We start from the raw sequence: 56,646 nt of genomic DNA, 5'->3' as shown, positions 1-56,646 counted from the left end.
CAACGGCAACCTGACCGGCATCAACACCGCGATCTTCTCGAAATCCGGTGGATCCCAAGGCATCGGCTTCGCGATCCCGGTGAAGCTGGCTATGGAAGTGATGAAATCGATCATCGAGCACGGCCAGGTGATTCGCGGCTGGCTGGGCATCGAAGTACAACCGCTGACCAAGGAATTGTCCGAATCCTTTGGGCTGACCGGGCGCCCGGGTATTGTCATCGCCGGCATCCTGCGCGGCGGGCCGGCGGAAAAAGCCGGCATGCAGGTCGGCGATGTAATCCTCAGCATCGACGGCGAACCTGCGGGCGATGGTCGTCGCTCGATGAACCAGGTGGCGCGAATCAAACCGACTGACAAGGTCGCCATCCAAGTCATGCGCGATGGCAAGGAAATCAAACTGTTGGCCGAAGTAGGCCTGCGGCCGCCGCCGGCAATCGCACCGGTGAAGGAACAGGAATAAACGCGGCGCCCTGAAGGGATATATTCTCATTGGTCATGTTATATTGTTTCAATATTGATATTGGAACGCTAGACCATGACGTCTCGAAAGCTTGCCCCCCTGGCCGGTATCGCCCTCGGATTACTGGTGGATCCGATATTCGCCGACGATACCGGCTCCCTTGAACTCGATACCATCAGCGTCACCGCCGATGCTTACGAATCGGCCACCGGCCCGGTCAAGGGCTACCGCGCAACCCGCTCGGCCAGCGCGACCAAGACCGATACCGCCCTGCGTAATATCCCACAAGCAATCAGTGTGATTCCCGCCAGCGTCCTCAAGGACCTGGGCAGCACCAACGTCGAGCGCGCCCTGGAGTTTGCCGGCGGCGTGTCCAAGCAGAACAATTTCGGGGGCTTGACGCTGTACGAATACAGTGTGCGCGGCTTTACCACCTCGGAGTTCTACCAGGACGGCTTCAGCGCCAACCGCGGCTACCCCAGCACTCCGGACACGGCCAATATCGAACGCATCGAAGTACTCAAGGGCCCCGCCGCCAGCCTTTATGGGCGTGGTGATCCCGGCGGCACCGTGAATATCGTCAGCAAAAAGCCGCAGCCCGAAGCCTTCACCACGCTGCAAACCAGCGCCGGCAGTTGGGATCGCTATCGTACCGCCCTTGACCTCAACACCCCGCTGGACAGCGAAGGCCGCGTGCTGACGCGGGTCAACCTGGCGGTGGAAGACAACCACAGCTTCCGCGATCACGTGCAAAGCAAACGGGTATTCGTCGCGCCCTCTTTCAGTTGGCAATTGGACCCGGATACCAGCCTATTGGTGGAAAGCGAATTCGTGCGCCACAGCTCGACCTTCGACCGCGGCCTGGTTGCCCCCAACAACGGCTGGGGCGGCATGTCGCGCTCGACCTTCCTTGGCGAACCCAACGACGGCGACATCCGCAACCACAACAACCGCCTGCAAGCCACCCTTGAGCATCATCTGAACGATGCGTGGAAACTGCGCCTGGCCAGCCACTACAAGCAAGGCAGCTTGTGGGGCGAAGCGTCGGAAAACCGCGCGCTGAATGCAGACGGCCACACCATCAACCGCCGTTATCGCCAACGCTCCATGGGTTGGCACGACAGCATCACCCAGCTTGAACTGCGGGGGTTGTTCGATATTGGGAGTTGGCAGCATGAACTGCTGATCGGCACCGAGTACGAGGACTACCGCAAGAAAGAACGCGTGACCGCAATTGAAGGCAGCTACCCTATCGACATCTACAAACCGATCTACGGCGAGCCAAAGCCCACCGGCAAGCGCACCGGCACCGATTTCCTCGCCCAGGTAAAAAGCCAGGCGCTGAACCTGCAAGACCAGATCATTTTTACCGACCGGCTGCGCGGTATGGTCGGCGTGCGCCTGGAGCATGTCGAGCAAAGCTCCGATGACTTCACCCGCAATCACGCCAAGAGCCAGAAGACCCACGACGCACTGACCCAACGCGCCGGCCTGCTGTATCAATTGACACCCCAAGTGGGGTTGTTCGCCAACGCGTCTACTTCGTTCAAGCCTCAAAGTGACCTTGACGCCGCCGGTAACTTCTTCAAGCCCGAGGAAGGTGTTGGCTACGAAGTGGGGATCAAGACTGAGCTGTTCGACGATCGCTTGAGTGCAACCCTCGCGGCCTTCCATATCGAGAAGGAGAATGTCCTGTCCACCGACCCCGCCACCGACACCAAACGCGCCATCGGCAAAGCCCGCAGCCAGGGTTTCGACCTGCAACTGACCGGACAAGTGACTGACGCAGTGCGGGTAATTGGCGCCTACGCCTACATCGACGCCGAGGTGACCAAGGGCGACAAGGAAATCCCCACCGGTAGCCGCATTCTCGGCGTGGCCAGACACACGGGCAGCCTGTTGGGCGTGTATGAATTCCAGGACGGCGCGCTGCGCGGTTCCGATCTGGGTGCGGCGTTCACTTATGTCGGAGACCGCTCAGGCGAGGCCGGCAAAAGCTTTGAATTGCCGGCCTACCACACGGTCGACCTGCTGGCCCATTACAAAGCCAGCGAAAATGTCACCGTGGGTCTGAACCTCAACAATCTGTTCGATGAAAAATACTACGAGCGCTCCTACAGCAACTACTGGGTCAACCCCGGTGAGCCGCGCAATTTCACCGTAAGCCTGACCCTCAACCTGTAAAAGGACGTCACCATGCAAGCGTTAAAATCCCTGGCCGTGCTCGGCCTGCTGTTCGCCACCCAGGCCTCGGCCCATGGCCTGTGGACCGAGCAACGCCGCGGTCATATCGAAGTCGTCTACGGCCATGGCGCCGAGGACAATGCGTTCAAGGCACAGAAAGTCAGCGGCGCCTGGGCGTATGACGCTGGCGGCAAGATGGTCCCGGTGACGGTCCAGCGCCTGGACGACCACGCGCGTCTGCAACCACTGAAATCCCCCGCCGTGCTGGCGGTGGTGCTGGACAACGGCCCGTGGTCGCAGACGCCCGACAAAAAATGGGTGAACCAGGGCCGCAGCCAGGTACCTGGCGCTATCGAATCGACCCATGCGCTGAAATACAGCCTGGCGATTTATCAGGCGGGGGCAAAGCTGCCCAGGCTGGATCAATTGAAAATGCTGATTTTGCCAGAAGTCGACCCACTGACCGTGGGCCCAGGCAAGTCACTGCCGGTGCGGGTACTGATCGATGGCAAACCGGCAGCCGGGATCAAGTTGATCGGCGACTACCGCAGCGCGCCGAACACCTTGAGTACTGAGACCGACAAGGATGGCCGGGCGCAGGTCGTGGTGCGCAATGAGGGGTTGAATGTCATTGCGGCACAGGTTGAAGTGCCGGTGAAAGGCGATGCCGATGTGCAAAGCCGCGCACTGTTCAGCTCGCTGACGTTCCTTGGCGAACCGCATCACGAGTAGACATCGCCCATCCTGCAGGTGTGAACTTGCTCGCGCCTGCAGGACGACTACAAAGCCACCGGCGCTCTTTCGCAGAGGGTATTAAGTGCCGCCGCCCACTGAGGATCATCATTGAGGCAGGGCACCAGCACCAACTCCTCGCCGCCGGCCTCGCGGAACTGCTCAAGCCCGCGATCGCCGATTTCTTCCAGCGTCTCGATGCAATCGGCAACGAACGCCGGGCACATCACCAGTAGCTTCTTCACCCCTTGCTCGGCCAACGCTTGCAGCCGTGCTTCGGTGTAAGGTTCGATCCACTTCGCCCGACCCAGGCGCGACTGGAAGGCCACCGACCATTTACCGTCCGGCAAACCCATGCGCTCGGCAAAATTGCGTGCAACGCTGAAGCACTGCGCGCGGTAGCAGGTGGCGAGTACCGCAGGGGAGGCATTGCTGCAGCAATCGGCATCCTTGAAACAATGCGAACCGGTCGGGTCGAGCTTTTTCAGATGGCGCTCAGGCAGACCATGAAAACTCAGCAACAAGTGGTCAAAGTCTTGCTCCAGATAAGGCTTGGCGCTTGCCGCCAGGGCATCCAGGTACTCCGGCTCGTCGTAGAACGGTTGCAGGATCGAGAACTGCACGTCGAGCTTTTTGTCACGCACCACGCGCCTGGCTTCTTCGATGACGGTGGTGACAGTGCTCTCGGCGAACTGCGGATACAGCGGCGCCAGCGTGACTTTGCCAATGCCTTGGGCTGCCAGGCGCGTCAGCACGCTCTCAATCGATGGATCGCCGTAGCGCATTGCCAGCTCCACCGGGCCGTGGGTCCACTGGGCCGTCATTTGCTGTTGCAGGCGACGGCTGAGTACCACCAGCGGCGAGCCTTCGTCCCACCAGATAGAAGCGTAGGCATGGGCCGACTGTTCGGGGCGCTTGATCAGAATCAGTGACACCAGCAAGCGTCTTACCGGCCACGGCAAGTCGATCACATACGGGTCCATCAAAAACTGGTTGAGGTAGCTGCGCACATCGGCTACCGAAGTGGAAGCCGGTGAGCCCAGGTTGACCAGTAACAACGCGTGATCCGTCATGCAACATCCTATCTCTAGAGGCGGCTGGACAAATCATCCAGGGCCGCGCGCAACTCAGTGAACTGAAAAGTGAAACCGGCAGCCAATAACCGCTCGGGTACGGTCTTCTGACCACCCAGCAACAACCCGGACAATTCGCCCAGGCCCACCCGCAAGGCAAAGGCCGGCATCGGCACGACTGCCGGGCGGTGCAGTACCTGGCCCAAGGTCTTGGCGAACTCGCTGTTACGTACCGGATGAGGCGCGCAAGCATTATAAGGACCACTGGCGTCAGACTTGTGCAGAAGAAAATCAATCAGGGCGATTTGATCCTTGATATGCACCCACGGCATCCACTGCCGGCCGTTGCCAATAGGCCCACCCAGCGCCAGTTTGAACGGCAACAACAGGCGCGACAAAAAGCCGCCCTCGGCCGCCAGCACCAGACCGGTGCGTACCAGCACCACGCGCATGCCCAGCGCTTCGGCGCGCTGGGCCGTCTCTTCCCAGGCAATGCACAACTGGCTAGGAAAATCGTCCTGCACCGGGCCGCTGTCTTCGCTCAACTCACGCTCGCCACCATCGCCGTACCAGCCCACGGCAGAACCGGAGATCAGCACTGCCGGCTTTTGCTCAAGCCCTTCAAGCCAGGCGAGCAACGTTTCGGTAGTACCGATCCGGCTACTCCACAGCAATGCCTTGCGTTTATGGGTCCAGGGACGGTCGGCAATCGGCGCGCCCGCCAGGTTGACCACCGCATCCACCGGCGCTGCCACCTGTTCTAACCGGGCAACACCCTGCACTTGTGCGCCACACAGATTGGCTACCTGTTCGGGACGGCGACTCCAGACTGTCAGGCGATGCCCCTGGGTAAGCCAGTACCGACAGAGCTGGCGACCGATCAACCCTGTGCCGCCGGTCAGCAAAATATGCATGAGATTATCCTCGTGTAACGTTCGCCGGCCATCACTGGTCTATTTTATTAACAGGGTTCTTTTTCAAGCTGGCGCAACGTTGGTTTAACCCTCAGGTTTAACCATAGGTCATGCCAAACATTCAGGCACGCCAAAACTTATACCAAAAAACAATATTGTACAGCTATTGGTGCCGGCGTAGTCTGTACCCAAAGGTAAAACGAGGCCTACCATGACTGTTCCCATCGCGATCATCGGCACCGGCATCGCCGGATTATCGGCCGCCCGAGCCCTGAAAGATGCCGGGCACGTTATCCAGCTATTCGATAAGAGCCGTGGCAGCGGCGGACGCATGTCCAGCAAAAGTAGCGCTGCCGGAGCCCTTGACCTGGGCGCCCAATACTTCACCGCTCGCGACCGGCGTTTTGTCGCAGAAGTGCAGCGCTGGCAGGCCAATGGCTGGGCTGAACAGTGGACACCGCAGCTATACAACTCCAGGTCAGGGCAGCTCAGCCCATCCCCCGATGAGCAGATCCGCTGGGTCGGCACGCCGCGCATGAGCGCCATCACCCGCGCCCTGCTCGATGACCTGCCGGTGGAGTTCGGTTGCCGTATCACCGAGGTATTCCAGGGCAAGCAACACTGGAACCTGCTGGACGCCGACGGCGGCAGCCACGGCCCCTTCAGCCACGTGATCATCGCCACGCCGGCACACCAGGCCACGGCACTGCTGGCTGCCGCACCCAAGCTGGCGAGCACCGCCGCGGGGGTAAAAATGGACCCTACCTGGGCCATCGCACTGGCCTTCGATGCGCCCCTGGACACGCCTATGGAAGGCTGCTTCGTGCAGGACAGCCCACTCGATTGGCTGGCCCGCAACCGCAGCAAACCAGGACGCGACGCCCCCCTCGACACCTGGGTACTGCACGCCACCAGCGCCTGGAGCAAAGAGCACTTGGACCTGTCCAAGGAAGCAGTCATCGAGTTGTTGTACGGCGCGTTCGCCGAACTGTTGCACTGCCCGATGCCTGCGCCATCCTTCAGCCTCGCCCACCGCTGGCTATATGCCCGCCCAGCTACCAGCCATGAATGGGGGGCTCTGGCCGACGCAGACCTGGGCTTGTACGTGTGTGGCGACTGGTGCCTCTCTGGACGGGTCGAAGGCGCATGGCTCAGTGGCCAGGAAGTGGCGCGCCGATTGATTGAACAACTGCAATGAACTGCATCAACTGCGCTAAATGGCTGCGGTCAAAATAGGCAGCAGCCCCGCCCCCTAAACCTCTACAAAAAATTTGACTTGTACAGCATCGAATCTATGATGACCGTTAGTTGTACAGACAAACCACTCTGTACAGGAATCTCCCAGAGGCTTGGTCATGCCCGCTACCGCGTCCGCCCCCCCCAAACCCAAGATCGCCATCAGCGCCTGCCTGCTGGGCCAGAACGTGCGCTTCAATGGCGGGCACAAGCAATCCCTACTCTGCAGCCAGACCCTTGGCGAATACTTCGACTTCGTTGCGCTATGCCCGGAAGTCGCCATCGGCATGGGCGTTCCTCGTGAAGCGATTCGCCTCGTAGGTGATGCGCAGCAACCGCAAGCCATTGGCACCGTACACCGCGAACTGAACGTGACCCAACCGCTGGCCGAGTATGGTCAGCAAATGGCCGCCGAGCACACCGACCTCTGCGGTTATATTTTTATGCAAAAGTCGCCGTCCTGTGGGCTGGAGCGCGTCAAGGTCTACCGTGCCAATGGCACCCCGGTCGAAGGCGGCGGACGCGGCATCTATGCCCAGGCGTTCTGTACGCGCCACCCCAACCTTCCGGTGGAGGAAGACGGGCGCCTGCATGATCCGGTGCTGCGCGAAAACTTCCTGACCCGCGTCTTCGTCTACGCCGACTGGCAACAGTTGCTGGCCGCAGGCCTGACCCGGCATCGCCTGCTCAGCTTCCATGCGCGCTACAAATATCAGTTGATGGCCCACAGCCCGGCCCACTACAAAAGCCTGGGCAACCTGCTGGGCAACATGGCCAAGGTCAATGACCTTGATGATTTGGCCGCGCGCTATTTCAGCGAGTTGATGACCGGGCTGAAAAAGTGCGCCACCCGCGGTACCCACTCCAACGTGCTGCAACACATCAGTGGCTATCTCAAGCAAGCCATCAGCGCCGAAGACAAACAGGAAGTACAAACCCTCATTGGCCAATACCGCCACGGCATCGTACCGCTGGTGGTGCCGCTGACTTTGCTCAAGCATCACTTTCGCCAACATCCGGACCGCTACATCGCGCAGCAGGCATATCTGCAACCGCATCCGGAAAACCTCAGCCTGCGTAATGCGATCTAACTCATGAATGCATCAGTGCAAGCCCCCGCCGAACCTGTGCAGGACATGGCTCAAGCCCTGGCACAAGGCTGGCTGCCGATTCGCGAAGTGGCCCGCCAGACCGGCGTCAACGCCGTGACCCTGCGGGCCTGGGAGCGACGCTACGCATTGATCGTGCCGCAGCGCACGCCCAAGGGACATCGGCTGTTTTGTGCCGAGCACGTACAACGTATCCACACCATCCTCACGTGGCTCAACCGAGGTGTGCCGGTCAGCCAGGTCAAGCAGTTACTCGACAACACGCAAGCGGTCGACGACAGCATCGAGAGCGAATGGCACAGCCTGCGACAAACCCTGTTGCAGGCCATCGGCCAACTGGCCGAGCGACGGGTCGACGACGCCTTCAACCAGGCCATGGCCCTTTATCCGCCGCGTACCCTGTGCGAACACCTGTTGCTGCCCTTGCTCAAGGACCTTGAACAGCGCTGGCAAGGACAGTTCGGCGCGCAGATGGAGCGGGTATTTTTTCACTCCTGGCTGCGCAGCAAGTTTGGCGCGCGGATGTATCACAACAATCGCCAACTCAATGGCGCACCGTTGCTGCTGATCAATCAATCCGACCTGCCGCTTGAGCCCCATTTGTGGCTGAGTGCCTGGCTGGCCAGCAGCGCAAATTGCCCGGTGGAAGTCTTCGACTGGCCCCTACCGGCGGGTGAGTTGGCGCTGGCGGTCGAACTTCTGCAACCGCGCGCCGTGCTCCTGTATTCAAGCAAGTCGATCAACCTGGCGATGCTGGCGAAGCTGTTGGCCGGGGTCAACTACCCAATCGGGATAGCCGGGCCGGTTGTATGCATCCGCCCGGCCGAACTGTCGGTATTGACCCATGACATCCCTGCATTGTTTCTGGCCGAAGACCCGTTATCGGCCCATCTGACATTGATCCAGCGTGGACTTATCTAAATGCATTTGATCTGGCTGCGCACCGATTTGCGCCTGCATGACAACACCGCCCTCGCCGCCGCTTGCCAGCGCGGCCCGACGGTAGCCGTGTACCTGATCAGCCCGGACCAGTGGCAGGCCCATGACGATGCCCCGTGCAAGGTGGACTTCTGGCTGCGTAACCTGCAGAGCCTGAGCCAGGCCCTGGGCAAGTTGAATATTCCCCTGCTGATCCGGCATGCCGCCACGTGGGACCTGGTGCCCGAAGTGCTGGGCAAACTGTGCCGGGAGTTGTCCATAGAGACGGTCCACGTCAACGACGAGTATGGAATCCACGAAACCCGACGCGACGCAGACGTTGCCCGGGCCCTGGAAGCGGACGGGGTAACTTTCCACCGCTACCTGGACCAGTTGCTGTTTCAACCCGGCAGCGTATTGACCAAGACGGGCACCTACTTCCAGGTGTACAGCCAGTTCCGCAAAGTCTGTTACGAGCGCCTGCACAGTGCTCTGCCCCGCTTGGTGGCAACACCCAATGCCCAGGCGCCGTTGCCGATCGGCAGCGATCCGGTCCCGCAGCAGGTCGCAGGGTTTGCCACGCCCGGTGAGACTTTGCGAGCCCTGTGGCCAGCCGGCGAAAAAGAAGCACGGCGGCGCCTGGAACAGTTTTGCGACGAACAAATCAGCCACTACAAAGATGAGCGCGACTTCCCGGCCCAACCTGGTACCAGTCAGCTCTCGGCGTACCTGGCGGCGGGAGTGCTTTCACCTCGCCAGTGCCTGCATGCCGCGCTGCAACACAATCAAGGCGAATTTGAAAGCGGTAATGTCGGAGTGGTCACCTGGATCAACGAGTTACTGTGGCGTGAGTTCTACAAACACATTCTGGTGGGCTATCCACGGGTTTCGCGCCATCGTGCCTTTCGCCCGGAAACCGAGGCCGTGGCCTGGCGCAATGCTCCCGAGGACCTCGCCGCCTGGCAGCAAGCACGTACCGGCCTGCCCATCATCGATGCCGCCATGCGCCAACTGGTCGAAACCGGATGGATGCACAATCGCCTGCGGATGGTGGTGGCGATGTTTCTAACCAAGAACCTGCTGGTCGACTGGCGTGAAGGAGAGCGCTTTTTCATGCGCCACTTGATCGACGGAGACTTGGCCGCCAACAACGGCGGCTGGCAGTGGAGTTCATCCACTGGCACCGACTCGGCGCCTTACTTTCGGATTTTCAGCCCGCTGAGCCAGTCCGAAAAGTTCGACGGCCAGGGACGCTTCATCAAGCAATGGCTGCCACAGCTGGCCGGACTGAATAAGAAAGAAGTCCATAACCCCAATGCCGTCGGCGGCCTGTTTGGCGTGACCGACTACCCACCGCGTATCGTCGATCTGAAAAAATCCCGCGAGCGCGCCCTCGCCGCATTCCGCAGCCTGCCCTCGCGCCAGGCAGTTGGAGGTGTGTATGAATGATCGCCTGCCACGGAACAATGCCCATTGGCTAGAAAGGAAATTGGTATGAATGCTCCTGTGCCACGTCGTTACTGGTTGACGGGCGCCAGCAATGGCATCGGCCTGGCCCTGGCCGAAGTACTGCTGGCCAGCGGCGCACAGGTGGCACTCAGTGCCCGCGCCAAGAAGCCCCTGGAACAACTGGCGATGAAATTTCCAGGGCAAGTACTAGTGGTCGCCGGGAACCTGACCAACAGTCAAACTGTGCGTGAAATCGGGCAACACATTGCACAGGCCTGGGGTCACGTGGATACGGTGATTCTGAATGCGGGTACCTGCGAGTACGTCGATGCCAAGCAATTGGATACCTCAATCATCGAACACGTAGCACGCACCAATTTGCTGGCGAGCAGCTACTGCATCGAAGTCGCACTACCCTTGTTACGCGCCGGGCAGACGCCCCATTTTGTAGGTGTCGCCAGTGCCGCGACCTACCTGCCGATGCCCTGCACCGAAGCGTATGGCGCATCCAGGACAGGCTTGCGTTACTTGTTTGAATCTCTACATGCCGAGGTGTCGCCTGAAGGCATGGATGTAACGGTAGTCAGCCCTGGCTTTGTTGATACCCCGCCGACCGCCCACATCGATTTCCCTATGCCCTTGAACTGGCCGGCAGACAAGGCTGCCGAGCATATTTTTGCCAAGCTGGCCGCCCGCCCGCTGGAGATCACCTTCCCTGCACTTTTCCTGGCCACTCTATGGCCTCTGTCGACGCAGCCCAATCGCACCCGGCTGACGATCGGCAAACGCATGCTGCGCAGCCCACCGCCTCACAAGGATACCCTGTGAGTCCCCGCATCATCGGCGGGGGCATTTCCCGGTTTTTGCATTACTGCAGCTCATGGAGTCTCGCGCGAACGCTCGTCAGGACTTTCATACGCTGATAACGCGCTTGCCTTACACTGCCCCCCTATGACCAACATCCCTCACACCCAAATTGTCGAACCTGCCGTCACCTGTTCCACGTGCGCGGCCTGCTGCTGCCAGCTGGAGGTCATGCTGATTACCGACACCGGCGTGCCTGATCGCTTTATCGAAACTGACGATTGGGGCGGTGAAGTCATGTTGCGCCTGGACGACGGCTGGTGCGCGGCGCTGGATCGCGACACGATGATGTGCACGATCTATGAGAAGCGGCCATTGATTTGTAGGGAGTTCGAAATGGGCGCGCCGGAGTGCATCGAAGAACGCCAGGGGATCGCGACGGTATACCGCTGAAGAATACTTGCCTGTACCGCAGCAACTGCCGAGCCAAGACCAGACAGTTGCTGCGTTGCATAAATGGTTACATCGCCATGGTGTAGTGCAGCGAATAGCTCTCGACACCGTCGTTATTACTGGCGATTCCAGCGTTGGAATAGTGCGTGGCGCGAATACCTACCTCATGCCCGCCGGCAAACCGCAAACCAAAGCCCAGGCGGTCTTCGAACTGGAAAGCCTGGCCGATATTGTTGTCCTCGACCCGGGTGCGGGAAAACAACGCTACGCCGATTCCGGCCTCGATGTAGGGTTTTACCGACTCGCCAGCAAACTCATACACAAACACCGGGGAGAACGACAGGCTGCTTACGCTTGCGCGTTTGTCGCCGTCCCAAAAAGTATAAGCGCCGCTCCAGTAGCCAGTCAGGCGACCGACATCGCTCTGCCACCAGCTCTTGTCCCAATTTGACTGTACGCCCAAGCGATAGGTCATGGTCGAATCGCTGGTATGGCCTACCCCGAATTCCAGGCCCGCAGCCTGGGCAGAAACCGAGTGCCCCACCACTACGGCTGCAATCGCAGCCAAACAGAACAAACGCCTCATAACAAACATCCTTCCCAAACGAAGTTATAGGTTTTTACCGCTCAAGAGCTATAGAAGCCGTCGTTTACGCAGAAGTTCATTCGAAAAACCTGCCATTTCACAAATTTTTCACAAACCAAATCTTCGCACAACGCCGCCGAACTTCCACAGCTTGGGTAGGATATTTGTTAGATGTTGCGGATCGCCGCTGGTCCAGAACTGGGTAGCCTGAGGATTGCCGTCGGCCAGCAGTTCGTGCTCACCCAACAGGCGCTGTAACTGACGAGCCACCGCAGCCCCGGTGTCGATCAGGCTGATCGAGGACGGCAGCATCTGCGCCAACAACGGCTTGAGGAAGGGATAGTGGGTACATCCGAGGATAATCGTGTCGCACCCGGCCTCAAGCAGTGGCTCGACATACCCTCGTAACAACTGGCGCAGCGCCAGGCTGTTCAGATCGCCCGTCTCGATCAGGTCCACCAGCCCGGGGCACGGCTGGGTAACCACCCGCACGTCGGTAGCGAAGCGGTCAAGAAGCGCGGCGAATTTGGCACTTTGCAAGGTGCCCGTGGTGGCCAACACCCCGACCACGCCACTGCGGGTCGCCGCCGCCGCTGGCTTGACCGCCGGCTCCATCCCCACCAATGGCCAGTCGGGAAAGTCTTGACGCAAATCAGCCACCGCGGCGACTGTGGCTGTGTTGCAGGCGATCACAAAGGCCTTGGCCCCCCGCTCGCGGAAAAATCCAGCCACCAGGCGCGACCGTTCGCGAATGAATTCTGGCGTTTTCTCACCGTAGGGGATGTGCCCGCAATCAGCCACGTACAGCAGTGACTCGTGGGGCAGCAGACGCTGGATCTCGTCCAGCACCGACAGACCGCCGACACCGGAATCGAACACACCTATCGGCGCGCTCTTAACCATGATGGCTGCCGCAAACGCTGCAACCCGGGTCGCGCTTGACTCGCAACTCGCGGAACCGTGTACTCAAGGCATCGATCAACAACAGCCGCCCCACCAGCGGCTCACCAAAACCCGCCAGCAGCTTCAGGGCTTCCAGGGCCTGCAGACTGCCCACCAGCCCCACCAACGGACCGACGACTCCGGCTTCGCTGCAAGTCAGTTCGGTTTCGCTGCCGTGCCCATATAAACAGTGATAACACGGGCTTTCTGCGCGCCTTGGATCGAACACCGACAGCTGCCCATCCAGGCGAATCGCCGCACCGCTGACCAACGGCCTGCCAGCAGCCACACACGCGGCATTCACCGCCTCGCGGGTGGAAAAGTTGTCGGAGCAATCGAGCACCACGTCCACACCGGCAACCGCAGCCGCCAACGAATCAGCGTCCAGCGCCGTGCGATGGGCAATCAACTGGACCTCTGGGTTGATTGCGTTCAGCCGACGAATGGCTGAGTCGACCTTGCTCAGGCCGACGCTGTCGGTGTCGTGGATGATCTGGCGTTGCAGGTTGGTCAGGTCGACCGTGTCGAAATCCGCCAGGTGCAACTCCCCCACACCAGCCGCCGCGAGGTACAAGGCAACCGGCGCACCCAAGCCGCCAAGGCCGACGATCAGCGCACGACTGCGTTTGAGGCGTAACTGACCTTCTATGTCGACATGCTGCAACAGAATTTGCCGGCTATAGCGCAACAGCTCCTGATCGTTCAGCACGGCCGGCGCCCCAGACTGATGCGTTCATGGCCACCGAGATCGACACGGCTGTGGACCGTTTCGAAGCCTTGCGCCAGCAGCAGATCTCGAACAGCTGGAGCCTGGTCATAGCCGTGCTCCAGTAACAGCCAGCCGTCGGCTTCCAGATAGGTAGGCGCCTGGGAGATGATCGCACGCAGGTCGTCCAGACCGTCAGGGCCTGCGACCAAAGCGCTGGCCGGCTCGAAACGCACATCGCCGGCCACCAGGTGCGGGTCGGTGGTGGCAATATAGGGCGGGTTGCTGATGATCAGGTCATAGCTGCGGCCTGCCAGGGCGCTGAACCAATGACTGCTCAGTACCATCGCGTTGTCCAGATGTAGGCGCTGGCGATTGCGCTCGGCCAGGGCCACGGCCTCCAGCACACGGTCCACGGCAGTCACTTTCCAGGCCGGACGCTCGCTGGCCAGGGCCAGGGCAATCGCGCCGCTGCCGGTGCCCAGGTCCAGGACACTGGAGGGTGTGGCGGGCAGCAGCTCCAGCGCAGCCTCCACCAGCATCTCGGTTTCCGGGCGGGGAATCAGCGTGTGGGGCGCGACTTCCAGGTCCAGCTTCCAGAAACCCTGCTGACCAAGGATATAGGCCACCGGCTCACCGGTACGGCGGCGCTGCAGGTAGTCGGCAAAGACCAATGCGTCTTCGGTGCTGACGATCTTTTCCGGCCAGGTGTGCAGATAGCTGCGAGGCTTGCCGAGGGCGGCGGCCAACAACAGTTCTACATCAAGGCGCGCGGTTGGCGAATCAGGCAGATCGGCGGCGCGCAACAAACTGGCAATAATGGTCATTTATTCACCTATCGCAGCCAGTTGGTCAGCCTGGTATTCGGCCAGCAAAGGCTCGATCACCGCATCTACGCCACCGGCGAGGATTTCGTCCAGGGAATACAGGGTCAGGTTGACCCGATGGTCGGTGACCCGGCCCTGGGCAAAATTGTAGGTACGAATGCGTTCGGAGCGATCGCCAGAACCCACCAGCAATTTACGTTCGCTGGCAATCGCATTGGCTGCGGCGCTGGTCTGTTGGTCGTTGAGCTTGGCCGACAGCCATGACATGGCTCGCGCCCGGTTCTTGTGCTGGGAACGCTCTTCCTGACACTCCACCACAATCCCGGAGGGTAAGTGCGTGATGCGGATCGCCGAGTCGGTCTTGTTGACGTGCTGCCCACCGGCACCCGATGAGCGGTAGGTGTCGACGCGCAAATCTGCCGGGTTGATCTCGATGGTTTCCTGCTCGTCCGGCTCGGGCAACACGGCCACGGTACAGGCCGACGTGTGAATCCGGCCCTGGGATTCGGTCGCCGGGACGCGCTGCACGCGATGAGCACCGGACTCGAATTTCAGCTTGCCGTAGACGTTGTCTCCTTCCACCCGGGCGATGACTTCTTTATAGCCGCCATGCTCCCCGATGTTCTCGGAGAGGATTTCCACCCGCCAGCCACGTCGCTCGGCATAGCGCGAATACATGCGAAACAGATCACCGGAGAAAATCGCGGCCTCGTCACCGCCGGTCCCGGCACGGATTTCCAGGAACACGTTGCGTCCATCGTTCGGGTCTCTGGGCAGCAACATGCGTTGCAGGTCGGCTTCCAGCTCGGCGAGTTTTTCCCGGGCCTCGCGAACTTCTTCCACGGCCATTTCGCGCATGTCCGGGTCGCTGTCCTTGAGCAGCGCCTGGGCACCTTCGAGGTCGGCCTGCACTTTGAGCAACTGCTTATAGGTGGCCACAACGGGTTCAACTTCCGCGTACTCCTTGGAATAGGTGCGGAACTTGTTTTGATCGGAGATGACTTCGCCGTCGCCGAGCAAGGCTGTCAATTCTTCGAAGCGGTCCTGGAGAACGTCCAGTTTATTGAGCAGTGACGCTTTCATTGCGTTTTTTTATCCGAAGAGCTATCCGACGCGCCCTCACCGAGGGCAAAGAGTTCCTGGGCCATGGCCAGCGCATCGAGGCGGCCTTCGGCAGTCAGTTTTTTAAGCTGTACGCTTGGCGCGTGCAGTAACTTGTTGGTAAGGCCGCGGGCAAATTGCATCAAGACATCTTCAGCGCTGCTGCCATTGGCGAGCAAACGCTGGGCCTTGATCAATTCCTCGTCCCGCAGACGCTCGCCTTGCTGACGGTAAGCCTTGAGCACATCCACGGCCGCCAGTTCACGCAGGCGCACCATGAATTCATCGGCGCCGACAGCAACCATTTCCTCAGCCGCCTGGGCGGCACCCTGGCGGCTCTTGAGATTCTCAGCGACTACTTCGTGCAAGTCGTCGACGCTGTAGAGGTAAACGTCGTCCAACTCACCGACTTCCGGCTCGATATCCCGGGGGACGGCGATATCCACCATGAAAATCGGCTTGTGTTTGCGCAGCTTCAAGGCGCTTTCCACCGCACCTTTGCCCAGGATCGGCAATTGGCTGGCGGTGGAGCTGATGACGATATCGCTGCGTACCAGCTCGGCCGGGATGTCCGCGAGCAACACCGCATGGGCGCCAAACTGTTCGGCGAGGATACTGGCGCGCTCCAGGGTACGGTTGGCCACCACGATACGCTTGACCCCCAGGTCATGCAGGTGCCGGGCGACCAGGGTGATGGTCTCGCCCGCGCCAATCAGCAACGCCTGGCTGCGCTGCAGGTCGCTGAAAATCTGCTTGGCCAGGCTCACCGCAGCAAACGCCACGGACACCGGGTTTTCACCGATGGCCGTGTCAGTACGCACCTGCTTGGCCGAATTGAACGTAGCCTGGAACAAACGCCCCAGCAGCGGCCCCACGGTCCCGGCTTCACGGGCCACGGCATAGGCCGACTTCATCTGGCCAAGGATCTGCGGCTCACCCAACACCAGCGAATCGAGCCCGGCGGCAACGCGCATCATGTGACGAACTGCCGCATCGTCCTCATGCACATAAGCGCTGGCGCGCAGGTCATCGAGGCTCAAATGATGGTAATCAGCCAGCCAGCGCAGCACCACATCCACCGAAAGATGTTCCTGCTCTATATAGAGCTCGCTGCGATTGCAGGTGGAAAGGATCGCAGCTTCGCGGCTGTCGGTGAGCCGGCAGAGCTGCTGCAAGGCCTCAACCAATTGCTCCGGAGTAAACGCCACGCGCTCGCGGACGTCTACAGAAGCAGTCTTGTGGTTGATACCCAGAGCAAGGAAGGCCATTCAATATCGCTGATGATGTCGGGAAGCCGACAATTGTCCTACTTCGATAGATTCAGAACAACCACCGTCGTCTATTGTCCCAATACCTTGTGTCTATAAACGCCCCATGTAGAAGCGAGGGGCAGGCATTTAAGGCAATACGGCTGCCCTGGTTATGTTTGGCCCAGGGCTTGTGTCATGATGATCCGACCGCAGGTTAGTCGTCCTCTTCCTATATGAATAGATCTTCCGCGTTGCTCCTCGCCCTTGTCTTCCTCAGCGGCTGCCAGACCGTGGCTCCCGTGCCGCCGGAAAGCGCCCCGCCGGCCGAAGACAGCATTCCCGCCCCTGAAAAGCCCAAGGTGTATTCCTCGTTCAGTGAAGAAACGGTGTTCAGCCTGCTGAGCGCGGAGCTGGCTGGCCAGCGCAATCGTTTTGACATTGCCCTGGATAACTACGTGACCCAGGCCATCAATACCCAGGACCCTGGCATTTCCGAGCGGGCGTTCCGTATTGCCGAATATCTGGGCGCTGACCAGGCCGCACTGGATACGGCGATGATCTGGGCGAAAAACGCCCCAGACGATCTTGAAGCGCAACGTGCAGCGGCGATTCAACTGGCGCGTGCCGGGCGCTACGACGACTCCATGGTCTATATGGAGAAAGTGCTGCAGGGCAAAGGTGATACACACTTCGACTTCCTCGCCCTGTCGGCTGCAGACACTGATCAGGACACCCGCGACGGCCTGATGAAGAGTTTCGACCGCCTGCTGCATAAACACCCGAGCAATAGCCAACTGGTGTTTGGCAAGGCGCTGTTGCTGCAACAGGACGATGAAGCCCAGGCAGCCCTGAAACTGCTGGAGCAGAACCCGCCGCAAGAGGGTGAAGTCGCCCCCCTGCTGCTGCGCGCGCGCCTGCTGCAAAGCCTCAATCGCGGCAAGGAAGCCTTGCCACTGCTGCAAAAAAGCATTCAGAAATACCCGGACGACAAGCGACTGCGCCTGACCTACGCCCGCATGCTGGTAGAGCAGGACCGCATGGAGGATGCCAAGGTAGAATTCGCCAGCCTCGTCCAGCAGTACCCGGACGATGACGAATTACGTTATTCCCTGGCGCTGGTATGCCTGGAAGCCAAGGCCTGGGACGAGGCCAGGGGCTACCTGGAGGACCTGATTGCACGGGAAAGCCATATCGACTCGGCACATCTGAACCTGGGGCGCATCGCCGAAGAGCTCAACGACCCTCAAGGCGCGCTGATCGAGTATGCCAAGGTCGGCGCTGGCAACGACTATCTGCCGGCACAGTTGCGCCAGGCCGATATCCTGATGAACAACGGCCGCACCGACGAAGCAGAAAAACGCCTGGCGGCCGCGCGAGACGCCGAACCCGACTACGCCATACAGCTTTATTTGATCCAGGCCGAAACACTGTCGGCTAACAATCAGGGAGACCGTGCCTGGAAAATCCTCGCCCAGGCCCTGCTGCAATATCCCGATGACCTGAACCTGCTCTACACCCGTGCCATGCAAGCCGAGAAACGCAACGACCTGGCGCAAATGGAGAAAGACCTGCGCCTGATCATCAAGCGCGACCCGGACAATGCAATGGCACTGAACGCCCTGGGCTACACCCTGTCTGACCGTACGACCCGCTACGCCGAAGCCAAGGCCCTGATCGAGCAGGCACACCAGCTCAGCCCGGAAGACCCGGCAGTGCTCGACAGCCTGGGCTGGGTGAATTACCGCCTGGGCAACCTGGATGAAGCCGAACGCCTGCTGCGCCAGGCACTGGAGCGATTCCCCGACCAGGAAGTCGCGGCTCACCTGGGTGAAGTGCTCTGGGCTCAGGGCAAGCAACGTGAAGCCAGACAAATCTGGGGCAAGTTCCTCAAGGAACAACCCGAAAGCCCTATCCTGCGCAGCACCATCAAGCGCCTGACCGGATCCGAGACTCTTTAATTCTATGTTTTTGCGCCACGCCATCGTTTTCAGTTTTATCGCCCTGCTCGCCGGTTGTGCGGGCTTCGGGCCCCGTGAGTCCGTCGAAGGCCAGGGCAACCCGGCACAGTGGCGCCAACACAAGGACCAGCTCAGCAACATTGACGGCTGGCAGATTGACGGCAAGATCGGAGTTCGCGCGCCGAAGGACTCTGGCAGCGGCACCCTGTTCTGGCTGCAACGCCAGGACTATTACGACATACGCCTTTCCGGCCCCCTTGGCCGCGGCGCCGCACGCCTGACCGGACGACCAGGCACAGTGAGCCTCGAAGTGGCCAACCAGGGCCGCTATGAAGCCCCGTCACCGGAAGCCTTGCTCGAAGAACAGGTCGGCTGGAAGCTGCCCGTCTCGCATCTGGTCTGGTGGGTTCGCGGTTTGCCAGCGCCCGATAGCAAGAGTCGCCTAAGCCTCAATGGCGACAGCCGCCTGGCTACCCTGGAACAGGATGGCTGGCAGGTCGAATACCTGAGCTACGTGGAACAGAGCGGCTACTGGCTGCCCGAGCGCATAAAACTGCACGGCGCCGACCTTGATGTCACGCTGGTGATCAAGAATTGGCAACCGCGTAAACTGGGGCAGTGACATGATTCAACGTCTGACTCTGCCCTCGCCAGCCAAGCTTAATTTGATGCTGCACATCCTTGGTCGTCGTGAAGACGGTTATCACGAACTGCAGACACTGTTTCAATTTCTCGACTATGGCGACGAATTGACCTTTGCCGTGCGCGACGACGGCGTGATTCACCTGCACACCGAATTTGAAGGCGTGCCGCACGACAGTAACCTCATCGTCAAGGCGGCAAAAAAACTTCAGGAACAATCCGGTTGTTCGCTCGGCATTGATATCTGGATCGACAAGATCCTGCCCATGGGTGGCGGCATCGGCGGTGGCAGCTCCAACGCCGCGACCACCTTGCTCGGGTTGAATCACCTCTGGCAACTGGGCTGGGACGAGGATCGCCTCGCTTCGCTGGGCCTGACACTGGGGGCGGACGTCCCGGTTTTCGTGCGTGGACATGCCGCTTTTGCCGAGGGCATCGGCGAGAAACTCACCCCTGTAGAGCCCGAAGAGCCGTGGTATGTCGTGCTGGTGCCGCAAGTATCTGTAAGTACAGCAGAAATTTTTTCAGATCCGTTGTTGACACGTAACTCTTCTCCCATTAAAGTGCGCCCCGTTCCCAAGGGAAACAGTCGAAATGACTGCTTACCGGTTGTAGCAAGGCGTTATCCAGATGTACGTAACGCTTTGAATTTGTTAGGTAAATTTACCGAAGCAAAATTAACTGGTACTGGAAGTTGTGTGTTTGGGGGCTTCCCAAGCAAAGCTGAAGCTGATAAAGTCTCGGCCCTTCTTACAGAGACCCTTACAGGGTTTGTAGCAAAGGGAAGCAACGTTTCGATGTTGCATCGCAAGCTGCAAAGTCTGCTCTAAAAGGAATCGAGTACTGGGTACTCGTTGCAACAGATACAGGGGCGTCGCCAAGCGGTAAGGCAGCAGGTTTTGATCCTGCCATGCGTTGGTTCGAATCCAGCCGCCCCTGCCATTTTCCTATACTCATCCAGGTTACCCTCAGCCTCTAGGTACTGCGCGTGTCCAAGATGATGGTCTTTACGGGGAACGCCAACCCCGATCTGGCTCGACGTGTCGTACGTCAGCTGCATATCCCTCTCGGTGACATCTCTGTCGGTAAATTTTCCGACGGCGAAATTACAGCCGAGATCAATGAAAATGTCCGCGGTAAAGACGTTTTCATTATTCAGCCGACTTGCGCTCCGACCAACGATAACCTGATGGAACTCGTCGTGATGGCTGATGCCTTCCGCCGCTCCTCAGCGACTCGAATCACAGCTGTAATCCCTTACTTTGGTTATGCCCGTCAGGATCGCCGCCCGCGTTCCGCACGTGTAGCTATCAGCGCGAAAGTCGTGGCTGACATGCTCACCGTGGTAGGCATCGATCGTGTTCTCACGGTTGACCTGCACGCTGACCAAATCCAGGGGTTCTTCGATATTCCGGTAGATAACATCTACGGCTCCCCCGTTCTGGTGGATGACATCGAAGACCAGCGCTTTGAAAACCTGATGATCGTATCCCCGGACATTGGTGGCGTCGTGCGTGCACGAGCTGTTGCCAAGTCCCTGGGCGTAGACCTCGGGATCATCGACAAACGCCGTGAGAAAGCCAATCACTCTGAAGTGATGCATATCATCGGTGATGTCGAAGGGCGCACCTGTATTCTGGTCGATGACATGGTCGACACCGCCGGCACCCTGTGCCACGCGGCAAAAGCCTTGAAAGAGCACGGTGCAGCCAAAGTCTTTGCCTACTGCACACACCCTGTGCTGTCGGGCCGGGCGATCGAGAACATCGAGAATTCCGTGCTGGACGAACTGGTGGTGACTAACACCATCCCGTTGTCCGCCGCTGCTCAAGCCTGTGCGCGTATCCGTCAACTGGATATCGCACCGGTTGTTGCTGAAGCGGTCCGCCGCATCAGCAATGAAGAATCGATCAGCGCGATGTTCCGTTAAGGATCAAACCTTGGCGACATCAACCTGACGAAAAGCGCCCCGCCCCAACATTGTGTTGGGGCGGGGCTTTTTTGCCCATATCGCCTTTAGCGCTGGTCGCAAACGCTGGGGCGAATGTGGTTATTTTGGAGATACAACATGAACGATTTTACTCTGAATGCTGAAGTGCGTTCCGACCTGGGGAAAGGTGCGAGCCGCCGCCTGCGTCGTCTCGCAAGCCTGGTTCCAGCTGTAGTTTACGGTGGCGACAAAGCCCCTGAATCCATCAGCATGCTGGCTAAAGAAGTTGCCAAACTGCTCGAAAACGAGTCGGCTTACAGCCACGTTATCGAACTGAACGTTGGCGGCAAAAAGCAGAACGTCATCATCAAGGCTCTGCAGCGCCACCCGTCCAAGGGTCACGTACTGCACGCTGACTTCGTACGCGTTGTAGCCGGTCAGAAACTGACCGCTATCGTTCCGGTCCACTTCATCAACGAAGCGGCCCCGATCAAGAAAGGCGGCGAGATCTCGCACGTGACTTCGGAGCTGGAAGTTTCCTGCCTGCCGAAAGACCTGCCTGAGTTCATCGAAGTCGACCTGGCTAACGCTGAAATCGGTGACATCGTTCACTTGTCCGACCTCAAGGCCCCTAAAGGCGTTGAGTTCGTTGCTCTGGCTCACGGTGATGACAAGGCTGTTGCCAACGTCCACGCTCCACGTGTTGCTCCAGAAGCAGAAGAAGGCGCTGCAGAGTAATTCACTCTGTAATGCCGGAGCTTGAGGAAACATCGCGGACCGGAACGTAGCGAGAAAGCGGGCGATAACGCGGCGTTTACTCTTGAGTAAATGATGTATTGTCGTCCACTTTCGCCGCACTTAGGTCAGGCGATGTTATCCACAACTCCAAAGGAAGGGCCCCTGTCGTGACCGCCATTAAACTGATCGTTGGCCTGGGAAATCCAGGCGCCGAATACGAACAGACCCGGCATAACGCGGGGGCCCTTTTTGTTGAGCGCATCGCCCACGCCCAAGGTGTAAACCTTGTGGCCGATCGCAAATATTTTGGCCTGACCGGACGTTTCTCACATCAGGGTCAGGATGTTCGCCTGCTGATTCCCACCACCTACATGAACCGCAGCGGCCAGGCTGTCGCGGCACTTGCGGGCTTCTTCCGGATCAAACCCGAGGAAATCCTGGTGGCCCATGACGAACTGGATCTGCCACCCGGCGTTGCCAAACTCAAGCAAGGCGGCGGCCATGGCGGCCATAATGGCCTGCGTGACATCATCGCGCAGTTGGGCAATCAGAATACCTTTTACCGCCTGCGGCTCGGCATTGGCCACCCAGGCGTTGCCAGTATGGTTTCAAACTTCGTCCTGGGTCGTGCGCCACGCGCCGAACAGGAAAAACTCGATGCGAGCATCGATTTTGCCCTCGGCGTGCTGCCGGATATCTTCGCCGGTGAATGGAACCGCGCGATGAAAAACCTGCACAGCCAGAAGGCCTGACTTTTACCCGAGGGGAAACACCATGGGATTCAATTGCGGCATCGTCGGCCTGCCCAACGTCGGCAAGTCCACCCTGTTCAACGCCCTGACCAAGTCCGGTATTGCGGCGGAGAACTTTCCCTTCTGCACCATCGAACCCAACAGCGGCATCGTGGCCATGCCGGACCCACGCCTGCAGGCACTGGCTGCCATCGTCAATCCAAAGCGCATCTTGCCGACCACCATGGAATTCGTCGACATCGCGGGCCTGGTGGCCGGCGCGTCGAAAGGTGAAGGCCTGGGTAACAAGTTTCTGGCCAACATCCGCGAAACCGACGCCATCGCCCACGTGGTCCGCTGCTTTGAAGACGAGAACGTGATTCACGTCTCCAACAGCGTCGACCCCAAGCGTGACATCGAAATCATCGATCTGGAGCTGATCTTCGCCGACCTCGACAGCTGCGAAAAGCAACTGCAGAAAGTCGCGCGCAACGCCAAGGGCGGCGATAAAGACGCCGTGGTCCAAAAGGGCCTGCTGGAGCAATTGATCGCTCACTTCACCGAAGGCAAGCCTGCGCGCAGCCTGATGAAGAACATGAGCACTGACGAGAAGCTGGTCATCAAAGGCTTCCACCTGCTGACCACCAAGCCTGTGATGTACATCGCCAACGTCGCTGAAGACGGTTTCGAGAACAACCCGCTGCTGGACGTGGTCAAGGCCATTGCCGATGAAGAAGGTGCGATCGTCGTTCCGGTGTGCAACAAGATCGAAGCAGAAATCGCCGAGCTCGATGACGGCGAAGAAAAGGACATGTTCCTCGAGGCCCTGGGCCTGGAAGAACCAGGTTTGAACCGTGTGATTCGTGCAGGCTACGAAATGCTGCACCTGCAGACCTACTTCACCGCCGGTGTCGAAGAAGTCCGCGCCTGGACCGTCAAGGTCGGTGCCACCGCACCACAGGCCGCAGGCGTGATCCACACAGACTTCGAAAAAGGCTTTATCCGTGCCGAAGTCATCGCCTACAACGACTTCATCCAGTACAAGGGTGAAGCCGGTACCAAGGAAGCCGGCAAGTGGCGCCTGGAAGGCAAGGAATATATCGTCAAGGATGGCGATGTGATGCACTTCCGCTTCAACGTGTAAGTCTTTTCCGACAATACTTAGCCTTAAAAAACCGATGCCTGGCATCGGTTTTTTTATACCCACTGAAAAGTAATCAAGAATAGAAACCTGCGATAAAACTGCAACAGCCTGAAACGCCTGAATGCTCTTAAGACAATTCCCACGCTGCCGATGTCAGCACCTGACATATAAACCCTCGAAAAGTTTTTACCCTGACCTTCTCATACACCATCCAGTCTTTACCTATAACCCTGAATATGAAAAATCATAAGTTTAGTTTCAGGTCGATCTATCTTTAATATCGCCAGCGCCTTGAAGGACAGCAATCAAGGTTTCGTCTGCCCTTTGGCTACATACCAAAACTAAAGAACACAGGCCCAATCCTGTTGGAGCAAGGACGATGCAGGCCTCCCTGGTCAACAATGAAAGCCCAACACCCATTACCGAACACCCAGATCTGGAAACGACTATCCAGAACATGGCTGCACGCAACATTGATGTCTTGCTATTGGGCGAAACCGGAACAGGCAAGGACACCTTGGCAGAGCGGATTCATCGTTTATCTGGCCGCCGAGGCAATTTTGTCGCCATAAACTGTGCTGCCATTCCGGAAAGTCTTGCCGAGAGCCAGCTCTTTGGTGTCATCAATGGTGCATTTACCGGCGCGGTGCAATCGCGCGCAGGTTTTATAGAGGCCGCGCATCTGGGTACTTTGTATCTGGATGAAATAGACAGCATGCCGCTGACGCTCCAGGCCAAACTATTACGCGCGTTGGAATCACGCGGCGTAGAGCGTTTGGGTTCAACCAAGTTTATTGCCGTTGACATGCGAGTCATCGCTTCAGCGCAGAACTCGCTGCAGGAAATGGTCGAACTGGGGCGGTTCAGGCAAGACCTGTATTTTCGGCTGAATGTTGTGAGCCTCAATCTTGCGCCTCTACGTGACCGACGCGAGCAAATCATCCCGCTATTTTTAAAATTGGTTGGCCAGGAGGCGGATCAATTCAAGTGTGCGGCCCCCGTCCCCGGGCACTCCCTGCTTCAAGAATTACTTTGTTACCCCTGGCCTGGCAACGTCCGTGAACTGCGTTCGGCAGCCAAGCGCTTCATATTGGGGCTGCCCGTTATTTCACCGAATAGGGAAAAGCCCAAAGGGATAGAAATGACACTAAAAGAACGGATGGGTCATATAGAGAAAACACTGATTGAAGACTCACTAAGACGTCACTCGATGAGTGTAGAAGCCGCCGCGCTTGAGCTTTGTGTTCCACGGCGAACGCTTTATCACCGAATGAAACAATTAGAAATATCATTATTATGATACAGAGGAACCCTTGACCTAAGCCTCTCCACTCATATGAGCATAGATCAATTGACTATGCCCTCAGTTACATATTACCGGAGAGACACATGTCGTTCATCATCGAGCCGTTCGTAAACATATTCAGAAAACCTGACATGACTCAGCTTAACAAAAACGCGCAAGAAACCACCGAACTTGCGAAAGACATGAAAAAGTCGCTGGAAGAGACAAACAAAACGACCGAGAGAGCAATTGCGTCCATGACACAAACCTTAGCGTCTTTAACTCCGTCGTTATCCAGCGTACTTGACTCCTCACTTGCGGGGGTGAACTCAGGTAGCGCGTCATCAAACGCTGGTCAGAATCCAGAGCAGTGGAAACCATCAGCACTATCTCGCCCTCCTTTCCCTCCTATTGGCTAAACCCAATTGAGTACCAGCTTATTACTATTACTCCGATTGAGAAAGCGAGGTGCGCGCCAACTAAAACTCAGAACTCCACTTACAGCTCTGCCCTTATCTATCATTAAGTAAAACATAAGGAGTCTTGAAATGGGTCCAATGGCAATGGCCGGACAAGCAGCAAGTATGGCCGCAGGCGATGCTGCAGCGGGCATGGCAGCGGCCGAAGATGCGAGGAGGAAGATCGCGGACACGGTGAATGCCATCAACAAAAGCAAACGTGAAGAGGCAAACCAGCTGATTTCGGGTTTTATTGCGACCATGAGCGGCGTCCGCTATTAATCAAAAGACTCTTCCCTTTTGCAGGGCTCAAGGGAAGAGTTTCGCGCTCCGCGGGCCAATACATTGCCGCCCCCTCACAGCCTTCTTTAATCAATATACGTTGCCCAGGCATTATCGGAATATTCTTATGGAAATACATACTAGCAACTTGCTCCCACGCGCCATGGCAAACGAGCCGTTATCTAAAACCCCAGAGACGTCTGATATCAATTGGTTCAGCGCGACGATCGAATCCCCCTCCCCCACTGAAGCAAAGCCCATGGTTTCTTCTCTGGCGCAGTCATCAAACTTTCTGCATTCATTGTCCAACCAGTCGGGCAACGATTTGAAGCGCCTCAGTAAAAGTTCCGACCCCATGGATATCATTGCAACAACGCGCTCGCTCTCATCGCTCAGTACGGAAGTGACTCTGGCAGCCAAAATTGTCAATAAAAGCGTACAGGCCGTAGAAAAGCTCACCAACCTGTCGTAGGTAACTGCATGCGCGGTTTTCAGTACAAATACTGCTGGCTATTGTTAATAGTGCTTCTGGGTGGATGCGGTGAAAGCGTGGAGCTGCATCGTCAGCTTTCCGAACAGGAAGCCAACGAAGTCATTGCCGAGCTGGAAAACAAACAGATCCGGGCGCAAAAAGTCCCGGCCAAGGACGGCGTGGTCGTTCGGGTGGAGGCCAAGGATATCGGGCGGGCGGTGCGTACGCTGGAAGCTGTCGGCTTGCCACGCCATGCCAGGTCGACCCTGGGGGATATTTTCCGCAAGGAGGGCGTCATTTCCACCCCTCTTGAAGAGCGGGCACGTTACATCTACGCGCTTTCCCAAGAACTCGAATACACACTGACAAACATAGACGGCGTCATCGTCGCGCGCGTGCATGTGGTACTGCCAGAGCGAATTGCACCGGGAGAGCCCGTCCAGCCGGCCTCCGCTTCCGTCTTCATCAAGCACGACCCTCGCCTGGAGCCCGACAGCATACAACCGCGCGTGCGCCGCATGGTCGCCAGCGGCATTCCCGGGATGGCAACCGCTGTGGACAATCCCCAGAAACTGACCGTTGTATTCGTCCCGGCCGCGGCTTATCAGGAAGAAAAAGCATTAACGCATATAGGCCCCTTCCTGATCGCCAGTGAAGATGCCAGCTTTTGGAGGAACGTGCTGGTGCTTCTGATCATCTTGCCTTTGCTTGCAGTGGTTGGCGCGCTGTTTTGGTTCAAACGGCGCTCGGTTGCCGCCCCAACTGCCGGGGAGATCCGGTATCCAGAAGCATCGTGGCCATCGCCCAGTGCTTATGAGCGGCCTGAAAATCCTCGGCCATGAACGATGAACTGCATTGGGTACGGTGGTGGGCATACGCCTGGAAAGAGGCTCATACCGATTGGCTGCCGCCAGGTTTAGCGGCAGTTAAACACGCATCGCTGCTGGACCTTGCCCAGGCCCGACATATGAGCCTGGCGCAAGCCTTTGCGATAGATCCCTGCAAGCCGCCCAAGCCACATCCTGCGCAACTGCGGTTCGTACTGGCCGAGGCCCATGAGCGCCAACTGATCCTGCAACTGGTCGAGGCGGCGTGCCGCTCGCAGGTTCAACTTCAGTTGAATGAAGAGCAAGGTCTGTGGTGCAACCGCATCGCCAAAGCCATGAACACCGAGTCCTGGCTGGCGCCGCTGGATGACGCCCTGCAACTGCTACGAGCCTGGGTCATGCCTGAATGCTGGCAGCGATTGCGCCTGGCGTTTGTCCGTCAACGCATCCTCGAACTTGAACAAGCCCCCCCTCTCCTCTTGTCCCCAGCCAAATTGGATGCCCTTTGGCAGGCCGTTATCTGGCGGACACTTTCCTCCCAGAGTTAGCCAGTCGCAAACTGGCTCTCCAAGGTGCGCAATCATGTTATCGCTACGCAAAATCAAGCTTCACCCACAATCTGCCGGATTATCGCAGCCCCTGATTTCACGGGAAACACTGGTCGATAGCGGTCGCGCCGAGGCATTGCTCAAAAGCACACAAGCGAAAGCCCGCGACATGCTGCTGCAGGCTGAACAGGAATGCGAACGGTCGGTTGCACAAGCACGGGAGGATTTCTGGAAGCAGGCAAACGCCCAGCTCCAACGTTGGGAGGCGGAACGTCAAGCGATGAACAATGCGTTGGAAAACCACGCCACCCATCTCGTCAACACAGCACTGCAGCAGCTACTCGGTGAAGTGGCGGCGCCTCAGCGCTTGAGCGCATTGCTCAAGCAGTTGATACAGGTACAAAGCACTCAAGCGAAGGTAACGCTGCGCTGTAATCCACAAACCTATGCGCAGGTCCAGGGTTGGCTGGCGCGGGATGGCGCAACCACATGGCATCTGCAGCCCGATGCAGGTCTGCAGCCCCTCGCCCTGGTACTTGAAACCGAGGAAGGGGACCTGCGCATCGACTGGGAAACAGCTGTCAACCGCTTGCTTCTCAGTGAAGATTAACAAATGGAACCAACTCCACATCATTTGCCACACACTCGAAACGACCTAGTGGAGAAAAACCATGTCAACTTATGAATCTATCCAGAGGGGAATCGACAGCCGCTTTTTGAAGGCCCGGCAAGTAGTCGATGATCTCGCACAGAACAACACAGGCAGCCTTGAGGATGTGCAGCTCTTTCATGATGCAATGAAAAACCTGCAGTTCGCATCCGTGGCGTTGAAAGAACAGACGCGCCTGAAGTCCAGCCTCGCAAAAACCATCATCGATGCCATCCAATGAATTGGATACCGCGCTCGAACAATGGTGGAGTTGCGACCAAGCATCGCTGCAACTGAGCGAAAACAACGATGCAATCACCCTTCGTCGTATCCCTGAAGGTATGTGGCTGAGCGCTCAACTTTCCACTGACAAGGCGGACCACCTGCTGCAGGAAAAGTACCTGATGCTAGGCCGCTCAAGCCTGGAGCACTTCCATGGGGCGCTCGCCCAAGACCCCGATAATGGGCTTTTATGGATCCTGCTGGTACTGGAAAAAATCCCCGACCTGCACACGCTCCGGGCGAGCCTGACAGACCTTCTCAATCAGCGCGATACCTTGCGTGCCCTGGCCGGGCGCGTATCACCAGGTGCTGCTCGTAGCTCGTACCCGCCGATCAATTCATTGTCGTAACAGACCGAGACCCTTTCATGCCTGATGCACTCGTCGAGCGTACTCGCTCGCAGAAAAAACCAAACGCTGCAAAACGCACACCCACACGCCTGTGCTGGGGAGCATTAGCCGCAATTGGCTGCTTGCTGTCCCCGGTGGCCAGCGCCGCCATTCCTGCCGAATGGAAAACCACAGCCTATGCCTATGAGGCCGACAGCAAGAGCCTGCGCGAAGTACTAGAAGATTTCACCCAGACATTTGGCACCCAATTGCAGATCGACGGGTTCCTGGAGGGCAGTGTAAACGGCAAGATACGCGGCAACACGCCACAGTCGTTACTGGACAGGTTGGCCGTCGAGCATCGTTTTCAGTGGTTCCTGTACAACAACACGCTGTACGTCAGCACCCTGGACCAACAAGAGTCTGCACGCCTGGAGGTCTCTTCGGAAAGCATCACCGACCTGAAAAAAGCGTTGACCGACATTGGCCTGCTCGATAGCCGTTTCGGTTGGGGCGAGCTGCCCGATGACAGCGTCGTGCTGGTGTCAGGCCCCAAGCGATACATCGAACAGATCAAACAATTCAGTAGTCAACGCAAAAGCCCCGATGAAAAACAGAGCGTGATGACCTTCACCCTGCAATTTGCCAATGCGGCAGACCGTCAGGTTGATTATCGCGGTGAGAAGCTGACCATCGCCGGTGTTGCGAACATGCTGCGGGGCTTGCTGGAGCCACGTTCAGCCTCCGCACTATCAAGCCTGAGCCGTACCCCACCGCCATCGCCCCTTGCGGCTACGCCCACACTGCCTGGATTCCCGCGGTTGAGTAACCCTCTGCTGGGACAGATGCTCAGCCCGCCTGCCACCCTTGGACAAACCGATGCGAACTACGCCATAACGCCCCGGGCGCCAGTGGGCACCGGCAAGATTCGGGTCGAAGCCGACACACGTAACAACGCAGTCCTGATCTACGACCTGCCAGAACGCCAGGCGATGTACCGCGAACTCATAGCCAAGCTCGATGTGCCACGCAAACTGGTGGAAATCGACGCCATTATTCTCGATATCGAGCGCACCCAATTGCGGGAGCTAGGCGTGAACTGGGGCTTTCAGAACAGCCGTTTCCAGGCTGGCGTGAACAACGTGGCACCCGGTACGTCTTCGCAGTTGTCGATCAGTAACATGGATCGTTTTGCCGCTGATCTGCGTGCCCTGGAGGCTCGAGGCCTGGCGAGCATCGTTTCCAATCCGTCGATCCTGACGCTGGAAAACCAACCCGCGGTGATTGATTTCAATCGCACCCAATACCTGACTGCGGGGAACGAGAACGCCACCATCCTACCGATTACAGTTGGCACCAGCTTCCAGGTGGTTCCCAGGGTTATTACCAGCCGAGGCAGCCACCAGATTCATCTGCTGGTCGATATTGAAGACGGTAACTTCGACGAATCCAACCCGGAGCGCAGCGGCCCCGATGTACGCAAGGGCAAAGTCAGCACCCAGGCGGTCATGGCGGAGAAACGTTCACTGGTAGTCGGCGGTTTTCATGTCGCCGAAAACACCGACAGACTCAACAAGATCCCGTTGTTGGGTGATATTCCGCTCTTGGGCAAAGCGCTGTTTTCATCCACCGAACGCAAAAACAACCGACGCGAGCGCCTGTTTATCCTGACCCCTCGCGTCATTGGCGATCAGTCCGATCCGTCGCGCTATTTGCCCCAGAACGACCAGGCCGAGTTGCAGGCTGCACTCAAGCCACTGGCCCGCCGCTATGCAGCACATCAACCTGTCATCAATCGCAGCGACGTGTCGTCGACCCTGGCGCACCTGGTCACAGGGCAAGTACCCAAGGGCTTCAAACCCATGCCGATGCCACTGGGGCTCGACACCCTGTGCCGGACCCGCGATCTCCTGGCTCTCAACACAGACCGCAGCCAGTGGTACGTCGGCCCCCAGTTCAACGTAGCTGTCGTTGTGTTGCGCAATCAGTTCAACCGCAACGTGCGTATCGATGAAAAGGAATGCAGCACTTCGCAAGCCCTGGCAGTCACCGTCTGGCCACGCGCCTGGCTCAAGCCTGGGGAGGAAGCGGAAGTGTTTATCGCCATGCGCCCCGTCGTGAAAAACGAGCACATCGGGGTATCGCGCCCCTCCCTGTTGACTACAAACCAGAAGACCGAAAAATGAGAAAGACCCTCTCGATCCTCAGCCTGCTTGGCACTGCACTTTTGACAGCCGGCTGCACCTCGACGTGCCAGGGTGACTCTTGCTCGCGGCCACAATCAAGTGCGAATGAAATGGTGATCTGGTGGCCTGAGCAAATGCGCACAGAGCCCGGCCCATCCACAAAACGCTCCGATTACCAAACCATCTCCCTGGAACGATGAAGCCTTCCGGGTTTACTGCCGATGCTTCGCATCGGCAGGCGTTCCTGAACGAGCTTATGCACGGTAATGCCCCACGCTGGACACTGAGCGATGGCGTAACGCTCACTCGCGCGCCGATAGGTGCGAAAGACGGGCTGGCGTTACAGATTGCCCGCCATGCCCTGGCGACAGGGCAGTTGCGGCGGGTGCTGGAGCGACGGTTCATACACGCGCCAGCCTTCAAAGACTTGTTCATCTACATGGACACCGCGCACACGCTGGTGATCTGGCAAGGCCTGCCCGCGCAGCAGGATGCCATCGCACTGAATGCACGGATCAGTGCGGCGCTGTCACTGGCGGACCTTGAGCGGCTGGACGACTACCGCACTTACTATTGATACCGGCCTCTTCAATCCTCAGCGAAGGTCCAGCTCAGGCAACTGGAGTGTCTCGCGCTTGGCCTCTTCATCCAGCTCACGCAGGGTGCGATAGATCAATGCGACCGCGCGCAAGGTCTCCCGAGTAATGTTGCTGCCGACTTCCTCTTTGTACAACGTGCGTGCCAGCCATACGCACTGAATCACCGGGACATCAGCCGCCTTGGCCCTGTCGATCAGTCTCAACGCCTCGCTATCGGTGCCTTTGTCCACCAGCAGCGGCAACGGGGTTTCCCCTGGGCGGTAATAGAGCGCAACGGCAAAATGCGTGGGGTTGACCACCAGCATGTCGGACTCTTCAAGCTTGGGCAGCTTGACCTTAGGCTCTTCCTGAGCCAGTTCGTGGGCCAGGGCTCGACGCTGGTTCTTGACATGGGGATCGCCCTCCATGTCTTTGTATTCCTTGATCAGTTCTACCTGGGTCATACGCATGCGCTTGGCAAAGAAGTGCTTCTGCAATGCCAGGTCGATCAGCGCCATGACCAGTAAAAGTCCCAGGCAGGTATGCAGCAGATGCCGGAACAGCACGATCAACGCCGAGATGTAGCCAGGCAAGTCACCGCTGGTCAAACCAATCAGCGCCCCCAACGCCGGGCCGATCACCACATACAGGATCAACGTGATCAACAGCGCCTTGACCACTCCCATGAACAGATTCATCAGTGACTGCCCCGAAAACATCTGCTTGAGCTGATTGAGGGGGTTGAGTCGGTTGAAGTCCGGCTTCAAGGTTTCAGGCGCAAACAGAAACCCGAACTGCCCCCAACTGCTGACCAGCTTTGCCAGGATCGCGACGGCGGCCATCAGTAACGCGAAACTAAAAAACACCGCCGCACTATCCACCACGACCTCTTCAAGGGTGCGCATGAAAGGCTGCCCGATACGCGACACCGGTAGCATCAATAATTGCTGGAGTCGCTGCATGCTGGTTTCTGCATACAACAAGGCAATCTCGCTCAACACCGTCAACGCCAGTAGTTTGCCGATGTCCTGGCTTTGCGCGACCTGGCCTTTTTTACGTTGGTCACGCAGTTTCTTCGCGGTGGCCGGGTGCTTCTTTTCGCCTGAGTCGCTCATGTTCCCACCCTGAACAACAGCCCCAGAGCGTGCTTGTACTCGGACAACACGCTCATGCGCCCCACGATCAGGTCTTGCAGTACCGGCAGATAGAGCAGGAGAAAAGCCAACCCGCCCAAGCTCTTGGCCGGCATCGACAGCACCATGACTTGCAACTGCGGGCTGTAGAGACTGAGCAAGGCGATAGCGAATTCAATCAGCAGCAGCAACGCGATAAACGGAGCGGCGTAGAGGGTCATGTGCGTAAACGTATCGCCGAGTAACCCCAGGAAGACATTAAAGCCATTGACCGCAGGGACCGGCAGCCAAACGGTGGGTGGCCAGATCAGGTAGCTGTCCCAGATCACCTGGGTCACCACGCCCAGGCCAAGCATGACGATCAACAGAAAGATACTCAACTGCTTGAGCATGTGCCCGATCGGCGTGGCGTCCGGTCCCAGGGAAGGATTGAGTTGACCTCCGATCAAGGCTCCACGTTGGTTGTCCAGCAATGCCCCCACACCGTCGAACAACCAAAAAGGCATCGAAAGCAGTGTCCCGAGCAAAAAACCCAGGGCTATCTCCTTGAGCACCAGCCCGATGATCAGCAGGTTGGTCAACTCCTGCCCCATCAAGGCGGCATGCACTCCGGGAGCGGGCAACAGGGCGAGCACCATTACGATCACATGGCGTGGCATCCCGCGCACATGCTGGAAACAGAACGCTGGCACCAGGAACGCACAGGGGTAGATTCGTGCCATGGAAATGACCAGGCTGGGCAAGTACTCAAGATAAGGGATGGCCATCGCGCAAGCTCCTCAAAGCGCAGAGCGCGCAACCATATCGAAGGTGAGGTTGGTCAGCTTGATCAACTCGATGCCGATCCAGCGCCCGGTCAACGCCAACGTCACGCCTACCGCCACCAGCTTGATACCAAATGGCAATGTCTGGTCCTGTACCTGCATCAATGCCTGCACCAGCGACGTCAACACGCCGACAATCACCGCGACAATCAATGGGGGCGCCGACAGTATCACCACCAGCAACATGCCCTGTTTGAACAGCTGAATAGGATCCATGCGTCACTCACAGGAAGGAAAGAAATAGGCTGTCGAGCAACCGCGACCACCCCGATACGAGCACGAACAACAGCAATTTGAGCGGCAACGAAATGGTCATGGGCGACACCATCTGCATACCCAGCGCCAACAACAGGTTGGAGACAATCAAGTCGATGACAATGAACGGGATGTAGATCAGAAAGCCGACTTCAAACCCGGCTTGCAGTTGCGAAAGGACAAAGGCCGGGATCAGCAGAATCAGGTCATCGCGGCGGGTATTCGCGGTCAACTCCGGCGGCCACATGCGGGCGGCATTTTCATGAAGGTGGATCAGCAGGTCAGGCTCAGTGTTGCGCAACATGAAAGCCCGCAGCGGCTTTATCGCAACCAGGCCGGTGTCCTGGAATGCCTGCACGCTGGAGGTGTCTACCGGCGATTCCTTGATGACCTGGGCGATCTCGTAGCCCACTGGCGCCATGATAAACATCGTTGCCGCCAGCGCGATGCCGTTCAAAGCCATGCTCGGCGGTACCTGCTGCACGCCGATGGCATTGCGGGTGATCATCAGCACAATGACAATTTTCAAGAATGCCGTGCAAATGATCAACAGCATGGGCATCAGAGCCAACGAGCCAAGCAGCAGTGCCAGTAATAGCGGATCAAGCCCCTGGACGGTCACCGGGAAAAGACCACTCGGGACAACTGCAGGCCCAGCCGGCCATCCACCTCGACCAACTGTCCCTGCCCGATAGGACGCTCGCCATAATAGAGTCCCGCCAGGCCAGGCCCATATCCGCTGATCCCCAGCACTGCACCGGGGGACAACTGCCGTAACTCACCCAGGGTCAATTGCAGTGTGCCGCAGCGTACAGTCAGAGCCATGGACAGCTCGTCGAACGGCTCATGGCCAAAGACATCTACCAGCGGTTCGTCTTCATTATGCTCACCCATCCCATCCCACCCCTGCTCCCGGGGTTGTTCAACAAAATCCTCATCCACTGCAGTTTCCCTCATAGAAAAAAGTGTCAATTGCAAAGCACCCGTTTGATCTTCGATACACCCTTGCAACAGGTGCTTGCCCAGGCGCACAACCCCATCGCCCTGGGCATTGAACAGGGGGGTTTCCAACACCAGCACATCGCCGCTTCGTAGCGTCTGCAACTGCGAAGCAGCCAATTGCAAACGCGCCAGCGTCACCGGTATCGACAGAGCAAGTGAGCCCGGCAAGGTATTGGCCACCGGTCGCCACGGGGCGACATCGCACAACGCCAACAGGCTGGCCGGCGACAACATCAGGCGCGCCACCACCCGGGAAGCGCCCAGCACCACAGTGAGCCGACAGCCAAACGTCTGACGATGCAATTGCCCCAGTGGCTGTAGATAGCCGAAGAGGTCCGTCAATTGAGGGCTCAAACTGTGCTGGAACAATGCCCAGAACCAGGAAGGTGGATCATTGCCGGTATCGGCAGGTCCCACCGGACACTCACCAAACAGGCTCAAGACGGCTCCAGGCTCACTGAACGTCAACACTCCACGGGCGGTCTCGAATGACATCAATCCCTTGCCCGCCGGCGCAACACCCGGTTCCAGGCGCAGTTCGCCAGACTGACCGGCAACCTGGAAGGGCAAACGAAGTCCGCGCCCCAAACGACGTCGCGCCGTTACCTTGGCCCCATCGACCACAGGCAACTTCAAACCAGGCAGCATCACGTCTCCTCGACTTCAAGGACACGCAAGCTGACTGGCTGCCCGAGCCCGCGGCAGAGCCGCTCCTGGCACCCCTGGCGGACACCGGCGAGCCAAATCGATGTTCGCGCCTCCTCGGCCTCCAGGGTGATATCCCAGGACTGGTTCTCATGCCCGGCCCTGACATTGATCCGCCCCAATCGCGGCATGTAGAGCGTCATGTTCAAGGGCCACTGGGACACGCCGCTCAGGCGCATCTCCAACTGCTCGGCCAAGGCGTCAATCGTCTGGTCACCGAGCGGCGACACTTGCTCCGGCATACGGCTGGAAAAGCCCTCCCCCCCACTCTCGTCACCCAAGTACTGGGCAAACAACTGGCTTTGTTCCAGAGACACCACATTGCCCGCGCCTGCCCCGGCATCAGGCTCACGTACAGGCTTGCGTTCGGTTTTATCCAGCGACAATTGCCTCATATCTCCTCCTGCGCCAGCAGCTGCGCCAACTCTTTGAGTTTTTCTACCTCACGCAGGCATTGGGTAACCTGCCGCTGGGCGGTATCAACTTGCGTCACTTGCCTCTCCTGTTGCTGATACAGGCCACGTAACTGACCCTCTTCACGCGCCGTGCCGGCCAATAAACTGCGCTCCTGATTTCCCCACGCGTTCAAGTCCTTTAGAGAAACCACTTGCCCTTGATGCTTGCTTACCAGCTCGGCGGTTTTCTGCGCCTGCTGCTGACGCGTCTGCTCCAGGGCCGCATGCGCCTGCTGAACCTGATCCTGCAGGGCACGCTGGGCTCTTTTCGCTTCACGCAGGGTGCGCTCGGCACGGTCGGCACGATGTCGGCGCAGACGGCGCAAGGTTTCTATTTCAGAAAGGGACATAGGCCGTCAGCTCGCTGAGTTGCTCCAAGGTCCGAGCCATCGGCGAAGGCTCTCTCAAGTCCTGGCGCAAGAAGGCATCCATTGCCTGCCTGCTTTGCACGGCAAGGTCAGTCAGCTCATCGGCACCGGCCTGGTATTCGCCCAGCTTGAGCATCAGCTCAATCTGCTGATACGCCGACAACAGCCGCCGCAGTGCCGTGCTCGCCTGGATATGTTCCTGTTGAGCCACGTTGCTGAGAATCCGTGAGAGGCTGGCCAGTACGTCGACCGCCGGGTAGTGTCCGCGCTCGGCTAATTTGCGTGAGAGCACGATGTGGCCGTCCAGCAGCGAGCGCACTTCATCCGCCACCGGGTCGCTCATGGAGTCCTGCTCGATCAGCACGGTGTAGATCGCGGTAATCACACCCTGGCGGGTCAACCCTGCGCGCTCCACCAGCCGCGGCAGCAAGCTGTAGACCGACGGTGGCAGGCCACCGCGCCCCAACGGCTCGCCGGCGGCCAGGCCAATCTCCCGCTGGGCCCTGGCGAAACGGGTCAGGGAATCGATCAACAACAAAACCCGTTGCCCCTTGCTCCGAAATCCCTCCGCCAGGGCTGTCGCGGTGAACGCGGCGCGGGCGCGCTCCATGCTCGAGCGGTCTGAGGTTGCACAGACCAGTACGGCCTTTGCCCGCAGGGTCTCGTCAAGTTCATGGTCGAGGAACTCGCGCAGCTCACGACCCCGTTCGCCAATCAGGCCAAAAACAATCACATCGCAATCGACGTTGCGTGCAATCTCCGCCAGCAAAGTGGTCTTGCCACAACCTGCGCCCGCGAAGAGGCCAACACGCTGCCCCTCGCCCAGGGTCATCAGCCCATCAATCGAGCGCACCCCGGTGGGCAACGCTCGATGGATTCGCGGACGCTCAGTGGCCAACGGCGCCTCGCACAACACCGTCGTTGCACCTTCCGTATCGATGCCGGCAAACGCACTGGGGCCGGTGCCGTCGATGGGCCGTCCGAACCCGTCGAGTACCTGCCCCAGCAAATCGTCGCCCACCCGAACCCGATGCGGGATGCCCAGGCGCTGCACGCTGGCGCCAACCTGAACACCCTCCAGGTTGCCCAGCGCACTGAGGACGGCATCCTGGTGATCAAAGCCAATGATCTCTGCCAACATGCTATCGCCACCCAGCTTGTCCACCAGGCACAGATCACCGATACATGACTGAGGTAAACGGCATTGCAGCAACATGCCATTGACTCGTTGGATCCGGCCACGCGTCGCCACTGGCGAATAGGTTGCCAGCATCGCTGACTGGCGCTGCTGCCAGCTCTCGAGCCGCTCTGCGAACTGATGCGTCACCAACCCACCTCATAACGTTGCTGGCCGTCGAACACCACCTTGTTGTTATCGATGGAGGTCAAGCGCAACCCTTCCACTTCGTCCCCCAGAAACAATCGACGTCCATGCTCCAGGACCACGTGTCCATTCTTGCCGCCTACAATTTGAACGATCCTGAAGGGCAGCTCGCTATTACGTTCACGTACACGACTGATCACTGGCACAGGTGTGTCGAATTGCTCCTGAAAGCGATTGAGCATGCGTGAAATCAACGCCACCTCATCCCTGGAACCCGTACCGTCGATGGTTATCTGGCCATTGATGATTTCCAGGGCAAACCGGTGGGACAACTCACGCTCGCCCAGCATCTTCAACAGTTGCTGGCGCACTTCGTAAGAGCTGGCCAGCTCGTGTTTCTGCTCGAGGACAGGCCTGAGCGAAGCCTGTGACTGACTCTCGTCGGTGGGGACCATGCCCAAGGCAACGATGATCAGAGCCACCACCGCCAACACGCCCATGAGACGCTTGTGCAATAGGTTCGGCGCCGGAGCAGGCGTGGTTTGTGAATGTTTGGGGGCATCCATCGCCTGCGTGAAATCGGGCGCAGGAGCCGGCACCGTAGGCCAGGGTTGGGCGGCATCGGCTACATAGAGCCGAACCTGAGCGATGGAAAATAGCGTATTGATCGCAAGGTCCGGAATCTGTGTTTGAGGCAGGCCCGCATCGTCCTGCAAGAAGCCTTGCTCTGCCTGCACCGACCATCGACCCGCTTCGCACAACAGGCGTATGTGACGCTCCGAGATGCCTGGATCGTAGAGCGCAAGATCGGCATCGGCACTGGCACCAATGATCCATTGCTCACCAAACAGTGGTAACGCAGCGCCTTGGTGCTGCCCAGTAACTACCCGCAGCTCAAACATAATCGAGCTCACGGGCAACTGGTAACGGTACATGGCTGTAGAAATCTGCCGTTATGTTCATACCTCACCCTCATGCAGCAAACCGTCCTGGTCCAAATCAATCCGACCGAGCACCTTGACCTTCGCCGCGCTCGTCAGCTCGGCAAAGGACACCACCGGCACATGGTTGAACTCCTCCAGCAGCAACGTGCGCAAAGGACCGCGTAGATCCTGGGCAACCAGCAGTACGCTTTTAATCTTGGCCCGCAACGAGAACCCCTCGTTCAACAGGCTGACCAGCAACGCACTGTGCTCACTGTCGAGGGCAAAGAACACACCGGTCTGAGTCTGACGTAGCGCCTCGCGCAGGACATTTTCGGTATGAGGCGATAACAGCCAGGCATGCAAGCCGTCGACCTCGCTGTACTGGTGGTAGATCTGGGATTTGAGGGCAATTCGCGCGTAGTCCGCCAGCGCTTCCGGCTCACGCTCGTGTTGGCCGTGCTCGATCAGCGCCTCGACAATCAACCGCACTGCACGCAACGGTATACCTTCGCTGGCCAAGCGTTGCAGCACCGCAGAAAAACGCGACAACGGCATGATTCGTTGCAGTTCCTGGACCAGCTCCGGCTGATTGAACTCCAACCAACTGAGGATTGATTTGCTTTCTTGAATACCCAGGAACTGAGGACCGCTGAGCATCATTGCGCGATTCATCCGCTCAACGATCAGGTCTTGGGCGGTGAAGCGTTCCAACTGCTCGTCGGCCAGCAGCGGGTCATCGGCAGGCAGCCACCACCAGTCCTGTTCGTCCCGAACCGCCAGCCCCAGGGTTCCCTGCGGCGGCTCGCTGGCACAGTCCACGCACGCCACAGCCAATCGATCGCTCAGCGACGCCCTGAACATGGGCACTTCGTGTACACAAAAGCGGAACTCATCCTCATCCACAGCCGGGCTGTATTCGATCTCGAAGGGTGGCAGCGTCAAGCCGACACGGGTGACGATCCCGTTCCGGGCCTGGCGAATCGCCTGAATCAGCGCAGCGACACTGGGATCGCCCACCCGTGCTGCAGCAAACTGCAGCAAGTAAGGCCGAGACGGATCAAAGCCTCGCAAATCTTCATCGCCATTGTTTTCCGGGGCAACGGCTGGTGCGCCCTTGCCTTCAGACTCATCGTTTTTCGCGCTTTTGCGTGAGAGGTGATAACCCAGGGCTCCTGTCATCAACGAAATAACAATGAACACCCCAGTCGGCATCCCCGGAAGCGCGGCGAACGCCAGCATGCCAACCGATGCGACCATCCAGCTCTTGGGCTCGCTGGTCATCTGCCGGGCAATTTCAGCGCCCATGTTGTTGGCGCCCTTGCTCAGGCCGTCCGGCGCAACCCGAGTGATGATCATGCCGGCAGTCAACGAAATCAGCAGCGCCGGAATCTGCGCGATCAGCCCGTCGCCAATAGTCAGCACCGAGTACAACGCAATGGAATCGGAGGCGCTCATCCCATGCTGGAACATACCGGTGGAAAATCCGCCCAGCAGGTTGATCACCACGATCACCAGGCCGGCGATGGCGTCTCCCTTGACGAATTTCATGGCCCCGTCCATTGCCCCGAACAATTGGCTTTCGCGGGACAACTGCTCACGTTTGTTACGGGCTTGATTGCCATCGATCAAACCCGCACGCAAGTCGCTGTCGATGGACATCTGCTTGCCGGGCATCGCGTCGAGACTGAAGCGCGCAGCTACCTCGGCGACACGTTCCGAGCCTTTGGTAATCACCAGGAAGTTGACGAGGGTCAGGATCATGAAGATCACCAGGCCCACGGCCAGGTTGCCGCCCACCACGAAGTTACCGAAGGCCTCGACGATGTCTCCGGCATCCTGCTCCAACAGAATCAAGCGGGTCGTGGCAATCGATAGCGCCAGGCGGAACATCGTGGTCAACAGCAGGATCGACGGAAAGGAGGAAAAGGCCAGTGGCCCGGGTAAATACAGGGCCAACATGATCAACAGGCACGAGATACAGATATTGAGTGCGATCAGAATGTCCACCAGCCAGGTAGGCAGTGGCACGATAAAGATAAACACGATAGCCAGCACGATCACGGCGCCCATGACTTCGGCACGCCGTGCAACGCTCAGAAGCGTAGCGTTGATCCATTGAAGCGCAGTCAAGTGGGGACCTCCACCAGGCTGGTGGTAGTACGACCCTCTGCCGCTGTACGTTCCCCCATGTGCGTCAGGAAATGGCTCAGGGTTTCCTGGCGGCTCCTGCTGTCGCGCCACAAGGCCATGGGCAAACGCTGGATCAAGGGATAGAGCGCATTGAGCGAGATTAGTTGGTTGGAGAGGTTTTCCCCTCCGAACTCGCAACCAAGACGATGCACTTCACTGGGCCCGATGCCAGTGCTGGCGTACCCCAGCAAACGTTGCAGCAGCGCAACCGCCTGTTGGTTGCCATGGGCGCCTTCGGGAGCCAGGCGCAGCGCCAGTTCAGCGCAATTGCGCAAGACATTGTTGAGTTGCCCGCACGCCTGCAGCCCCAGCAACAACGTGCGCAACTTGGCCGTGGGCACAGAAGGAACTTGTGCAGCCACATCATCAGCCAGCGCGCGGCGCATCACTTGCAGGCCGGCGTTGAATTGCTCCCCACCGAAAAGATCAAGCAACGCCTGCATCATCGTCGCCAGGGATTGGCGCAACACCACACTGGCGTAATACAGCTGGCGAACAGCCTGGCGTAACCCGGGGTCATCGGTGCCTTTATGCAACGACAGCGCGATGTTCAAGCCGGCTTGAATCTGCGCCTTGTAGCGCTCGTTCATCTTTTTCAGGAAGTCACGGGCCAGCGCCGCCTCGACCTTGCGCGCTTGCGCCTCGGCCTGCGCGGTGATGTGCTCCAACACCACATAAGTCCTGGCCGGGTCACCCCCTGTCAGCTCCAGCAACTGATCGACACTCATCTTCTGCAACAGCAAGACCCGGACCTGACGCGCCAGATGCGCCAGGCTCTCTTGCCCGGGATGCCCCAACTGCTCGTATAACTGGGCCAACTGCTCGATTTTCTGCACCCGGTGCCCAGGCAATACAACCGCCAATTGACGCTGATCCAGGCTTTTGCTGCGCCGCTCCATCTGCTGACTGAAGAGCAAGCCAACTTCCTCGACAGCATTCTGCTGCACAACCCGGGGCGCCAACGGAGTTGGCTGGGGTGCGATGGAAGTGCGGTTCAGTTGATTGAGTTTTTCAACTTCGCTATGACGTGCTTCAACTTTCATGGAGGCGCCGGAAGGTTATATTTCATGTCACTGTGTGGCGGCCCCCATTCAAACAGTTCCCACTCTTGAAACATTTCATTGCGCGCGTAAGAACTGGCACAAACTCATATACGTCATTGCCATATTTTGCGCAAAAAATCGCCCGCGATAAAAAAATATACATATATATCAACAATATATGAACCAACAAGGGTTGGCATAAGCGGTGCTTAGGAGATCTCCATCGAAACCAGTTCGATAGCGATTAACTGAGGACAAAAAATGGAAAACACTTCCGATGCAGTAGAACCGACCCTCCCTGTATCTCCTCAATCCATACTCGAGCTCTCCAATGACCATCATAAAAAATTGCGTAACTTTATTCACAAGCGCGTCCTCAACCCCGAAGACGCCGATGACATCCTGCAATTGACCTACCTGGAAGCGTGGCGCAGCAGAGAACGTTTCGGCGGGCAAGCCACGCTGAGCACCTGGATGTGCGGTATCGCCCAGAACCTTATCCGCAACCACTTTCGCCGGTTGTACGCCAAGCCCGTGCATTGCGAATTCGATGAATCACTCTGGCATGGCCAAGACGAAGGGCGCGACCTGGGATGGGAGTTCGAAGTCAACCGGCGCCTTGAACGCGCCCTGCAGGCGATCAATAACTTGCCCGCTGAAATGCGCAATACGCTGTACACCTCCCTGGAAACCGATGGCAGCTATCAAGACACGGCCAATGTGCTGGATATCCCGATTGGAACTGTCCGTTCAAGATTGTCCAGGGCCCGTGAACAGCTCAAGCGCACCACTTATGGCAGGCTGCCTCGATGACCCTGACGACACTGCCAAAGGGCCTCCAGGCTTTTGTCCCCGAGGATCTTGAGGCCATGCGCGGCATCTTGAATGAAACGATCGAAACCGGGATCAACTCCGCGCTGACAGAACAGATTTCCTCGGAACAGTTCGCCTACGTAGTCAATAACTATCACCGCCAAGGCTTTCCGATCTATGTACTCAAGCGTCGAGGCGAGGTGATCGGATTCGTCTGGGTCCACAGCTTCTGCTGGGGCGGGGATGCGTGCAGGCACACCGGCGAAACGGTGTTGTATATACGCAAGGACCATCACGGTCGCGGGGCTGGCGTTCCTCTGGCCAGGGCAGCCATTGACCTTGCCAGGTGCCACGGTTTCGAATCCATCGTGGTTTGGGTACTGGAAGGCAATGATGCAAGCCTGCGAATCGCCAAGGCGATGGGGCTGGAGCGCTGGGGATATTTACCCAATGTCGCACGCTTGGGCGATCAGCCTAGAAGCGTCCATCTTTACGGCCGGTCGCTTCTACCACCCTGATCACCCGCCACGCAGGTCAGGTCTTTTTCGTACGGGGCAACAGGATGGCAAGGATGCCAAGCAAGGGCAGGAACGAGCACAACGTGTAGACGTATTCGATACCGTGGATGTCCGCCAGATGCCCCAGCAAGGCCGCGCCAATCCCGCCAAACCCGAACATCAGACCGAAGAACACCCCGGCAATCATTCCGACATTACCCGGCACCAGCTCCTGCGCGTACACCACAATCGCCGAAAACGCCGAGGCCAGGATAAAACCGATGACCACGCTGAGCACGCTGGTCCAGAACAAGTCGACATGGGGCAACAGCAAGGTGAATGGCGCCACGCCCAGGATCGAGAACCAGATCACGGCCTTGCGTCCAATCTTGTCGCCAATCGGCCCGCCGAAGAAAGTCCCCGCCGCCACCGCCCCCAGGAACAGGAACAAGTGCAACTGCGAGCTTGCCACGGACAAATCAAACTTCTCGATCAGGTAAAAGGTGAAGTAACTGGTGAAGCTCGCCATGTAGAAGTACTTGGAAAACACCAACAGCCCCAACACAACCAAAGCACTCAATACCCGTCCCTTTGACAAGCCATGAGTCGCCGCCTGGCCTTGCTTGAGCTTGAACAGGTTTAAATGGTTGCGGTACCAGCGACTGATGGCATACAGCACCCCAAGTGCGAATACTGCGAACAAACCGAACCAGGCCACGTTACCCTGGCCAAAAGGAATGATGATCGCTGCAGCCAACAATGGACCGAAGGCCGAGCCGACATTGCCACCCACCTGGAAGGTCGACTGCGCCAGGCCGTAACGCCCGCCGGAAGCCAGGCGTGCTACGCGGGACGCTTCAGGATGGAAGGTCGAAGAGCCGACTCCGATTAACGCCGCCGCCAAGAGAATCATCGGGAAGCTGCCAGCCTGGGACATCATGAGAATTCCGACCAGCGTGCAAACCATCCCGCACGGCAGCAGAAACGGTTTGGGATGACGATCGGTGTAATACCCAACCCAAGGTTGAAGCAGGGAAGCGGTGAGCTGGAATGTCAGGGTAATCAGGCCGACCTGGGTGAACGTCAGGCCATAACTGGCCTTGAGCATCGGATAGATCGACGGCAACACCGCCTGGATCAAGTCATTGATCAAATGCGCCAGCGCTACAGCGCCGATGACACGCATGACCAAGGGGCTGGATTGCCCGACTGCCGACATCGTAGCCACCGAAGGTTGGGATTGGGTAAGAGCCATGGAGAGTGTTTCCGTACCGCAGATGGATGCACAGGTGCAGGTGTGACAATGTGCCACTTTTCCCTGTGGAATTACCATCCCCTTAGGGTGCTAACGAGTTGAGCGACTGCCGGACAATCGCGCAGCCACTCGTCGCCGGAACGCAGGTTTTCGTTAAACGGTTGAAAGCGTAGAAAAAAATTCAATAAAAACGCTTGACGCATCTTCGTTCTACGCGAATAATGCGCGCCACTTGGCTACATAGCTCAGTTGGTTAGAGCATAGCATTCATAATGCTGGGGTCCGGGGTTCAAGTCCCTGTGTAGCCACCAAGTACTAAAAACGGCTTACCGAAAGGTAGGCCGTTTTTTATGCCTTCCAGAAAGTTACAACATCGCCCCCACCCCCTCGCTCCGACAAAAAGCTTGATGCCCCTGGCCGCGCCCATAGAAGTGTTGCAATCCTGCGGGGGCAAATATCTGATCTTGCGCTGGCACCCAACAGATCCCTACCTCAAATCGAGCTACCTGGAACGCCGCACTGCGTAGGAATTTTCATACATGGCAGCAGGATAATTCTACTTATGCCGTGAGGGCTTAGCCGGCAAAGTCCTGCCCCATCAGCAATGGTCGGGTTGAAACAGATGTTTGAGGGGTGTGTTCTCGTTGTAGAAAGTCATGCTTTACAGCGCAATGTGTTGGTCAACGGATTGCTGAACCTGCAGATCGGGTGCGTTTTGTCGGCAGGGAGTGCTTTACAGGCTGTCGAACATATTCGCCGCCGAGAAATAATCGATGTCATCTTCTTTGACTTGAATGACGGATCAATCAATAACCTTGACTTTCTTAGTGTCGCCAGCGAATTGGGCAATGTACGAGCCCTGATCGTGCATGGAGAGTTGCCATTGGCATTGCTGCGCTCGGTTGCCAAGATGAGTTCGTTATCGTCCATCCCTTTACTGGGTGTATTAAACAAACCCTTGCAACCGCAAGCCTTGCAAAAAATATTGGCGGTTTTCAAAACGCACCACGGCTCTTCACTCATACAACCGGCAGCAGAACTCGAATTGATTCCTCATGCTGAAGTCCTGCAAGGGTTGATTGCCGGAGAGTTTCAAGCCTGGTATCAGCCCAAGTTCAACCTGCACGATGGCCGACTGTTTGGTGCCGAGGTGCTGGTCCGTTGGGAGCACCCCCAGAAAGGGCTTTTAATGCCTCGCGACTTACTGGCGACAGTAGTGGCTTATGACTTGATCGATGACATGTTCAAACAGCTCTTGGAACAAGGGCTCGAGTTCATGAGCCGCCAGCGGGAGCAAGGGCTTGATCTGGGGCTTGCATTCAACCTGACAGGCTCTCAGTTGGTACGCAATGACCTGGTCGAGCACATTGTCCAGCGCTTGCAGCAGTATGAAATGCCGAGCTCAGCGCTCATGTTCGAAATCACCGAAAACGGCATGCTGGATTTGCCTGGATCAGCCGTAGAAAATTTGCTGCGTTTGCATCACGCCGGCTGTGGTTTGTCGATCGACGACTTCGGTATTGGCTTTTCCTCGTGGAGGCAGTTGGCACATCTGCCCTTTAACCAACTCAAGCTCGACGGTGTCTTTGTCCGGGACGTTGACGACCTAAGTAACCGGGCGGTCATTTCAAGCAGTGTCGCGTTAGCCAAGGCACTACGGATGGATCTGGTTGCCGTGGGTATTGAAAATGCCCACGCGCTTCACACCCTCATCAGCTTGGGCTGCTCCTTTGGCCAAGGCTTTCATCTTGCACTGCCGATGACGGGCGCTGATTTTGCCACATGGCTGAAGTTTCATTCGCCGCTCGTTTAAAAAAACCACACCTGTGCCTGACGCGATATACGCTATACGCTACATTTAATAAAGCTCAAAATCGCAACGATCGTGTCCGGCTTAACGTGTGCTGCTTTCTCTTTTAGAGGTTCATATGTTCAAAGCATTAATCGTTGATGACCATCCGTTCATTCGCGCCTCCGTAAAGGCGTTGCTGGGGGCTGAGCAGTTTGAAATTGTGGCGGAGGCTGATAATGGCGTAGACGCTTTGCACCTGGCGCGTGAACATGTTCCGGATCTGATCCTACTTGATATATCCATGCCGCTTCTCGACGGCATGGACGTTATCAGCCGCATCGTTACCTCGGGGTTGCCCTGTAAAATCCTGGTACTGACCTCCTTGGAGGCGTCTTTTTACGCTTGGCGCTGCATGAATGCAGGAGCGTCTGGTTACGTCTCAAAGACCGGAAACCTTGAAGAGTTGACCCGGGCGATCAAGGCGATCATGGACGGTTACAGCTATTTTCCAGTGCTGGCCAACAGTTCTGTACGCGCCGCTGATAACCAGGCGAACGAGCATGACTTGATTCGCAACCTGTCCAACCGCGAACTGACTATTTTGCAGCAACTGGCTCGGGGCTTCAGCAACAAGGAAATTGGTGATGCCATGCTACTGAGCAACAAGACCATCAGTACTTATAAAACCCGATTGATTGAAAAGCTCAACGTAAAGTCAGTGGTCTATCTTGCCGATTTTGCCAAGCGCAATAATCTTCTCTAAATATGAAACGGATATTCGGATTTCTTATCGTTTTACTGTGTGTCCCCCCCTTTATTCAAGCAGCGCATCCTCCTGACAGAATCGAGTCATTGAAATTGTTGGGACGCTCCCATCTCACTGGAATGAACCTGAAGCTATCGGGTGCCGAACAGCGTTTGTTGAACAACAAAAAAAAATTGCGCATCGGGGTGGCCATTACCGACTCTGCACCGTTGGGATTAAATGCAGGCGCCCATGATTACGAGGGCGTGACAGCCGATTATGTAGAATTACTCGCCGACCTGTTGCATATCGAAGTTCAGGTTCAACGTTATCCGAGCCGTGCGCAAGCGATACAGGCGCTCAAAAGAGGTGAGCTGGACTTGCTGGGGACCGCCAGTGATGTCAATGCAGCGGATCCCGAACTGGCGGTTTCAAGGTCCTATTTCGACGAGCAACCTGTACTCGTCAAGCGTCGCAGTCACAGCGCGGAGCTACCTAAAGATCTCAGAGGGCAACGCCTGGCAGTGTCTGAACAGAGTCAGCTGCTTTCTGAGGTCAGAAAGCATTACCCGTTAACCGAACTGCAGGTTTATCCGACAGATCTGGATGCCATCAGCGCCGTCGCTTTTGAGCAGGCTGACGTGTACCTCGGTGGGGCAATTACTTCCAACTATTTGATCAGCAGAAACTTTCTGCACGATGTTCATCTAACGGATTTCGCGAACCTGGAGGTGATCACCATCGGTTTTGCTTTACGGCTTGAAGACCAGCAGTTGCTCGGAATCATTAACAAGGCGCTGGCCGTCATACCCGCAGAAGAAACCTTGACGATCATGCGACGATGGGGCGGGGATATGATCACCATGCATGACCGTGGCTCCGTTGATTTGAGCCCCAAAGAGCAGCGCTGGCTTACGGATCATCAAAAATTAAGGGCTGGGGTGCTTGAGAACAGCCCACCGCTGTCCTTTTTTGATCCGGATGGGAGCTTTCGCGGTATCAATGCCGATCTGCTGGCGATGATTCGTCGCCGTACGGGCCTTACCTTCGAAGTGATACGTGCTAAAACAATCGATGACCTTGTGGAATTAGCCAAAAATGGCGAGGTTGATTTCATCACAGTCTTTCAGCAGAACTACGGCAATAGCGATCTACGGTTCACTCGATCCTACTTGACCAACCCCTATGTGTTAAGCACTCGTGATGGCGATGGGCAATTTGGCTATTTGGAGGGCTTGGTCGGCAAGCGTCTAGCAATCAGTAAAGGGAGCGGCGTACGTGATTACATCAGCTCGTATTACCCTCGTATCACTTTGATTGATGTGGATGATATTGATGACGGACTGGCGCTGGTGGCTCAGGGTAAGGCAGATGCCACAGTCTCTATCCTAGTCAATGCCCGTTATCTTATCGCAACTCGGTATCCATCCAACCTACGCGTGAGTGGATCCCTTAGTGCTCCGCCCGCGCAAATTTCACTTGCCACCAGTCGCACTGCGTTGGAACTGCATTCGGTCCTGGACAAGGTGATGATGAGCATTTCCCCGCAGGAGTTGAACGAGCTGACCAGTCGTTGGCGTGGTGAAATTGCAGTGGACAATAAACGCACACAGGCCAATCAAGCGGAAATCATCCGGGGTGCGGTTATCGCCACGATCTTGTTAGTGGCGGCGCTCGGTTGGATTATCTACTTGCGACGCCTGATTCAGAAACGTGCAGTGGCCGAACGGGCACTGAACGAACAAATGGAGTTCATGCGAGTACTGATCGATGGGTTGCCCCACCCTATCTACGTACGAGATCGCCAGACACGAATGCTATTGTGCAATCAACGCTATCTAGAAGCGATTGGCACTACCCGTGAGCAGATTATTGGCACACGGCCATCAGAAATCACCCTCGCCGAATCAAATATCGGTGCCGTGTTCGAACAGCACTACCTGGAGGTCATGGAGGGAGGCCAGGAGCTGATAACTGACCGCCAACTATCGTTTTCCGATGGCCAGGTTATTACGGCCTTTCACTGGATCCTGCCGTTTCGCGACAACTCGGGCGAGGTCAAGGGCATCATTGCCGGGTGGATCGATATCAGTGAGCGCGAGCGCTTGCTTGCGCAACTCAAAGACGCCAAGCAGGGCGCCGATAAAGCCAATCGAGCAAAAACCACTTTCTTGGCGACCATGAGCCATGAAATACGCACCCCAATGAACGCGGTGGTCGGCATGCTGGAGTTGGCCATGAAAAAGGCCGACCAAGGCATTCTCGACCGCTTTGCCATTGAAGTGGCATCGGGCGCTGCGCGAGGACTTCTGGAACTGATCGGCGACATACTGGATGTGGTGCGCATCGAATCCGAGCGCTTGACGCTGGTACCACAACGGGCCGCGCTCAAAGAGCTTGTGGTGTCGGCGGTACGGGTATTCGAAGGCCTGGCCCGGCAGAAACAGTTGAACCTTGTGTTGTCATTCGATGAACAAGCCAACCAGGACGTTCTGATCGACCCGCTACGATTCAAGCAGGTACTGTCCAACCTGATCGGTAACGCCATCAAGTTCACCAGTGTCGGGCAGGTGCAGGTCTGTGTAGAGGTCACGCACCCAATCAACAACCAGCGCATGGGTATTCAGGTACTGGTGCGCGATACCGGGATGGGTATCTCCCCGGACGACCAGCAGCGGCTGTTTGTGCCATTCAACCAGGCCAGCCATTCGAGTGCCGGGGGGTCAGGCTTGGGGCTGGCGATCAGCCGCAAACTGTGTTCGATGATGCAGGGTGAGTTGAACCTCACCAGCGTATTGGGGCAAGGCACACAAATGGAAGTATTGCTGGAACTGGAGGTTCTTGCGCCATTACCAACCTCCAGGCCGGAGCCCGTGTTACCCGAAGTCGGCAAGGTATTAAAAGTGCTGGTGGTGGATGATTATCCAGCCAATCGTTTGCTGTTATCCCAGCAGTTGAGTTACCTGGGACACACGGTCGGTGACGAGCCGGACGGAGCCCATGGCTTGCGCGCCTGGCGCAATGGGCATTTCGACGTGGTGATTACCGACTGCAATATGCCGGTGATGACAGGCTACGAACTTGCCCGGGCGATCCGCGCCGAGGAATCCGCCTCGGGTGCGGCACCTTGCCTGATCCTGGGTTTTACCGCCAACGCGCAGCCGGAGGAAAAAGACCGTTGCCTGGAGGCCGGCATGGATGATTGTTTGTTCAAGCCCATCAGCATGAAGGACCTGACCGCACGGTTGTCCGGTGTGGAGTCGGTGTTCGACGACGCAACGGATGTCGATGAGCCGATGCAATTAACCGACGAGCTTGATCTGAGCAGCCTCGAACAATTGGCCCACGGTAACCCGACACTGGTTAATAGCTTGCTGCAGGATTTGGCCAGCAGTAATGAGGAAGATCTACTACGGCTGCTCAAGCTCTTCAGCGATCACGACTTGACCGGGCTGTCCGACCTGGGGCATCGGGTCAAGGGTGGAGCGCGCATTATCAAGGCACATCGACTGATCCACTGCTGTGAGCAGTTGCAAGCTGACTGTAACGGACATGACGCCGTGCGTTTGACCCAATCGGTGGATGCACTGCACGAGGCGATGGAGGCATTGGGGCAGCGTCTGGAAGAGTTGATGGCTGCCACGTAAGGAAGTCTGGCAGCGCTTGCGTACCGTGGAATGACCAACGACCCCGCTGTATCGAGGGGTAGTTGGCTGATCAAACAAAGTTGAGGATCATTGATAAATGATGTTTAACGTAGCCGTTGCCCTGACTTCGCCACTGGTGAGTTGAGCGGGACTGTAAGGGAAGTAGTAAGCCCCCATGCCAATAGAGAAATTGCTCTCAACGACAGCGCCGGCAGCGGCACTGAAAATGGATGTAGCATTTCCTCGGTTCAAGGTGGACGTAGAAAAGACAACCGGTGCGTTGGGGGTCTCGCGCTTGGTGACTTTTATGCCGACTCCTTGTGCCGCACCAGGTGAATTGCTCATCAACACGCTGTTATCAGATGAAAGTAGATTGTTGCTGGATAAAAACATGTCAATTGCACGGTCGGTACTGCCGTTGGCCAGCAGATTGCTGCAACTAAAATTCAAAGTAAACGGTGTATAACCTGGTTGAGAAATTTTTGTCAGCTGCGCAATACCAATTTTAGGAAGATTCACCATCAACCCTGCGTTATTGAAGTTGCAGGTGGCCATCTTGGGCGTGTAAGTAATTGTGAGGTTTTGTGAGAACATATCTCGCTGATCTAAAGGCCAGTGTTGGAATAAACTCGCCACCCAAACAACGACCTTGCCGAGAAAAGCAACCCAAGAGCCAATGGTCTCCCAAAAAGTCATTCCAGACGTGTCTCTCGCAATTGCGACATTATTAAATCGCCCAGTGTTGCCACTGACCTTAAGCCTGGGATCACCACCGTCCATTAGGGTAAAGCGTAGAGTAAAGGGGGTGCTCAACTCTGAGGACACGTGATCGCCCGAGCGCAGCGTCCTATTCTGAATGGGATCTATGACCTCTGCTCGTATCCAGTGTTTTCCGTCGTCCAGTCCAACTGCTATTACCTTAGAGCGGTCTGACATTGGAAAATTGTACTCAAATATGGATTCAGTAGTGCAGTTAAAACCAAATGAGCCAAAATTACTGGAAATAGTTTGCGTCCAGACACGATTTCTTTCACTGAGCTTGTCTGAAAGGTCAATTAATATATCCGGACCGTATCGGGTTACTCCGCTGTAGCAGACCGCGTAGCTGGCACTGCTGAATAGCCCCGTTAACAAAAACAGAAAGACAAATCTACTCATGATAATTAACTATCTCGTATTAATGGCAGGCATTGTGAGAGGTGTTCACCGCGAAATCAGGCTGGCGGATAATACAACTGCCGTTGCTCAGCCTCACCTCCAGATAATCGGGTTTCTCCGCAGATTTGATATACAGGGTGCTGGCTTGACCAATAAAACCTATAGATTGACCTGACTCATCTAATACTTCAGCGCCGAAAGGCAGAGGACCGCCATCTGCTTTGCGAGCCGGCACGATGTAAGACTGCCGTTGATCTGTCTCAAACTTCACATGATTGACCGTGCCGGCAAACGGAACCGTGTTGGCGATGTTTCCGATAATCTCTGCACCGGAACTGTTACCGCTGTCGGACAACGTAACTGAGTTCAGTCGATAAGGTGTCGCGTACGGAACCAGCGCCAAGCCATCTTTGTTGGTGACGATACTTTGGTCACCATTGACCATCAGGCCTTCGGCCTTGGGGGCCTCGACGACCATCATGGTGCTGCCGATTTCATTGGAAGCCAGCACGTGCCCAGGAATCATCACGACGCTGCCTCGAGCAGCAAGGCCGGTTTGTCGATAATCGGACGATTCACCATAAGAGGCGCCCAGTGTCGAGGCATTGGCACGGTAAGAGGTGTTAACGCTGGCTGTGTTATTTCCACCGTCTTGATTACTGGCCGCCACGGTGTAACTCAAACGGTTCGATTCCAGCGCATTACCGCTCACGCTGACGTTGCTTTGCTGATAACGCGAGTCTACGAACGACGCGCCACTGTTCAGATATGCTCTGTTGCCGGCAATATCAAAGGGAACGGTCATTGAAAGATAAAAACGGGTCTCTTCGTCGCGATTGGAGTTCCTGACGCGGTTGGCCGAGATATTATAATTGATCTGGCCCACCGCGTTAGCATAGCCAAACTGGTATTCACGGCTCTTGCTATTGCTGGTCCAGTAGTCGCGTTGCGTCCCGGAGAAAAACACGGTGCCCCAGTTATCTTTCAAGCGCTGGTTCAGGCTTAAGTTGAAGGTGTTGCGTGGGCGCGCGCTTCGCAGGGCGTCCCAGGTATTCAAGTCGAGGATCGGAGCATCGTCTTCGTCAAGTCGCTTTCGATAGTCGCTGACTTGTCTTTCGAGCTCACGGTATCCCTCTTGGGAGTAAATGGCATCACTGAAGCTGTAGTAGCCTTCAGTCGAGTAACGATAGGCTGCCAAGCTGAAGTTAGTGGCCGTTACATCCAGGAACTTACTGTAGGACACGCGTACACTTTGACCACTTTTACTTTGGTTTTTTAACTGTGTGTCCGATTGGGTCACGTCAACCGAAACGGCACCAATCGGCAGGTTCAAGCCGCTGCCGACAAGATAGGCGCGGTAGTCATTGCTAAGGGTCGTTCCGGCATAGCCGGTCAACAAATTGTTCAGCCCGTATTGCAACGTACCCTGCACAAATCCTGGGTTGTAGTCGGTGTTGATCTGGTTGACATTACCCGCCACCAGACTGTACTTGCTGACACCTTCCTTGAGCATATTAGGCACGGCAGAAAACGGTACGCTGAACGACTGTTCGCGCCCGTCGGCCTCTTGGACCACTACTGTCAGGTCGCCGGCTGACCCGGTGGGCTGGATATTATCCAGCGTAAACGCGCCGGGTGGTACGTTCTCTTGATAAACCACATTACCGTTCTGGATGACTTTTACCAGGGCATTGGTTTGCGCGACGCCACGCACGATAGGCGAAAACCCTTGTTTGGAGCTGGGCAACATATTGATGTCGGAGGTCAGCGCCACGCCGCGCACTTTGATCGAGTCAAACAGATCGCCTGCAGAGTAGAAATCACCCAGCTTGAAGGTGGACTTGATAGAAGCGATATTCTTTTGAAGGTAGCGGGTGTTGTTTTGATACTTCAAGCTTTGTGACGAGCTTTTTCGGATTGAACTGTTTTCCCGAAATTGCCAACCGGCAAAATTAATACCGAAATCCAGGCCGGAATATAATTCGTCGCTGGACGAGCCGCCGTTTTTTGATTGCATGCTGTAATGCATGGCGTTATAGCCAAATAAAAACGCGGGTACGCCATGATCCCAAAATTTCGGGTCGACATAGCCCTCTTCTGAGCGATTTACGTAAGACTGGGGCACAGTCAATTTGAGGCTCAGCGTGCTGATGTCGAGAAGAAAAGAACCACCTTGGACCAATTGGCTGATTTGCAGGCTGTCCGTACCGGATTGGGCTGCGGGCAAGCCGCGCATGTTGATCCCAAGCAGTGCGGTATCGTCGTAACTGATTTTGATATCGTCTTTCACATCGCCGAACACTAACGTGTAGCGGCCTTTCCAGCTGCTATTGACATAAACATCAATATCCTGTTTGCCGGCAGGAATCTCTGAGCTTGCATAAAACCGTGACATATCCGATTCACGGGATTTGCCAGCCATCAGCGAGGTGTCAAAGGTTTCCGCGTAGGCTTTGCCCAGTAGAAACAGCGAGGACACCGTCAGGACTTTGATGAGGTTTTTTGGCTGTTTCATTCTGACTCTTTCACCTTATTGCGACGTTACAACTTTGGTTTTGTAAGCACCTAAATCATCGATATACAGCATGGTGTAGGGTGTGTTTTTACTGACCGGTTCTTTGCTTTCAACGAACACAGAGGAGAATGGCGCAACCATGACTGAATCAACGAGCAGGTGTTTTTTATCCTGCTGGTCAACATTGGCAAGCGTGAAAAAGTACGCACTTTTATTGACGACATTAAAACCCTTCGCTACCGCTTGCAGTTCGATACTGTCAATACTGGAGTTGGCGGTGGCTTTTAGTCCGCTCGGCCGATAAAACATTTTTATCCGAGACTTGATCGCCAGTTGTAACGTGTTGGTCCCCTGCAGGTTCTCCGGAGTAGGTGGAATATCCAGTACATTCAAAAAGAAAATCGACTCCCGATCAGCAGCCAGCGGGGCACCGACCTTGGTTATCCGGAGTTGCTGGCCGCTATCGCCAGATACCTTGACCACCGGTGGAGACAAGAGAAACGGAACATTCGCCGTCTCGGGGGTGGAGTTGATATCACCATCATCTATCCAGGCTTGAACCAAGGACGAATCGCTTCCATTGTTGATGAGTTGAACCACCACGTCTTTGTTTTTTTCTGGATAAATAACACGAGTGCCATTGATTACAATGTTGGCTTGTGCGGATACCGAGGCGAGCAGCAGCCCTACTATAAATAGTTGCTTTATCATGATTTCTTCCAGAACCAGGCCCATGGAGTGGGCCTGGTACACGGTACAAATTACAAGTAGGAAATGGTGTAAGTCAGGTTGGAGCTGAGAGCACCAACTTTGGCGGCGGCGACATTGGGTTTGTAGTAGTGTGCATCGAACACTACGGTCTCAGGTGTTGGCTCGGTCCCGGTAACGGCAGTGGTGAACGGCACGTTCAACTGAATTGGAGCGTTGGTGCCTGGTACTGTCAACGCGAAGCCGACGTTTTTGGCGACGCTGGTATCGCTTTCGTTTACCGAGTTGTTCAGCAAGTATTTACCGTCGGTGGAAATGTTGTCCGCAGACGAGAAATACATTTTCAACGGAGTGCCAGCCACGCCTGCGGCAGGGCTGCAACCGGAGAACGTCAACGAAAACGACTTCTTGTTTTTGGTTACCAGGCCAACATTGGTGCCGGCGTCCGTGACGGAGATAGGAGACAGTGCAACGGTGAAGTCTGCACTTTTACCGCCGTTGATAGTACAAGTAGTGTCGGTAACCGCGCCGCTGAAGGAAATAACACCACCGGCAGCGTTATCGGCGGCCATGACGTTTGCAGAGGTGAGTGCGGCGGCCAGTGCTACCAGGGAGAAAGCATGCTTGATCATTGGAACTCCGTTACTTTGTTAAGGTTTATTGGTATTTCTATCGCCAACAGCTCAACAGCGATATTGGCTTCGCATAACAACGTTTTTGAGGTGTGCATCATGTTGCGCCTGCACAATGTGACGAGCACCCAAGAAACCCAGCGAGGTACTGACATCACAAGAGCAATATTGCGTTGCGATGCTACTGATGCAACAACCTCGTTTTCTACTTTGCAAAACCAACGTATCTATACAAAGTAGAAAATCAAACTTCGGCATTCACTTAGAGTTGCGTGTCGCTTGTAAGGTGCATGTCGAATTGGCACTAGTTTGTCGGCCAACAAGGAAAACTCGTGTAGTCCCATTCCCCTGGCAATGTAGGAAATTTCCTTCGAAGGTACCATGCCCCCCTATTCGCTGATTGCGACGCCAGGGATTGCAGGAAATTTCCTACAGCTCGACGGGATATTTCTAGGACCTCGTACGCCAAAAGACAGCGAAAATAAGACATCCAACTAGATTGTGTTCAAGCAGGGTGCTGCGTACTTAGAGCGCGTAGACAAGCACGCTACTGGCTTGAAAAGCCTGGCACCTCATTTTTAGGGGAAGGGAAGTGTTTTATAGAAACACTTATGAATAAGGAGTATCGAGAGTCGACGTTTACCGTATTCCGGAGAGGTATTCATGCAATCGCCGCCATTACGCGTTCTAGTCTTGAACGATAATTTTTTTCAACGGGCTATCACCGTAAATATGTTGCGGCAACTGGGATGCGAACCTGTGTTCAGCTCATCGTCTGCCCATCATGCCTTACACACCCTGCACAGCGTCGGACCGGTAGATATTGCATTGTGCGATATGCAAAGGGGGGGGCTCGACAACCTTGATTTTTTACAG

At 56.9% G+C, this 56,646-nt stretch carries 58 protein-coding genes and 2 tRNA genes (2 of these 60 cut by a window edge); 36 read left to right on the top strand and 24 right to left on the bottom strand.

Going from position 1 to position 56,646, the window contains the following annotated elements; genetic code table 11:
- From algW to OQ460_RS04590, 3 genes are all read left to right on the top strand, one after another.
- On the top strand, window positions 1–460 hold the 3' portion of the coding sequence (gene algW / locus OQ460_RS04600; protein ID WP_410020702.1) for a Do family serine endopeptidase AlgW. 701 nt of this gene lie to the left of the window's left edge; the window shows 460 of its 1,161 coding nt (coding positions 702–1,161); the start codon falls outside the window, past its left edge; its stop codon occupies window positions 458–460.
- A gap of 75 nt (window positions 461–535) precedes the next feature.
- Entirely contained in the window at window positions 536–2,644 is a 2,109-nt protein-coding gene (locus OQ460_RS04595) for a TonB-dependent siderophore receptor (protein WP_410020701.1), read from the top strand.
- A gap of 12 nt (window positions 2,645–2,656) precedes the next feature.
- Window positions 2,657–3,376, top strand: coding sequence for a DUF4198 domain-containing protein (locus OQ460_RS04590; protein ID WP_410020700.1), 720 nt, complete (start codon window positions 2,657–2,659; stop codon window positions 3,374–3,376).
- A gap of 47 nt (window positions 3,377–3,423) precedes the next feature.
- Here OQ460_RS04590 and hemH read toward each other — a convergent pair whose 3' ends face one another.
- The gene (gene hemH / locus OQ460_RS04585) at window positions 3,424–4,449 is read right to left on the bottom strand and encodes a ferrochelatase (protein WP_410020699.1); all 1,026 of its coding nucleotides are present in this window, start codon (window positions 4,447–4,449) and stop codon (window positions 3,424–3,426) included.
- 14 nt (window positions 4,450–4,463) lie between these two features.
- A complete protein-coding gene (locus OQ460_RS04580) occupies window positions 4,464–5,363 on the bottom strand; it encodes a TIGR01777 family oxidoreductase (protein WP_410020698.1) in 900 nt (299 codons plus the stop codon).
- A 211-nt stretch (window positions 5,364–5,574) separates the two neighbouring features.
- Here OQ460_RS04580 and OQ460_RS04575 point away from each other — a divergent pair, with 211 nt between their 5' ends.
- The 6 genes from OQ460_RS04575 (at window position 5,575) to OQ460_RS04550 (ending at window position 11,332) form a co-directional block, all read left to right on the top strand.
- Window positions 5,575–6,561: an NAD(P)/FAD-dependent oxidoreductase gene (locus tag OQ460_RS04575; RefSeq protein WP_410020697.1), complete on the top strand. Its 987-nt coding sequence runs from the start codon at window positions 5,575–5,577 to the stop codon at window positions 6,559–6,561.
- Between the two features lie 157 nt (window positions 6,562–6,718).
- On the top strand, window positions 6,719–7,690 hold the full coding sequence (locus OQ460_RS04570) for a YbgA family protein (protein ID WP_410020696.1): 972 nt from the start codon (window positions 6,719–6,721) through the stop codon (window positions 7,688–7,690).
- Window positions 7,691–7,693: 3 nt separating this feature from the next.
- Complete coding sequence (locus OQ460_RS04565; protein ID WP_410020695.1) at window positions 7,694–8,629, top strand: MerR family transcriptional regulator; 936 nt, start codon at window positions 7,694–7,696, stop codon at window positions 8,627–8,629.
- Window positions 8,630–10,075, top strand: coding sequence for a deoxyribodipyrimidine photo-lyase (gene phrB / locus OQ460_RS04560; protein WP_410020694.1), 1,446 nt, complete (start codon window positions 8,630–8,632; stop codon window positions 10,073–10,075).
- 45 nt (window positions 10,076–10,120) lie between these two features.
- Window positions 10,121–10,903 (top strand): SDR family NAD(P)-dependent oxidoreductase, encoded by a 783-nt coding sequence (locus tag OQ460_RS04555; protein WP_410020693.1) that lies wholly within the window; start codon window positions 10,121–10,123, stop codon window positions 10,901–10,903.
- 123 nt (window positions 10,904–11,026) lie between these two features.
- Window positions 11,027–11,332, top strand: coding sequence for a YkgJ family cysteine cluster protein (locus tag OQ460_RS04550; protein ID WP_410020692.1), 306 nt, complete (start codon window positions 11,027–11,029; stop codon window positions 11,330–11,332).
- Window positions 11,333–11,399: 67 nt separating this feature from the next.
- Here OQ460_RS04550 and OQ460_RS04545 read toward each other — a convergent pair whose 3' ends face one another.
- The 6 genes from OQ460_RS04545 to hemA all read right to left on the bottom strand — a co-directional run bounded on the left by OQ460_RS04545 (window position 11,400) and on the right by hemA (window position 16,762).
- Entirely contained in the window at window positions 11,400–11,918 is a 519-nt protein-coding gene (locus OQ460_RS04545; protein ID WP_410020691.1) for an acyloxyacyl hydrolase, read from the bottom strand.
- Window positions 11,919–12,026: 108 nt separating this feature from the next.
- Window positions 12,027–12,821, bottom strand: a complete 795-nt coding sequence (gene murI, locus OQ460_RS04540) for a glutamate racemase (RefSeq protein ID WP_410020690.1) — start codon at window positions 12,819–12,821, stop codon at window positions 12,027–12,029.
- Window positions 12,814–13,569 carry a molybdopterin-synthase adenylyltransferase MoeB gene (locus OQ460_RS04535; protein ID WP_410020689.1) on the bottom strand — a complete coding sequence of 252 codons (756 nt, stop codon included), beginning with the start codon at window positions 13,567–13,569 and terminating at the stop codon, window positions 12,814–12,816. The genes murI and OQ460_RS04535 overlap by 8 nt, the downstream gene beginning before the upstream one ends.
- Window positions 13,563–14,393: a peptide chain release factor N(5)-glutamine methyltransferase gene (gene prmC, locus OQ460_RS04530; protein WP_410020688.1), complete on the bottom strand. Its 831-nt coding sequence runs from the start codon at window positions 14,391–14,393 to the stop codon at window positions 13,563–13,565. Before prmC ends, OQ460_RS04535 begins: the two co-directional genes overlap by 7 nt.
- Window positions 14,394–15,476: a peptide chain release factor 1 gene (prfA, locus tag OQ460_RS04525; protein WP_410020687.1), complete on the bottom strand. Its 1,083-nt coding sequence runs from the start codon at window positions 15,474–15,476 to the stop codon at window positions 14,394–14,396.
- Window positions 15,473–16,762 (bottom strand): glutamyl-tRNA reductase, encoded by a 1,290-nt coding sequence (gene hemA, locus OQ460_RS04520; protein WP_410020686.1) that lies wholly within the window; start codon window positions 16,760–16,762, stop codon window positions 15,473–15,475. Before hemA ends, prfA begins: the two co-directional genes overlap by 4 nt.
- A gap of 215 nt (window positions 16,763–16,977) precedes the next feature.
- Between hemA and OQ460_RS04515 the strand changes: the two genes are divergently transcribed.
- The 20 genes from OQ460_RS04515 to OQ460_RS04420 all read left to right on the top strand — a co-directional run bounded on the left by OQ460_RS04515 (window position 16,978) and on the right by OQ460_RS04420 (window position 31,782).
- Window positions 16,978–18,702, top strand: a complete 1,725-nt coding sequence (locus OQ460_RS04515) for a tetratricopeptide repeat protein (protein WP_410020685.1) — start codon at window positions 16,978–16,980, stop codon at window positions 18,700–18,702.
- 4 nt (window positions 18,703–18,706) lie between these two features.
- The gene (gene lolB, locus OQ460_RS04510; RefSeq protein ID WP_410020684.1) at window positions 18,707–19,324 is read left to right on the top strand and encodes a lipoprotein insertase outer membrane protein LolB; all 618 of its coding nucleotides are present in this window, start codon (window positions 18,707–18,709) and stop codon (window positions 19,322–19,324) included.
- A 1-nt stretch (window position 19,325) separates the two neighbouring features.
- Window positions 19,326–20,174: a 4-(cytidine 5'-diphospho)-2-C-methyl-D-erythritol kinase gene (gene ispE / locus OQ460_RS04505; RefSeq protein ID WP_410020683.1), complete on the top strand. Its 849-nt coding sequence runs from the start codon at window positions 19,326–19,328 to the stop codon at window positions 20,172–20,174.
- 37 nt (window positions 20,175–20,211) lie between these two features.
- Window positions 20,212–20,286 (top strand) — tRNA-Gln (locus OQ460_RS04500).
- A gap of 46 nt (window positions 20,287–20,332) precedes the next feature.
- Complete coding sequence (locus OQ460_RS04495; protein WP_003171603.1) at window positions 20,333–21,274, top strand: ribose-phosphate pyrophosphokinase; 942 nt, start codon at window positions 20,333–20,335, stop codon at window positions 21,272–21,274.
- Window positions 21,275–21,412: 138 nt separating this feature from the next.
- Window positions 21,413–22,012, top strand: coding sequence for a 50S ribosomal protein L25/general stress protein Ctc (locus tag OQ460_RS04490; protein WP_410020682.1), 600 nt, complete (start codon window positions 21,413–21,415; stop codon window positions 22,010–22,012).
- A gap of 167 nt (window positions 22,013–22,179) precedes the next feature.
- Window positions 22,180–22,764 carry an aminoacyl-tRNA hydrolase gene (gene pth, locus OQ460_RS04485; protein ID WP_003208389.1) on the top strand — a complete coding sequence of 195 codons (585 nt, stop codon included), beginning with the start codon at window positions 22,180–22,182 and terminating at the stop codon, window positions 22,762–22,764.
- Window positions 22,765–22,786: 22 nt separating this feature from the next.
- A complete protein-coding gene (ychF, locus tag OQ460_RS04480) occupies window positions 22,787–23,887 on the top strand; it encodes a redox-regulated ATPase YchF (RefSeq protein WP_410020681.1) in 1,101 nt (366 codons plus the stop codon).
- Between the two features lie 379 nt (window positions 23,888–24,266).
- Window positions 24,267–25,187: a sigma 54-interacting transcriptional regulator gene (locus tag OQ460_RS04475; protein WP_410020680.1), complete on the top strand. Its 921-nt coding sequence runs from the start codon at window positions 24,267–24,269 to the stop codon at window positions 25,185–25,187.
- Window positions 25,188–25,276: 89 nt separating this feature from the next.
- Window positions 25,277–25,591 (top strand): hypothetical protein, encoded by a 315-nt coding sequence (locus OQ460_RS04470; protein ID WP_410020679.1) that lies wholly within the window; start codon window positions 25,277–25,279, stop codon window positions 25,589–25,591.
- A gap of 129 nt (window positions 25,592–25,720) precedes the next feature.
- Window positions 25,721–25,912 carry a hypothetical protein gene (locus OQ460_RS04465; protein ID WP_410020678.1) on the top strand — a complete coding sequence of 64 codons (192 nt, stop codon included), beginning with the start codon at window positions 25,721–25,723 and terminating at the stop codon, window positions 25,910–25,912.
- 127 nt (window positions 25,913–26,039) lie between these two features.
- Window positions 26,040–26,384, top strand: coding sequence for a type III secretion system inner rod subunit SctI (gene sctI, locus OQ460_RS04460; RefSeq protein ID WP_410020677.1), 345 nt, complete (start codon window positions 26,040–26,042; stop codon window positions 26,382–26,384).
- A gap of 8 nt (window positions 26,385–26,392) precedes the next feature.
- A complete protein-coding gene (gene sctJ, locus OQ460_RS04455) occupies window positions 26,393–27,226 on the top strand; it encodes a type III secretion system inner membrane ring lipoprotein SctJ (RefSeq protein ID WP_410020676.1) in 834 nt (277 codons plus the stop codon).
- Window positions 27,223–27,759 carry a type III secretion protein gene (locus OQ460_RS04450; protein WP_410020675.1) on the top strand — a complete coding sequence of 179 codons (537 nt, stop codon included), beginning with the start codon at window positions 27,223–27,225 and terminating at the stop codon, window positions 27,757–27,759. Before sctJ ends, OQ460_RS04450 begins: the two co-directional genes overlap by 4 nt.
- Window positions 27,710–28,369 carry a type III secretion system stator protein SctL gene (gene sctL / locus OQ460_RS04445; RefSeq protein WP_410020674.1) on the top strand — a complete coding sequence of 220 codons (660 nt, stop codon included), beginning with the start codon at window positions 27,710–27,712 and terminating at the stop codon, window positions 28,367–28,369. Before OQ460_RS04450 ends, sctL begins: the two co-directional genes overlap by 50 nt.
- Before the next feature lie 61 nt (window positions 28,370–28,430).
- Window positions 28,431–28,649: a hypothetical protein gene (locus tag OQ460_RS04440; protein ID WP_410020673.1), complete on the top strand. Its 219-nt coding sequence runs from the start codon at window positions 28,431–28,433 to the stop codon at window positions 28,647–28,649.
- Window positions 28,636–29,040, top strand: coding sequence for a hypothetical protein (locus OQ460_RS04435; protein WP_410020672.1), 405 nt, complete (start codon window positions 28,636–28,638; stop codon window positions 29,038–29,040). Before OQ460_RS04440 ends, OQ460_RS04435 begins: the two co-directional genes overlap by 14 nt.
- Window positions 29,041–29,057: 17 nt before the next feature.
- The gene (sctC, locus tag OQ460_RS04430) at window positions 29,058–31,205 is read left to right on the top strand and encodes a type III secretion system outer membrane ring subunit SctC (protein ID WP_410020671.1); all 2,148 of its coding nucleotides are present in this window, start codon (window positions 29,058–29,060) and stop codon (window positions 31,203–31,205) included.
- Entirely contained in the window at window positions 31,202–31,405 is a 204-nt protein-coding gene (gene hrpT, locus OQ460_RS04425; RefSeq protein WP_410020670.1) for an HrpT family type III secretion system protein, read from the top strand. Before sctC ends, hrpT begins: the two co-directional genes overlap by 4 nt.
- 56 nt (window positions 31,406–31,461) lie before the next feature.
- A complete protein-coding gene (locus OQ460_RS04420; RefSeq protein WP_410020669.1) occupies window positions 31,462–31,782 on the top strand; it encodes a transcriptional regulator in 321 nt (106 codons plus the stop codon).
- 18 nt (window positions 31,783–31,800) lie between these two features.
- Here the strand turns inward: OQ460_RS04420 and sctU are convergent, their stop codons facing one another.
- The 11 genes from sctU to OQ460_RS04365 are packed head-to-tail and all read right to left on the bottom strand — an operon-like array spanning window position 31,801 to window position 42,008.
- Complete coding sequence (sctU, locus tag OQ460_RS04415; RefSeq protein WP_410020668.1) at window positions 31,801–32,898, bottom strand: type III secretion system export apparatus subunit SctU; 1,098 nt, start codon at window positions 32,896–32,898, stop codon at window positions 31,801–31,803.
- On the bottom strand, window positions 32,895–33,683 hold the full coding sequence (gene sctT, locus OQ460_RS04410) for a type III secretion system export apparatus subunit SctT (RefSeq protein ID WP_410020667.1): 789 nt from the start codon (window positions 33,681–33,683) through the stop codon (window positions 32,895–32,897). The genes sctU and sctT overlap by 4 nt, the downstream gene beginning before the upstream one ends.
- A gap of 12 nt (window positions 33,684–33,695) precedes the next feature.
- Window positions 33,696–33,956: a type III secretion system export apparatus subunit SctS gene (gene sctS, locus OQ460_RS04405; RefSeq protein ID WP_410020666.1), complete on the bottom strand. Its 261-nt coding sequence runs from the start codon at window positions 33,954–33,956 to the stop codon at window positions 33,696–33,698.
- 7 nt (window positions 33,957–33,963) lie between these two features.
- Window positions 33,964–34,617, bottom strand: coding sequence for a type III secretion system export apparatus subunit SctR (sctR, locus tag OQ460_RS04400; protein ID WP_410020665.1), 654 nt, complete (start codon window positions 34,615–34,617; stop codon window positions 33,964–33,966).
- Window positions 34,614–35,648: a FliM/FliN family flagellar motor switch protein gene (locus OQ460_RS04395; RefSeq protein WP_410020664.1), complete on the bottom strand. Its 1,035-nt coding sequence runs from the start codon at window positions 35,646–35,648 to the stop codon at window positions 34,614–34,616. The genes sctR and OQ460_RS04395 overlap by 4 nt, the downstream gene beginning before the upstream one ends.
- Entirely contained in the window at window positions 35,645–36,097 is a 453-nt protein-coding gene (locus OQ460_RS04390; RefSeq protein ID WP_410020663.1) for a type III secretion system HrpP C-terminal domain-containing protein, read from the bottom strand. The genes OQ460_RS04395 and OQ460_RS04390 overlap by 4 nt, the downstream gene beginning before the upstream one ends.
- Entirely contained in the window at window positions 36,094–36,507 is a 414-nt protein-coding gene (gene sctO / locus OQ460_RS04385) for a type III secretion system stalk subunit SctO (RefSeq protein ID WP_410020662.1), read from the bottom strand. The genes OQ460_RS04390 and sctO overlap by 4 nt, the downstream gene beginning before the upstream one ends.
- Window positions 36,494–37,798 carry a FliI/YscN family ATPase gene (locus OQ460_RS04380; protein ID WP_410021925.1) on the bottom strand — a complete coding sequence of 435 codons (1,305 nt, stop codon included), beginning with the start codon at window positions 37,796–37,798 and terminating at the stop codon, window positions 36,494–36,496. Before OQ460_RS04380 ends, sctO begins: the two co-directional genes overlap by 14 nt.
- A 50-nt stretch (window positions 37,799–37,848) precedes the next feature.
- A complete protein-coding gene (locus OQ460_RS04375) occupies window positions 37,849–38,751 on the bottom strand; it encodes an FHA domain-containing protein (RefSeq protein WP_410020661.1) in 903 nt (300 codons plus the stop codon).
- Between the two features lie 57 nt (window positions 38,752–38,808).
- Window positions 38,809–40,905, bottom strand: coding sequence for a type III secretion system export apparatus subunit SctV (sctV, locus tag OQ460_RS04370; protein ID WP_410020660.1), 2,097 nt, complete (start codon window positions 40,903–40,905; stop codon window positions 38,809–38,811).
- The gene (locus tag OQ460_RS04365; protein ID WP_410020659.1) at window positions 40,902–42,008 is read right to left on the bottom strand and encodes a TyeA family type III secretion system gatekeeper subunit; all 1,107 of its coding nucleotides are present in this window, start codon (window positions 42,006–42,008) and stop codon (window positions 40,902–40,904) included. Before OQ460_RS04365 ends, sctV begins: the two co-directional genes overlap by 4 nt.
- Before the next feature lie 261 nt (window positions 42,009–42,269).
- Between OQ460_RS04365 and OQ460_RS04360 the strand changes: the two genes are divergently transcribed.
- Together OQ460_RS04360 and OQ460_RS04355 are read left to right on the top strand one after the other, a co-directional pair.
- Window positions 42,270–42,821 (top strand): RNA polymerase sigma factor, encoded by a 552-nt coding sequence (locus OQ460_RS04360; protein WP_410020658.1) that lies wholly within the window; start codon window positions 42,270–42,272, stop codon window positions 42,819–42,821.
- The gene (locus OQ460_RS04355; protein ID WP_410020657.1) at window positions 42,818–43,339 is read left to right on the top strand and encodes a GNAT family N-acetyltransferase; all 522 of its coding nucleotides are present in this window, start codon (window positions 42,818–42,820) and stop codon (window positions 43,337–43,339) included. The genes OQ460_RS04360 and OQ460_RS04355 overlap by 4 nt, the downstream gene beginning before the upstream one ends.
- Before the next feature lie 16 nt (window positions 43,340–43,355).
- Here the strand turns inward: OQ460_RS04355 and OQ460_RS04350 are convergent, their stop codons facing one another.
- Entirely contained in the window at window positions 43,356–44,573 is a 1,218-nt protein-coding gene (locus OQ460_RS04350; RefSeq protein WP_410020656.1) for an MFS transporter, read from the bottom strand.
- 234 nt (window positions 44,574–44,807) lie between these two features.
- Here OQ460_RS04350 and OQ460_RS04345 point away from each other — a divergent pair.
- From OQ460_RS04345 to OQ460_RS04330, 4 genes are all read left to right on the top strand, one after another.
- A tRNA-Met gene (locus OQ460_RS04345) sits at window positions 44,808–44,884 on the top strand.
- Window positions 44,885–45,195: 311 nt separating this feature from the next.
- On the top strand, window positions 45,196–46,386 hold the full coding sequence (locus tag OQ460_RS04340; protein WP_410020655.1) for an EAL domain-containing response regulator: 1,191 nt from the start codon (window positions 45,196–45,198) through the stop codon (window positions 46,384–46,386).
- Window positions 46,387–46,501: 115 nt separating this feature from the next.
- A complete protein-coding gene (locus OQ460_RS04335; protein WP_410020654.1) occupies window positions 46,502–47,128 on the top strand; it encodes a response regulator in 627 nt (208 codons plus the stop codon).
- Between the two features lie 2 nt (window positions 47,129–47,130).
- Entirely contained in the window at window positions 47,131–50,757 is a 3,627-nt protein-coding gene (locus OQ460_RS04330; protein WP_410020653.1) for an ATP-binding protein, read from the top strand.
- An 87-nt stretch (window positions 50,758–50,844) separates the two neighbouring features.
- On the opposite strand, the gene OQ460_RS04325 is transcribed toward OQ460_RS04330, so the two are convergent.
- From OQ460_RS04325 to OQ460_RS04310, 4 genes are read right to left on the bottom strand one after another with little or no spacing between them, the layout of a single operon-like run.
- Window positions 50,845–51,915: a fimbrial protein gene (locus OQ460_RS04325; RefSeq protein WP_410020652.1), complete on the bottom strand. Its 1,071-nt coding sequence runs from the start codon at window positions 51,913–51,915 to the stop codon at window positions 50,845–50,847.
- 19 nt (window positions 51,916–51,934) lie between these two features.
- Window positions 51,935–54,430 (bottom strand): fimbria/pilus outer membrane usher protein, encoded by a 2,496-nt coding sequence (locus OQ460_RS04320; RefSeq protein WP_410020651.1) that lies wholly within the window; start codon window positions 54,428–54,430, stop codon window positions 51,935–51,937.
- A gap of 15 nt (window positions 54,431–54,445) precedes the next feature.
- The gene (locus OQ460_RS04315) at window positions 54,446–55,165 is read right to left on the bottom strand and encodes a fimbrial biogenesis chaperone (RefSeq protein WP_410020650.1); all 720 of its coding nucleotides are present in this window, start codon (window positions 55,163–55,165) and stop codon (window positions 54,446–54,448) included.
- A 26-nt stretch (window positions 55,166–55,191) separates the two neighbouring features.
- Window positions 55,192–55,770, bottom strand: coding sequence for a fimbrial protein (locus tag OQ460_RS04310; RefSeq protein WP_410020649.1), 579 nt, complete (start codon window positions 55,768–55,770; stop codon window positions 55,192–55,194).
- Window positions 55,771–56,433: 663 nt separating this feature from the next.
- Here OQ460_RS04310 and OQ460_RS04305 point away from each other — a divergent pair.
- On the top strand, window positions 56,434–56,646 hold the 5' portion of the coding sequence (locus OQ460_RS04305; RefSeq protein WP_410020648.1) for an EAL domain-containing response regulator. It continues 1,020 nt past the right edge of the window; only the first 213 of its 1,233 coding nucleotides appear in the window; the start codon lies at window positions 56,434–56,436; the stop codon falls past the right edge of the window.

Origin of the sequence: Pseudomonas imrae (genome assembly GCF_046352735.2) — a bacterium.
GTDB lineage: Bacteria > Pseudomonadota > Gammaproteobacteria > Pseudomonadales > Pseudomonadaceae > Aquipseudomonas > Aquipseudomonas imrae.
This window is presented reverse-complemented; position numbering and strand designations above follow the sequence as displayed.

What these genes read in the sequence shown, in the direction of transcription:
- sctJ (WP_410020676.1), top strand. Translation starts at nt 26,393, where the DNA reads ATGCGCGGTTTTCAGTACAAATACTGCTGGCTATTGTTAATAGTGCTT.
- OQ460_RS04360 (WP_410020658.1), top strand. Translation starts at nt 42,270, where the DNA reads ATGGAAAACACTTCCGATGCAGTAGAACCGACCCTCCCTGTATCTCCT.
- OQ460_RS04420 (WP_410020669.1), top strand. Translation starts at nt 31,462, where the DNA reads ATGCACGGTAATGCCCCACGCTGGACACTGAGCGATGGCGTAACGCTC.
- OQ460_RS04570 (WP_410020696.1), top strand. Translation starts at nt 6,719, where the DNA reads ATGCCCGCTACCGCGTCCGCCCCCCCCAAACCCAAGATCGCCATCAGC.
- OQ460_RS04350 (WP_410020656.1), bottom strand. Translation starts at nt 44,573, where the DNA reads ATGGCTCTTACCCAATCCCAACCTTCGGTGGCTACGATGTCGGCAGTC.
- OQ460_RS04490 (WP_410020682.1), top strand. Translation starts at nt 21,413, where the DNA reads ATGAACGATTTTACTCTGAATGCTGAAGTGCGTTCCGACCTGGGGAAA.
- OQ460_RS04355 (WP_410020657.1), top strand. Translation starts at nt 42,818, where the DNA reads ATGACCCTGACGACACTGCCAAAGGGCCTCCAGGCTTTTGTCCCCGAG.
- sctL (WP_410020674.1), top strand. Translation starts at nt 27,710, where the DNA reads ATGCCCTTTGGCAGGCCGTTATCTGGCGGACACTTTCCTCCCAGAGTT.
- OQ460_RS04315 (WP_410020650.1), bottom strand. Translation starts at nt 55,165, where the DNA reads ATGGGCCTGGTTCTGGAAGAAATCATGATAAAGCAACTATTTATAGTA.
- sctT (WP_410020667.1), bottom strand. Translation starts at nt 33,683, where the DNA reads ATGGCCATCCCTTATCTTGAGTACTTGCCCAGCCTGGTCATTTCCATG.
- hrpT (WP_410020670.1), top strand. Translation starts at nt 31,202, where the DNA reads ATGAGAAAGACCCTCTCGATCCTCAGCCTGCTTGGCACTGCACTTTTG.
- OQ460_RS04310 (WP_410020649.1), bottom strand. Translation starts at nt 55,770, where the DNA reads ATGATCAAGCATGCTTTCTCCCTGGTAGCACTGGCCGCCGCACTCACC.
- OQ460_RS04365 (WP_410020659.1), bottom strand. Translation starts at nt 42,008, where the DNA reads ATGAAAGTTGAAGCACGTCATAGCGAAGTTGAAAAACTCAATCAACTG.
- sctS (WP_410020666.1), bottom strand. Translation starts at nt 33,956, where the DNA reads ATGGATCCTATTCAGCTGTTCAAACAGGGCATGTTGCTGGTGGTGATA.
- OQ460_RS04565 (WP_410020695.1), top strand. Translation starts at nt 7,694, where the DNA reads ATGAATGCATCAGTGCAAGCCCCCGCCGAACCTGTGCAGGACATGGCT.
- OQ460_RS04335 (WP_410020654.1), top strand. Translation starts at nt 46,502, where the DNA reads ATGTTCAAAGCATTAATCGTTGATGACCATCCGTTCATTCGCGCCTCC.
- lolB (WP_410020684.1), top strand. Translation starts at nt 18,707, where the DNA reads ATGTTTTTGCGCCACGCCATCGTTTTCAGTTTTATCGCCCTGCTCGCC.
- OQ460_RS04440 (WP_410020673.1), top strand. Translation starts at nt 28,431, where the DNA reads ATGTCAACTTATGAATCTATCCAGAGGGGAATCGACAGCCGCTTTTTG.
- OQ460_RS04325 (WP_410020652.1), bottom strand. Translation starts at nt 51,915, where the DNA reads ATGAGTAGATTTGTCTTTCTGTTTTTGTTAACGGGGCTATTCAGCAGT.
- OQ460_RS04390 (WP_410020663.1), bottom strand. Translation starts at nt 36,097, where the DNA reads ATGAGGCAATTGTCGCTGGATAAAACCGAACGCAAGCCTGTACGTGAG.
- hemA (WP_410020686.1), bottom strand. Translation starts at nt 16,762, where the DNA reads ATGGCCTTCCTTGCTCTGGGTATCAACCACAAGACTGCTTCTGTAGAC.
- OQ460_RS04450 (WP_410020675.1), top strand. Translation starts at nt 27,223, where the DNA reads ATGAACGATGAACTGCATTGGGTACGGTGGTGGGCATACGCCTGGAAA.
- sctO (WP_410020662.1), bottom strand. Translation starts at nt 36,507, where the DNA reads ATGTCCCTTTCTGAAATAGAAACCTTGCGCCGTCTGCGCCGACATCGT.
- OQ460_RS04320 (WP_410020651.1), bottom strand. Translation starts at nt 54,430, where the DNA reads ATGAAACAGCCAAAAAACCTCATCAAAGTCCTGACGGTGTCCTCGCTG.
- OQ460_RS04435 (WP_410020672.1), top strand. Translation starts at nt 28,636, where the DNA reads ATGCCATCCAATGAATTGGATACCGCGCTCGAACAATGGTGGAGTTGC.
- phrB (WP_410020694.1), top strand. Translation starts at nt 8,630, where the DNA reads ATGCATTTGATCTGGCTGCGCACCGATTTGCGCCTGCATGACAACACC.
- sctC (WP_410020671.1), top strand. Translation starts at nt 29,058, where the DNA reads ATGCCTGATGCACTCGTCGAGCGTACTCGCTCGCAGAAAAAACCAAAC.
- OQ460_RS04375 (WP_410020661.1), bottom strand. Translation starts at nt 38,751, where the DNA reads ATGTTTGAGCTGCGGGTAGTTACTGGGCAGCACCAAGGCGCTGCGTTA.
- OQ460_RS04590 (WP_410020700.1), top strand. Translation starts at nt 2,657, where the DNA reads ATGCAAGCGTTAAAATCCCTGGCCGTGCTCGGCCTGCTGTTCGCCACC.
- OQ460_RS04595 (WP_410020701.1), top strand. Translation starts at nt 536, where the DNA reads ATGACGTCTCGAAAGCTTGCCCCCCTGGCCGGTATCGCCCTCGGATTA.
- OQ460_RS04340 (WP_410020655.1), top strand. Translation starts at nt 45,196, where the DNA reads ATGTTTGAGGGGTGTGTTCTCGTTGTAGAAAGTCATGCTTTACAGCGC.
- OQ460_RS04580 (WP_410020698.1), bottom strand. Translation starts at nt 5,363, where the DNA reads ATGCATATTTTGCTGACCGGCGGCACAGGGTTGATCGGTCGCCAGCTC.
- OQ460_RS04465 (WP_410020678.1), top strand. Translation starts at nt 25,721, where the DNA reads ATGGGTCCAATGGCAATGGCCGGACAAGCAGCAAGTATGGCCGCAGGC.
- sctI (WP_410020677.1), top strand. Translation starts at nt 26,040, where the DNA reads ATGGAAATACATACTAGCAACTTGCTCCCACGCGCCATGGCAAACGAG.
- OQ460_RS04555 (WP_410020693.1), top strand. Translation starts at nt 10,121, where the DNA reads ATGAATGCTCCTGTGCCACGTCGTTACTGGTTGACGGGCGCCAGCAAT.
- prmC (WP_410020688.1), bottom strand. Translation starts at nt 14,393, where the DNA reads ATGACCATTATTGCCAGTTTGTTGCGCGCCGCCGATCTGCCTGATTCG.
- OQ460_RS04550 (WP_410020692.1), top strand. Translation starts at nt 11,027, where the DNA reads ATGACCAACATCCCTCACACCCAAATTGTCGAACCTGCCGTCACCTGT.
- OQ460_RS04475 (WP_410020680.1), top strand. Translation starts at nt 24,267, where the DNA reads ATGCAGGCCTCCCTGGTCAACAATGAAAGCCCAACACCCATTACCGAA.
- murI (WP_410020690.1), bottom strand. Translation starts at nt 12,821, where the DNA reads ATGGTTAAGAGCGCGCCGATAGGTGTGTTCGATTCCGGTGTCGGCGGT.
- OQ460_RS04575 (WP_410020697.1), top strand. Translation starts at nt 5,575, where the DNA reads ATGACTGTTCCCATCGCGATCATCGGCACCGGCATCGCCGGATTATCG.
- OQ460_RS04330 (WP_410020653.1), top strand. Translation starts at nt 47,131, where the DNA reads ATGAAACGGATATTCGGATTTCTTATCGTTTTACTGTGTGTCCCCCCC.
- OQ460_RS04515 (WP_410020685.1), top strand. Translation starts at nt 16,978, where the DNA reads ATGAATAGATCTTCCGCGTTGCTCCTCGCCCTTGTCTTCCTCAGCGGC.
- ychF (WP_410020681.1), top strand. Translation starts at nt 22,787, where the DNA reads ATGGGATTCAATTGCGGCATCGTCGGCCTGCCCAACGTCGGCAAGTCC.
- ispE (WP_410020683.1), top strand. Translation starts at nt 19,326, where the DNA reads ATGATTCAACGTCTGACTCTGCCCTCGCCAGCCAAGCTTAATTTGATG.
- hemH (WP_410020699.1), bottom strand. Translation starts at nt 4,449, where the DNA reads ATGACGGATCACGCGTTGTTACTGGTCAACCTGGGCTCACCGGCTTCC.
- sctU (WP_410020668.1), bottom strand. Translation starts at nt 32,898, where the DNA reads ATGAGCGACTCAGGCGAAAAGAAGCACCCGGCCACCGCGAAGAAACTG.
- prfA (WP_410020687.1), bottom strand. Translation starts at nt 15,476, where the DNA reads ATGAAAGCGTCACTGCTCAATAAACTGGACGTTCTCCAGGACCGCTTC.
- OQ460_RS04545 (WP_410020691.1), bottom strand. Translation starts at nt 11,918, where the DNA reads ATGAGGCGTTTGTTCTGTTTGGCTGCGATTGCAGCCGTAGTGGTGGGG.
- OQ460_RS04380 (WP_410021925.1), bottom strand. Translation starts at nt 37,798, where the DNA reads ATGCTGGCAACCTATTCGCCAGTGGCGACGCGTGGCCGGATCCAACGA.
- OQ460_RS04470 (WP_410020679.1), top strand. Translation starts at nt 25,277, where the DNA reads ATGTCGTTCATCATCGAGCCGTTCGTAAACATATTCAGAAAACCTGAC.